The sequence below is a fragment of the Christiangramia sp. OXR-203 genome (assembly GCF_034372165.1).
Classification (GTDB): Bacteria; Bacteroidota; Bacteroidia; order Flavobacteriales; family Flavobacteriaceae; genus Christiangramia.
In genome coordinates, this window is record NZ_CP139698.1 from 1,844,761 (window position 1) to 1,902,431 (window position 57,671).

The 57,671-nt window shown below is 37.3% G+C and carries 56 protein-coding genes (2 of these 56 only partly in view); 27 read left to right on the forward strand and 29 right to left on the reverse strand.

What is annotated here, in order from left to right:
- On the reverse strand, window positions 1-1,388 hold the 5' portion of the coding sequence (locus T8I65_RS08395) for a RimK family protein (RefSeq protein ID WP_322300267.1). Its footprint begins 64 nt before the window's first position; only the first 1,388 of its 1,452 coding nucleotides appear in the window; it begins with the start codon at window positions 1,386-1,388; its stop codon lies beyond the left edge, outside the window.
- A 108-nt stretch (window positions 1,389-1,496) separates the two neighbouring features.
- Here T8I65_RS08395 and T8I65_RS08400 point away from each other — a divergent pair, with 108 nt between their 5' ends.
- Complete coding sequence (locus tag T8I65_RS08400) at window positions 1,497-2,780, forward strand: dipeptidase (protein WP_322300268.1); 1,284 nt, start codon at window positions 1,497-1,499, stop codon at window positions 2,778-2,780.
- Window position 2,781: 1 nt separating this feature from the next.
- Here T8I65_RS08400 and T8I65_RS08405 read toward each other — a convergent pair whose 3' ends face one another.
- The gene (locus T8I65_RS08405) at window positions 2,782-3,633 is read right to left on the reverse strand and encodes an SdiA-regulated domain-containing protein (RefSeq protein ID WP_322300269.1); all 852 of its coding nucleotides are present in this window, start codon (window positions 3,631-3,633) and stop codon (window positions 2,782-2,784) included.
- A 477-nt stretch (window positions 3,634-4,110) separates the two neighbouring features.
- Here T8I65_RS08405 and T8I65_RS08410 point away from each other — a divergent pair, with 477 nt between their 5' ends.
- Together T8I65_RS08410 and T8I65_RS08415 are read left to right on the forward strand one after the other, a co-directional pair.
- Window positions 4,111-4,242: a hypothetical protein gene (locus T8I65_RS08410; RefSeq protein WP_322300270.1), complete on the forward strand. Its 132-nt coding sequence runs from the start codon at window positions 4,111-4,113 to the stop codon at window positions 4,240-4,242.
- A 157-nt stretch (window positions 4,243-4,399) separates the two neighbouring features.
- Window positions 4,400-6,712 (forward strand): penicillin-binding protein 1A, encoded by a 2,313-nt coding sequence (locus T8I65_RS08415; RefSeq protein WP_322300271.1) that lies wholly within the window; start codon window positions 4,400-4,402, stop codon window positions 6,710-6,712.
- Here T8I65_RS08415 and T8I65_RS08420 read toward each other — a convergent pair.
- Window positions 6,709-8,223 carry a DEAD/DEAH box helicase gene (locus T8I65_RS08420; RefSeq protein ID WP_322300272.1) on the reverse strand — a complete coding sequence of 505 codons (1,515 nt, stop codon included), beginning with the start codon at window positions 8,221-8,223 and terminating at the stop codon, window positions 6,709-6,711. The two genes, T8I65_RS08415 and T8I65_RS08420, sit on opposite strands and share 4 nt — an antisense overlap.
- A 210-nt stretch (window positions 8,224-8,433) precedes the next feature.
- Here T8I65_RS08420 and T8I65_RS08425 point away from each other — a divergent pair, with 210 nt between their 5' ends.
- Both T8I65_RS08425 and T8I65_RS08430 read left to right on the forward strand, forming a co-directional pair.
- Window positions 8,434-9,150 carry a Crp/Fnr family transcriptional regulator gene (locus T8I65_RS08425; RefSeq protein ID WP_322300273.1) on the forward strand — a complete coding sequence of 239 codons (717 nt, stop codon included), beginning with the start codon at window positions 8,434-8,436 and terminating at the stop codon, window positions 9,148-9,150.
- Window positions 9,151-9,246: 96 nt separating this feature from the next.
- The gene (locus T8I65_RS08430) at window positions 9,247-9,804 is read left to right on the forward strand and encodes a hypothetical protein (RefSeq protein ID WP_322300274.1); all 558 of its coding nucleotides are present in this window, start codon (window positions 9,247-9,249) and stop codon (window positions 9,802-9,804) included.
- Window positions 9,805-9,923: 119 nt separating this feature from the next.
- On the opposite strand, the gene cysM is transcribed toward T8I65_RS08430, so the two are convergent.
- From cysM to T8I65_RS08450, 4 genes are all read right to left on the reverse strand, one after another.
- Window positions 9,924-10,811, reverse strand: a complete 888-nt coding sequence (gene cysM, locus T8I65_RS08435) for a cysteine synthase CysM (RefSeq protein ID WP_322300275.1) — start codon at window positions 10,809-10,811, stop codon at window positions 9,924-9,926.
- Entirely contained in the window at window positions 10,811-11,602 is a 792-nt protein-coding gene (gene epsC / locus T8I65_RS08440) for a serine O-acetyltransferase EpsC (protein ID WP_141877788.1), read from the reverse strand. Before epsC ends, cysM begins: the two co-directional genes overlap by 1 nt.
- Before the next feature lie 107 nt (window positions 11,603-11,709).
- A complete protein-coding gene (locus T8I65_RS08445; RefSeq protein WP_322300276.1) occupies window positions 11,710-12,222 on the reverse strand; it encodes a DUF6155 family protein in 513 nt (170 codons plus the stop codon).
- The gene (locus T8I65_RS08450) at window positions 12,203-14,464 is read right to left on the reverse strand and encodes an FUSC family protein (RefSeq protein WP_322300277.1); all 2,262 of its coding nucleotides are present in this window, start codon (window positions 14,462-14,464) and stop codon (window positions 12,203-12,205) included. The genes T8I65_RS08445 and T8I65_RS08450 overlap by 20 nt, the downstream gene beginning before the upstream one ends.
- 144 nt (window positions 14,465-14,608) lie before the next feature.
- Here T8I65_RS08450 and T8I65_RS08455 point away from each other — a divergent pair, with 144 nt between their 5' ends.
- Window positions 14,609-15,598, forward strand: a complete 990-nt coding sequence (locus T8I65_RS08455) for an NADP-dependent oxidoreductase (protein WP_322300278.1) — start codon at window positions 14,609-14,611, stop codon at window positions 15,596-15,598.
- A gap of 68 nt (window positions 15,599-15,666) precedes the next feature.
- Here T8I65_RS08455 and T8I65_RS08460 read toward each other — a convergent pair whose 3' ends face one another.
- Window positions 15,667-16,416, reverse strand: a complete 750-nt coding sequence (locus tag T8I65_RS08460; RefSeq protein ID WP_322300279.1) for an SDR family oxidoreductase — start codon at window positions 16,414-16,416, stop codon at window positions 15,667-15,669.
- 155 nt (window positions 16,417-16,571) lie between these two features.
- Window positions 16,572-17,282: an SDR family oxidoreductase gene (locus T8I65_RS08465; RefSeq protein ID WP_322300280.1), complete on the reverse strand. Its 711-nt coding sequence runs from the start codon at window positions 17,280-17,282 to the stop codon at window positions 16,572-16,574.
- A gap of 216 nt (window positions 17,283-17,498) precedes the next feature.
- On the opposite strand from T8I65_RS08465, the gene T8I65_RS08470 reads away from it, so the two are divergent.
- The 3 genes from T8I65_RS08470 to T8I65_RS08480 all read left to right on the forward strand — a co-directional run bounded on the left by T8I65_RS08470 (window position 17,499) and on the right by T8I65_RS08480 (window position 18,891).
- Window positions 17,499-17,918 (forward strand): hypothetical protein, encoded by a 420-nt coding sequence (locus T8I65_RS08470; protein WP_322300281.1) that lies wholly within the window; start codon window positions 17,499-17,501, stop codon window positions 17,916-17,918.
- Window positions 17,919-17,990: 72 nt separating this feature from the next.
- Complete coding sequence (locus T8I65_RS08475) at window positions 17,991-18,608, forward strand: YqaA family protein (RefSeq protein ID WP_322300282.1); 618 nt, start codon at window positions 17,991-17,993, stop codon at window positions 18,606-18,608.
- Between the two features lie 124 nt (window positions 18,609-18,732).
- Entirely contained in the window at window positions 18,733-18,891 is a 159-nt protein-coding gene (locus tag T8I65_RS08480) for a YqaE/Pmp3 family membrane protein (RefSeq protein WP_141877795.1), read from the forward strand.
- A 56-nt stretch (window positions 18,892-18,947) separates the two neighbouring features.
- Here T8I65_RS08480 and galE read toward each other — a convergent pair whose 3' ends face one another.
- Complete coding sequence (gene galE / locus T8I65_RS08485; RefSeq protein ID WP_322300283.1) at window positions 18,948-19,991, reverse strand: UDP-glucose 4-epimerase GalE; 1,044 nt, start codon at window positions 19,989-19,991, stop codon at window positions 18,948-18,950.
- 139 nt (window positions 19,992-20,130) lie between these two features.
- Here galE and T8I65_RS08490 point away from each other — a divergent pair, with 139 nt between their 5' ends.
- From T8I65_RS08490 to T8I65_RS08505, 4 genes are all read left to right on the forward strand, one after another.
- Window positions 20,131-20,415 (forward strand): DUF3817 domain-containing protein, encoded by a 285-nt coding sequence (locus T8I65_RS08490; RefSeq protein WP_295180799.1) that lies wholly within the window; start codon window positions 20,131-20,133, stop codon window positions 20,413-20,415.
- Between the two features lie 18 nt (window positions 20,416-20,433).
- Window positions 20,434-21,699, forward strand: coding sequence for a mechanosensitive ion channel family protein (locus T8I65_RS08495; protein WP_322300284.1), 1,266 nt, complete (start codon window positions 20,434-20,436; stop codon window positions 21,697-21,699).
- 14 nt (window positions 21,700-21,713) lie between these two features.
- Window positions 21,714-22,817: an endonuclease/exonuclease/phosphatase family protein gene (locus T8I65_RS08500; protein ID WP_322300285.1), complete on the forward strand. Its 1,104-nt coding sequence runs from the start codon at window positions 21,714-21,716 to the stop codon at window positions 22,815-22,817.
- Window positions 22,818-22,879: 62 nt separating this feature from the next.
- Window positions 22,880-23,791 carry a mechanosensitive ion channel family protein gene (locus T8I65_RS08505; RefSeq protein WP_322300286.1) on the forward strand — a complete coding sequence of 304 codons (912 nt, stop codon included), beginning with the start codon at window positions 22,880-22,882 and terminating at the stop codon, window positions 23,789-23,791.
- Here T8I65_RS08505 and T8I65_RS08510 read toward each other — a convergent pair.
- From T8I65_RS08510 to T8I65_RS08520, 3 genes are all read right to left on the reverse strand, one after another.
- On the reverse strand, window positions 23,788-24,177 hold the full coding sequence (locus T8I65_RS08510; RefSeq protein WP_322300287.1) for an acyl-CoA thioesterase: 390 nt from the start codon (window positions 24,175-24,177) through the stop codon (window positions 23,788-23,790). The two genes, T8I65_RS08505 and T8I65_RS08510, sit on opposite strands and share 4 nt — an antisense overlap.
- Window positions 24,178-24,299: 122 nt before the next feature.
- Window positions 24,300-24,719, reverse strand: a complete 420-nt coding sequence (locus T8I65_RS08515; protein WP_322300288.1) for an NUDIX hydrolase — start codon at window positions 24,717-24,719, stop codon at window positions 24,300-24,302.
- Between the two features lie 5 nt (window positions 24,720-24,724).
- Entirely contained in the window at window positions 24,725-26,077 is a 1,353-nt protein-coding gene (locus tag T8I65_RS08520; RefSeq protein WP_322300289.1) for an NAD-dependent succinate-semialdehyde dehydrogenase, read from the reverse strand.
- A 163-nt stretch (window positions 26,078-26,240) separates the two neighbouring features.
- Here T8I65_RS08520 and T8I65_RS08525 point away from each other — a divergent pair, with 163 nt between their 5' ends.
- Window positions 26,241-26,651 carry a glyoxalase gene (locus T8I65_RS08525; protein ID WP_322300290.1) on the forward strand — a complete coding sequence of 137 codons (411 nt, stop codon included), beginning with the start codon at window positions 26,241-26,243 and terminating at the stop codon, window positions 26,649-26,651.
- Here the strand turns inward: T8I65_RS08525 and T8I65_RS08530 are convergent.
- Together T8I65_RS08530 and T8I65_RS08535 are read right to left on the reverse strand one after the other, a co-directional pair.
- Window positions 26,625-27,359 (reverse strand): DUF3307 domain-containing protein, encoded by a 735-nt coding sequence (locus T8I65_RS08530; RefSeq protein ID WP_322300291.1) that lies wholly within the window; start codon window positions 27,357-27,359, stop codon window positions 26,625-26,627. The genes T8I65_RS08525 and T8I65_RS08530 overlap by 27 nt on opposite strands.
- On the reverse strand, window positions 27,349-28,014 hold the full coding sequence (locus tag T8I65_RS08535) for a hypothetical protein (protein WP_322300292.1): 666 nt from the start codon (window positions 28,012-28,014) through the stop codon (window positions 27,349-27,351). Before T8I65_RS08535 ends, T8I65_RS08530 begins: the two co-directional genes overlap by 11 nt.
- 138 nt (window positions 28,015-28,152) lie before the next feature.
- Between T8I65_RS08535 and T8I65_RS08540 the strand changes: the two genes are divergently transcribed.
- Window positions 28,153-28,620 (forward strand): transcription elongation factor, encoded by a 468-nt coding sequence (locus T8I65_RS08540; RefSeq protein WP_322300293.1) that lies wholly within the window; start codon window positions 28,153-28,155, stop codon window positions 28,618-28,620.
- Between the two features lie 7 nt (window positions 28,621-28,627).
- On the opposite strand, the gene T8I65_RS08545 is transcribed toward T8I65_RS08540, so the two are convergent.
- Complete coding sequence (locus T8I65_RS08545; protein ID WP_322300294.1) at window positions 28,628-30,673, reverse strand: HDIG domain-containing metalloprotein; 2,046 nt, start codon at window positions 30,671-30,673, stop codon at window positions 28,628-28,630.
- Between the two features lie 114 nt (window positions 30,674-30,787).
- On the opposite strand from T8I65_RS08545, the gene T8I65_RS08550 reads away from it, so the two are divergent.
- Entirely contained in the window at window positions 30,788-31,969 is a 1,182-nt protein-coding gene (locus tag T8I65_RS08550) for an acetyl-CoA C-acyltransferase (protein WP_322300295.1), read from the forward strand.
- Window positions 31,970-31,984: 15 nt separating this feature from the next.
- Window positions 31,985-32,737 (forward strand): NlpC/P60 family protein, encoded by a 753-nt coding sequence (locus tag T8I65_RS08555; protein ID WP_322300296.1) that lies wholly within the window; start codon window positions 31,985-31,987, stop codon window positions 32,735-32,737.
- An 81-nt stretch (window positions 32,738-32,818) separates the two neighbouring features.
- Here T8I65_RS08555 and T8I65_RS08560 read toward each other — a convergent pair whose 3' ends face one another.
- The gene (locus T8I65_RS08560; protein WP_322300297.1) at window positions 32,819-34,051 is read right to left on the reverse strand and encodes a tetratricopeptide repeat protein; all 1,233 of its coding nucleotides are present in this window, start codon (window positions 34,049-34,051) and stop codon (window positions 32,819-32,821) included.
- 21 nt (window positions 34,052-34,072) lie between these two features.
- Complete coding sequence (gene gyrA, locus T8I65_RS08565) at window positions 34,073-36,604, reverse strand: DNA gyrase subunit A (protein ID WP_322300298.1); 2,532 nt, start codon at window positions 36,602-36,604, stop codon at window positions 34,073-34,075.
- A 246-nt stretch (window positions 36,605-36,850) separates the two neighbouring features.
- On the opposite strand from gyrA, the gene T8I65_RS08570 reads away from it, so the two are divergent.
- Both T8I65_RS08570 and T8I65_RS08575 read left to right on the forward strand, forming a co-directional pair.
- The gene (locus T8I65_RS08570) at window positions 36,851-39,403 is read left to right on the forward strand and encodes an ATP-dependent Clp protease ATP-binding subunit (RefSeq protein ID WP_322300299.1); all 2,553 of its coding nucleotides are present in this window, start codon (window positions 36,851-36,853) and stop codon (window positions 39,401-39,403) included.
- 31 nt (window positions 39,404-39,434) lie between these two features.
- Window positions 39,435-39,905: a hypothetical protein gene (locus T8I65_RS08575; protein ID WP_322300300.1), complete on the forward strand. Its 471-nt coding sequence runs from the start codon at window positions 39,435-39,437 to the stop codon at window positions 39,903-39,905.
- An 11-nt stretch (window positions 39,906-39,916) separates the two neighbouring features.
- Here T8I65_RS08575 and T8I65_RS08580 read toward each other — a convergent pair whose 3' ends face one another.
- Window positions 39,917-41,449 (reverse strand): NAD(P)H-hydrate dehydratase, encoded by a 1,533-nt coding sequence (locus T8I65_RS08580; protein ID WP_322300301.1) that lies wholly within the window; start codon window positions 41,447-41,449, stop codon window positions 39,917-39,919.
- Between the two features lie 117 nt (window positions 41,450-41,566).
- Between T8I65_RS08580 and gcvT the strand changes: the two genes are divergently transcribed.
- The 4 genes from gcvT to T8I65_RS08600 all read left to right on the forward strand — a co-directional run bounded on the left by gcvT (window position 41,567) and on the right by T8I65_RS08600 (window position 44,659).
- Window positions 41,567-42,649 carry a glycine cleavage system aminomethyltransferase GcvT gene (gene gcvT, locus T8I65_RS08585; protein ID WP_322300302.1) on the forward strand — a complete coding sequence of 361 codons (1,083 nt, stop codon included), beginning with the start codon at window positions 41,567-41,569 and terminating at the stop codon, window positions 42,647-42,649.
- A gap of 5 nt (window positions 42,650-42,654) precedes the next feature.
- Window positions 42,655-43,470, forward strand: coding sequence for a sugar nucleotide-binding protein (locus T8I65_RS08590; protein WP_322300303.1), 816 nt, complete (start codon window positions 42,655-42,657; stop codon window positions 43,468-43,470).
- An 84-nt stretch (window positions 43,471-43,554) separates the two neighbouring features.
- On the forward strand, window positions 43,555-43,845 hold the full coding sequence (locus T8I65_RS08595; protein WP_322300304.1) for a 4a-hydroxytetrahydrobiopterin dehydratase: 291 nt from the start codon (window positions 43,555-43,557) through the stop codon (window positions 43,843-43,845).
- Between the two features lie 91 nt (window positions 43,846-43,936).
- Window positions 43,937-44,659: a YebC/PmpR family DNA-binding transcriptional regulator gene (locus tag T8I65_RS08600; protein ID WP_322300305.1), complete on the forward strand. Its 723-nt coding sequence runs from the start codon at window positions 43,937-43,939 to the stop codon at window positions 44,657-44,659.
- On the opposite strand, the gene T8I65_RS08605 is transcribed toward T8I65_RS08600, so the two are convergent.
- Window positions 44,660-45,199 carry a 1-acyl-sn-glycerol-3-phosphate acyltransferase gene (locus T8I65_RS08605; protein WP_322300306.1) on the reverse strand — a complete coding sequence of 180 codons (540 nt, stop codon included), beginning with the start codon at window positions 45,197-45,199 and terminating at the stop codon, window positions 44,660-44,662. It abuts the gene before it with no gap.
- A gap of 3 nt (window positions 45,200-45,202) precedes the next feature.
- Window positions 45,203-46,402 carry a proline dehydrogenase family protein gene (locus tag T8I65_RS08610; RefSeq protein ID WP_322300307.1) on the reverse strand — a complete coding sequence of 400 codons (1,200 nt, stop codon included), beginning with the start codon at window positions 46,400-46,402 and terminating at the stop codon, window positions 45,203-45,205.
- 89 nt (window positions 46,403-46,491) lie between these two features.
- Between T8I65_RS08610 and aroB the strand changes: the two genes are divergently transcribed.
- Both aroB and T8I65_RS08620 read left to right on the forward strand, forming a co-directional pair.
- Window positions 46,492-47,577, forward strand: a complete 1,086-nt coding sequence (aroB, locus tag T8I65_RS08615) for a 3-dehydroquinate synthase (RefSeq protein WP_322300308.1) — start codon at window positions 46,492-46,494, stop codon at window positions 47,575-47,577.
- 74 nt (window positions 47,578-47,651) lie between these two features.
- A complete protein-coding gene (locus T8I65_RS08620) occupies window positions 47,652-47,951 on the forward strand; it encodes a hypothetical protein (protein WP_295180277.1) in 300 nt (99 codons plus the stop codon).
- A gap of 46 nt (window positions 47,952-47,997) precedes the next feature.
- Here T8I65_RS08620 and T8I65_RS08625 read toward each other — a convergent pair whose 3' ends face one another.
- The 6 genes from T8I65_RS08625 to T8I65_RS08650 all read right to left on the reverse strand — a co-directional run bounded on the left by T8I65_RS08625 (window position 47,998) and on the right by T8I65_RS08650 (window position 54,531).
- On the reverse strand, window positions 47,998-48,546 hold the full coding sequence (locus tag T8I65_RS08625) for a type 1 glutamine amidotransferase domain-containing protein (protein WP_322300309.1): 549 nt from the start codon (window positions 48,544-48,546) through the stop codon (window positions 47,998-48,000).
- A 102-nt stretch (window positions 48,547-48,648) separates the two neighbouring features.
- Entirely contained in the window at window positions 48,649-49,641 is a 993-nt protein-coding gene (locus T8I65_RS08630; RefSeq protein ID WP_322300310.1) for a YihY/virulence factor BrkB family protein, read from the reverse strand.
- Window positions 49,641-50,159, reverse strand: coding sequence for a DinB family protein (locus T8I65_RS08635; protein WP_322300311.1), 519 nt, complete (start codon window positions 50,157-50,159; stop codon window positions 49,641-49,643). The genes T8I65_RS08630 and T8I65_RS08635 overlap by 1 nt, the downstream gene beginning before the upstream one ends.
- Complete coding sequence (locus T8I65_RS08640; RefSeq protein ID WP_322300312.1) at window positions 50,159-52,732, reverse strand: phosphoenolpyruvate carboxylase; 2,574 nt, start codon at window positions 52,730-52,732, stop codon at window positions 50,159-50,161. The genes T8I65_RS08635 and T8I65_RS08640 overlap by 1 nt, the downstream gene beginning before the upstream one ends.
- An 89-nt stretch (window positions 52,733-52,821) precedes the next feature.
- Window positions 52,822-53,301 carry an Lrp/AsnC family transcriptional regulator gene (locus T8I65_RS08645; protein ID WP_026916117.1) on the reverse strand — a complete coding sequence of 160 codons (480 nt, stop codon included), beginning with the start codon at window positions 53,299-53,301 and terminating at the stop codon, window positions 52,822-52,824.
- A gap of 72 nt (window positions 53,302-53,373) precedes the next feature.
- Entirely contained in the window at window positions 53,374-54,531 is a 1,158-nt protein-coding gene (locus tag T8I65_RS08650) for a DUF2817 domain-containing protein (RefSeq protein WP_322300313.1), read from the reverse strand.
- Window positions 54,532-54,811: 280 nt separating this feature from the next.
- On the opposite strand from T8I65_RS08650, the gene T8I65_RS08655 reads away from it, so the two are divergent.
- A complete protein-coding gene (locus T8I65_RS08655) occupies window positions 54,812-55,231 on the forward strand; it encodes a helix-turn-helix transcriptional regulator (RefSeq protein ID WP_322300314.1) in 420 nt (139 codons plus the stop codon).
- A 30-nt stretch (window positions 55,232-55,261) separates the two neighbouring features.
- Entirely contained in the window at window positions 55,262-55,642 is a 381-nt protein-coding gene (locus T8I65_RS08660; RefSeq protein WP_322300315.1) for a DNA topoisomerase IV, read from the forward strand.
- 2 nt (window positions 55,643-55,644) lie between these two features.
- On the opposite strand, the gene mscL is transcribed toward T8I65_RS08660, so the two are convergent.
- Entirely contained in the window at window positions 55,645-56,091 is a 447-nt protein-coding gene (mscL, locus tag T8I65_RS08665) for a large conductance mechanosensitive channel protein MscL (protein ID WP_322300316.1), read from the reverse strand.
- Window positions 56,091-57,671 carry the 3' portion of a DNA gyrase/topoisomerase IV subunit A gene (locus tag T8I65_RS08670; RefSeq protein ID WP_322300317.1) on the reverse strand. Its footprint extends 1,068 nt past the window's final position, so only the last 1,581 of its 2,649 coding nucleotides appear in the window; its start codon lies off the right edge, out of view — the gene reads right to left on this strand; it ends in the stop codon at window positions 56,091-56,093. The genes mscL and T8I65_RS08670 overlap by 1 nt, the downstream gene beginning before the upstream one ends.

Consider the following 57,671-nt stretch of genomic DNA (forward strand, 5'->3'; position numbering starts at 1 on the left):
TACTCATCCTCTACTCCCGCATCAATATTGGGATTGTCATTTATTTCGATAACCACAGGGCCTTTTTTAGTTTCTTTAATATCGATTCCGTATAAGCCTGCGCCCATCAGTTTAGCCGACTTCACCGCAATTCTAATTATTTCAGCAGGAACTTTTTCTATAGGTAGAGAATCTGCATTTCCATCCTGATCATATTTGTCTTTAGCATTCCAGTTGTAGATCTGCCAGTGACCTTTTGCCATATAGTATTTACTGGCGTAAAACGGTTTACCATCCAGAATTCCTATTCTCCAATCATATTCAGAATATGAAAATTCCTGGGCAATAACCAGTTCTGACTCTTTAAGCATCGCAGATGCGAGCTCATGATATTCAGATTCCGTTTTTGCTTTTTTAACACCGAAAGAGAAAGTGGAATCCGGTGATTTCAGTACAACCGGCAATCCGATCGTTTCCAGAACCTGACTCATATTGTCTTTGTGAACGATCATGGTTTGCGGCGTTGGTATTCCAGCATTTTGCAAAGCTTCAGCCATAAATACCTTGTTGCAACATTTCAATATAGCATCTGGCATATCTACAAGCGCAATGCCTTCCTGCTGTGCCTTGCGAGCAAAAGCATAGGCTTCATTATTTACTTCTGTACTCTGGCGTATAAACAGAGCATCAAATGATGAAAGCCTGGAGAGGTCTTTTGGTGAAACAATTTCAGTATAAAAACCCATTTTTTCGGCGATCTCCACAAATTTCTTCAAGGCTTTGCTATTACTTGGAGGTGCAGGATCACCATCTTTTACCAGGATTGCTAGGTCATATTCATAACTGGAAAGCTTCGGAGTATCATAACGCTTTTTGCTAAAATATTGCTCAGCAAATGCATACATACTTTCTTTATGTTCTTCGGGAATCTCAGCTTCAGAAATCGCTTTGATATTTTTAATATTCCACTTGGTCGTATAAGTGAATCGCACCCGTAATAACGGAATTTGGAAATGCCTGAAAAATGTAGCGCTTAATTCCTTGTATTTCGCAGCGACATTCTGCCCAAAATAAATACTGAGCGTAAACTCTTTGGACTTCAAGCTTTTAAAACTACGCTGAATAAGATCGTCAAATTCATCAGATACTATCCTAACCAACTTTGGTTCCCCAAGGTCCACCAGATTCCTTATGGTTGGAATAGCCGAATGTCCACGGGCTTCTGCCAGTAAAGAGACATAATATCCCTTGGACTGGTAAGAATAGTCTTTACAGAGATTAAATATTCGAACATTTTTGAGCTTTGCGAATTCAGGATTGGTAAGGTAATCCCGCGATGAGATAATTTTTGTATTCTCAGGAGAAATGGTCCAGTTTTCAGGCTGGTTTACAACAATGTATTTATTCATTCAATTAATTGGTAACTCAAATCAAATGTATATTAAAATTCAATCGTAAATAAGATTTTAAGTTATCCTTAAATATAATTATTAAATTCAGCCTGAAAATCTATGTTTATGAAATTATCAATATCAGGATTACTCCTTTTCTCTCTAGTATTTAATAGCAATGCACAAACTCAGGATTCAGAATTGATCGAGAAAGCGACCAGAATACATGAGCGTGTGATTACTATAGATACGCACAACGATATTAATATCAACAATTTCACTACTGAAAAGAACTATACGCAAGACCTGGACACCCAGGTAAATTTGCCGAAAATGCTGGCTGGTGGTCTTGATGTAAGCTGGTTAATTGTTTACACTGGGCAGGGCGAATTGAATGAGAAAGGTTATGCAAAAGCTTATGAGAATGCAATTAGCAAATTTGAAGCAATTCACAGGCTGACAGAAACTTATGCTCCTGAAGCTATAGGATTGGCCACAACTTCTGCTGAAGTACGAAAATTAGTTGCAGAAGGAAAAAAAGTCGCCATGATAGGTGTTGAAAATGCGTATCCTGTTGGTACAGATCTAAGCAGAATCAAAGAGTTTCACGATAGAGGAGCCAGATATATGTCGCTTTCTCATAACGGTCATAGTCAGTTTTCAGACTCTAATACCGGTGAGGAGAATGATGAATGGTTGCATAATGGATTGAGTGAATTAGGAGAGAAAGCTGTTCTTGAAATGAACAAATATGGAATTATGATCGATGTTTCACATCCCAGTAAAGAAGCGATCAAAGATATGTTCAGAATATCAAAAGCACCACTTGTAGCTTCACATTCTTCTGCCAGAGCACTTTGTAATCATAGTAGGAATCTGGATGACGAACTACTTGAATTGTTTCGCGAGAATGGCGGAGTCGTTCAAACGGTGGCGTTTAGTTCTTATTTGAATACTGAGAAACACAATGCTTTTTCGAAGGCAGAAACTGAAGTTTACAAAAATACTGCCGATCAATTAGGCTTAGACTATCTAGAAAGAGACAGCGTTCGAAAACTTGATGATGCAGCGAAACAGAACTATTATAAAGATTTGAAGAAAATAAGAATAGCCGCTAAGACTGCATTAAATAACTTGAACGAAACTTCAACTCCTGTAGCCGTAGTAGATTTCGTGGATCATATCGACTACCTCGTGAAAAAAATTGGTATTGATCATGTTGGAATTAGCTCAGACTTTGATGGAGGCGGTGGAATTTATGGTTGGGATGATGCCAGTGAAACGTTTAATGTAACGATTGAGCTTGTTCGAAGAGGATATTCTGAACAGGAAATTGCTAAACTTTGGGGTGAAAATCTACTAAGAGTACTCGATGAAGTTCAGGAGGTAAGCAAGAATTTGCAGGGATAAATTATTTAAACTTTATTTCCCTGATATTTGCGGGCACTCCTACTCTTTCATTAGAAATAAAAATTCTACCATCTTTGGAAAATGCAATCCCTTCTGGTTGCTCGAATTCTGCTGGGTCCAGCAGGTGAATGGATTTTATACCGCCTTGTAGATCGGTAATTATTATCTTCTGAAATTCAGCATCCAAAACATATAGATCACCGGTTGATGGATGAATAGCAAGATCTGATGGTCTTAATAGTTTTCTGGGATTATGAGTCTTTAAACGTTCAAACTTAGGATCTTCGTAGTCAATCATTAGAACTGGTTCTTTCTGCAGTTTTCTGGTTTCCGGATCATATTCATATACACCTTTGTAACCACCGCTATTGTCCAGATTACGATCCTTTACTGTGATCCACAACTTACCGTCTGGAGTCGCAGTCATACCTTCTATATTGTTCCTGTATTCAAAATCGAGCTGTATACCTTCCAGTTCCTGATCTGCAACATCAAGGTCTGATATATCTATGATTCTCCCATTACTTTCAGCAACCCAGTAGACACCATCCAGGTAAGTTAAGGCCTCATAATCTCCGGAATATGAAAACTTGTGTTTTGCAATAATTTCATTTGTTTCCATATCAAAAGTAAACAGGATACCATCTTCATCCTGCACACAGATCATAAGTCCGTCTTCATTATATACCATTCCGGAAATTTCATTTAATTCTGAAGGTAATTCCCATGACTCGACTATCTCATAAGATTTCTCGACATCATTAAAATCGTAATCATTTAATTGGTAAATCGCGTAAATGATTCCGGCCAGAACAATGACCATAGTTACGATCCCAATAACCCACTTATTCATACAAAAACATTTAAGTTCTAATGTACAATTAAGCTCATCTCACTGAAAAAGTTTAACAATACTTTGAAGTACGAATAGTACCGTTAAATGTTAAAATTTGCTAATTCAGTACCTTTTATTGCATAGTACTGTAACATAACAAGTTTTGTAGCGTCTATTAAATAGAAACCATCATCTACAACATCAAAAATGGTTTAATAATCATCTAAAACTTTAATTATGAGACATTCAATCAATCACACCAAAAGAAGACAATGCTTTATGAACACTGAGGCGAACTTGCAAAGACAGGTATTTCCGAAGCGCAAAAGAGCTTAATTCAAAATTATTCATCAATCCAATAATACAATTATTATGAGACATTCCATCAATCAAACTAAATCAAGATCCTGCTTCATGAATACTGAAGCCAACGCAGAAAGATCATTGTTCTCAAAGCGTAGAAAGTATTAATCAATCATCAAAAAATTATCAATCATGACAAGTCTGGAAAGTAATTTACAGGTTTTTGGAAATGCCAGAACCGGTGGTATCACACACCGTAGGCCATTTCTAAACATCAAATCATCACACAGGTCTAAATCTAGCGATCAAAAATACACTGCATGAAAGGACCAATTTATCAATCAGTTCATCACAACGAGAGTTAAAAAAGAGGTTAATAGTTATATTAGCCTCTTTTTATTTAACAAAATTTATAAAATAAGCTTAAAATATAATTCTCTCGTGCAAACATTCGTTTATTTGCAAACTTTACTACTAAAGAATGTTAGCGAAACTAAAGAACAATCCTATTATTAGGTGGGCACTTATTATAATCTCCAGTCTTACAGGGTTTTTCCTGCTTTTCTTTGCCAGTATCTATTTTGGCCTCTTCGGAAAGATACCTACAGAATCTGAACTTTCATCCTTACAACAAAATAAAGCTACACAGGTACTCGCTTCTAATGGCGAGTTAATAGGTAAGTTCTACGTTTATGATCGCCAGCCTATAGATTTCGATCAGCTTCCCTCCCATCTTATCGAAGCCTTAATTGCGACTGAGGATGCACGTTTCTACGAGCATGATGGTATTGATAACCGCAGTTTAGGAAGGGTTTTTTTTAAATCCATTTTACTTCAGGATGATTCTGCCGGAGGTGGAAGTACGATCACTCTTCAGCTAGCCAAGAATATTTATGGTAGAAAAGATTATGGAATTCTGGGCATTGTGATCAACAAAATGCAGGAAGCTGTAATTGCTAAGCGTCTGGAAAATGTTTATAGTAAAAATGAACTTGTCCAACTTTATTTTAACACGGTGCCTTTTAGTGATAATACCTACGGAATTGAAAGTGCTTCCATGAAATTTTTCAATAAACATACTGTGGATCTCAAGCTTGAAGAAGCTGCAGTACTTGTCGGAATGCTGAAGGCCAGTCATTATTATAATCCGCGAATCTTTCCAGAAAGAAGCAGACTTCGTCGCGATGTTGTGCTTATGCAAATGGCGAAATATAACTACCTGAGTATGCCTCAAGCTCAAGAAGCGAAAATGCTCCCACTCGTTCTGGATTATCGAAGTTATAGTCATGATAAAGGCATTGCACCCTATTTTAGAGAACAGGTACGCAAAGATGTTTCAGGAATCCTTGATACTTTAAAGAATAAGGATGGAGAAAAGTATAATATTTATCGGGATGGTCTTATAGTACATACCACGCTTAATTACGAAATGCAACAGCTTGCTGAGGAGGCTATGATAGAGCATATGTCTCAATTGCAACACGATCATGAGAAATCCTACGGAAATAACGGTCCATGGAACAAAAACAAAAAGGTACTGATGGACGCTGTAAAACGCAGTTCAAGATACCAGAAGCTTTCAAAAGAAGGTCTTTCAGAAGAACAGATACTGCAACGAATGGAACAAAAACATTCTACCGATTTGTTTACTTATGATGGGATGGAAACTAAAAATGTGAGCAGTATAGATAGTATTGCACATTACCTGAAGTTTCTGAATTCCGGACTTTTGGCAGTTAGTCCTAAAAACGGTGCTGTACAGGCCTGGGTTGGAGGAGTTGATTATCGTTTCTTTAAATACGATCATGTGAGCCAAAGCAAAAGACAGGTAGGTTCTACATTTAAGCCTTTTGTTTATACCGCTGCCCTTGAAAATGGCATGGATCCATGTACCTATTTTTCAGTTCGGGAAGTTACTTATGATAAAGGCTGGACTCCCTCTAATTCTTCTTCGGAAGGAGATGATCCAAATATGAATTATAATCTGAAGACGGCACTTAGCAAGTCCATGAATACCATTGCCGTAAAAGTTTTAATGGAAACGGGAATACCAAATGTGATCAGGCAGGCCAGGGATCTTGGAATAGAATCTGATCTCCCGGCTGTTCCTTCCATTGCACTAGGAACCGCTTCGCTAAATCTGGAGGAAATGACTGGTGCTTATTCGGCTTACGCTAATGATGGGTATGCCAACAGGCCATTTTACATCAGTAGAATCGAAGATGCTGAAGGCAATGTACTGGCTTCTTTTAGGCCTAAAGTTTTAGAAAGAAAGGCTTTTTCCGAAGATACCCGGAAAATTATGGTCAATATGATGCAGGCTACTGTAGATGAAGGTACCGCAAGCCGACTTAGATACAGCTATGGATTAAAAAATGACATCGCAGGTAAAACCGGTACGACTCAGGATAATAAGGATGGTTGGTTCGTAGGAATAACGCCAGAACTAGTTTGTGTAACCTGGGTAGGATCTGACGACCACCGCATAGGTTTCAGGAATACTGGAATTGGCCAGGGAGCAAATTCGGCGCTACCAATTTTTGCCAAACTAATGCAGAAAATGAATGGTAATTCAAGTTTTAATGCTATTACGAATGCAAGATTTCAACCACTATCTTCAGAGCTGGCAAACCTGATGGAATGCCCGCCAGAAGAACGTGATAACTTTTTCGAAAGACTGTTTTCCGGTAAAAATAAAGATCGGAAAAACAGATCGGACGAGAAGACAGACGAAGAAGGGAAAAAGAAAAAAGGTTTCTTCAAAAGACTCTTCGGTCAAAAAGACGATAACTAGAATTCTTTATTAATCTGCATTCTAAGTTTTCTGGAGTAATCTTCTTCCAGCCAATCCCGGTAATTTTTAGTGCTTTTACTTATACAGTAAGAGTATTGTTTGATTCGTGAACTAATATCATCCTTTAATTCTTTAGCAAGGATCCTGGCATCGAATACATCTTCACTATTCTCCACACACATTTTAACATGCTGCTCCATAGACCATTCCAGTACCGCTTTGGACTTTAATCCTTTTTTGATTACCGTGTCGTAGGCAGCTTCAATATCAAAGGTAACATCTTCCGTTTTAGAGAACTGTGCTCTTATTTCCTCTGGCATTTGGTATTGAAAATCTCTTTCAATATCCTCATCACTTAAAAGATTTTCAAAATAGAAGTCTGGAGATCTAAAGATCTGCTTCCAATCCACCGGACTACTCCAGTTCCCAAATCTGGCCATGTTGTTACCAAGATCAATCACTGTAAATTCGCTTTTGTCTTTAAGAACTCGAGATCCACGACCAATCATCTGAAAATACAGAGTTAGTGACTTGGTAGCACGATTTAGGACAATGGTCTCTACTGTAGGCTCATCAAACCCGGTTGTAAGAATACTTACAGAAGTGACGATCGCATCTGGTGTATGCTTGAACCATTTCAAAATATCCTTTCTATCCTGTTTGCTGGTGGTATTATCGAGATGGCGGATAGGTAAACCAGCGTTTTTAAAAGTATGATAAACTTCAATGGAAGTATTTATACCGTTATTAAAGATGAGTGTTTTCTTGCCGCGAGAACGCTCATAATAAGCATTTAGGAGCTTCTCCTGCATGCTATAATTCGAATAAAGTTCTTCGGAAGATTTAACAGTATAATCACCATTCATTCCTACTTTTAAATTCGTAAGGCCAACATTGTAGCTATAAATATTAGATTTTGCTAAAAAGCCTTTTTCAATCAAAGATGTAATAGAATCACCAACGATAAGTTCGCGGTAATTATCTTTCATAGGTAGCTTGATGTTTGAACTAAGCGGTGTAGCGGTCACTCCCAGAATAAAACACTTCTCAAAAAACTTGAAGAGTTTTCTGAAACTATTATAGTGTGCTTCATCTATAATTACAAGTCCAATATCCTCGATTTTAAGCTTCTCGTCATTCAGTCGGTTGTTAAGGGTTTCCACCATGGCTACAAAACACATGTAGTCATTTTGATCTGGTAACTCCTTTACTTTGCTATTAATAATTTTATTACGCACTCCAAATCCTGAAAGCATTTTGGAAGTTTGCTTACATAATTCGATACGGTGAGTTAGTATAAGAACCTTTTTATTGGTTCTTTGAATATATTCCCTGGTCATTTGAGAGAAAATCACTGTCTTCCCTCCACCTGTAGGCAATTGATATAGAAGATTATAGTTTTCGGGATGCTCTTCAATAACCCCGAAAATTTTATCTATATCTTTCTGTTGGTAATCATATAATTGTTTGTCGACCTTCTTTTTCTCAATTCCAAATGTTTCTGACGCCATATAGTCCTTTATAGTAAGCAATTTTGCAAAAATAAACCATTTTAAGCTTTAGTCAAAAATAAATTAGACATTATAGAATCTATTTTAAGCCGTATGCTACTTATAATTATTGTAAATTAGTGATTCGCTAATCAAACTGATTTTACTGTCTCCAAAACAATCGATCAGATAATATCCCCCCGGAAAATTAACCAACTAAATTCCGAGGATTTGCACGATAAAGATTTCATTTACCAGAATAACTATTCAGTTTTACAGGAATGCGGTTTATTTACTGACGTTTCTGAAGCGCATTTTAAAGAACTTTCAGGAAGCTTCTACGTAGAAAAATGGCCAAAACAAACCTGTCTAGTACATTGTGAAAAATTCCTGTTCCATTTTTACATCATAAAAAATGGTAGAATTAAAATGTATCATGCCGACTTTGAAAGCACCAAAGAGCATACCGTTTTTTTATTGAAAAATGGCGATGTATTTGATCTTTTCTGCTTACTGGACGGAATCAAGCACAAGGCCTATTATGAATGTCTGGATCATACAGAAGTACTCGCTATTCCTATGGATAAACTGAGAAACTGGTTACAGTCTTATCCTGAGTATTATAAGAATTTTCTAAGTTATGCAGGTAGATACATGCGAATGCTGGAAGAGAATGTTTCGCAGTTAGTTTTTAGCGATATTACAACACGTTTACTGCATTTACTCCTGAAGAACATAGATAAAACATCTAATAAATTGCAAAATATTAATGATCTTCCAGATAAAGAACTTGCTTATTTAATTGGCTCCAGTCGTGCAGTGGTAAACAGACATCTACAGAAAATGAAGAAAATGGGGCTTATTAAGATATCCAGAAACAAGGTGCAGGTTGAAGATGTATCTCTCTTAATTCAACATCTGGAAAATAACAGAATAAATAAGATTTAATTTTAGATATGCTACTTAAGTGATTTTCAGCAAGGTGTAAGTGATGTAATTTTGAAAATATCAATAATCAATTATTCATCATTAAATTTTTACATCATGAAAAAGTTCATCATTATTATTTTCGTTTTTGTTTTAAGCATCGGTGCCCAGGCACAGGATGTAATTCAGCTGGATAAGACCAGAATTAATTTTAGTCCAACCGCCAACCTTATTTTTGAGGATTATCCCAACGGACTTGTAAAGGTTAAGGAGAAATTTGCAGCTCAGTTTCAATCTGATGCAGTTGCATTTACCAAAGCCAATTTCGATATCCATCGTTACCTGGATGAAGCCGATATTAAGTCTGGAGACGTGATCGTAACACTACGGAGTAAAAAAGGTTATTTAGAAGCTACCTATGACGAAAAAGGAAATCTTTTAAAGACCAGCCAGATGTTCAAAGATATCGCCTTACCAGCCCTGGTTAGAAACGAAGTTTTTGGAGAATACATGGGCTGGACCATGACCAGAAATAAGTACCAGGCTCGTGGTATTAGCGATCAACTAGACAATGAAAAATATATTGTAGTTCTTCGGAAAGGCAACGATCGCCAAAGATTAAAAATTACACCTTCCAAGAATGATTATGGTGTAGCTTCCATTGAGAAGTTCTAAGCAATACAAAGTTGTATAAGATCAGGTGCCGATCGAAACCATCGGAAAAAGGGAATATTGTTGACTATAGATCTATATGATCTTCATCACAGGTTAACCTTGATCTTATACAACTTTACTTATTTTTCAAACAGGTCTGAAGAAAGATAACGGTCGCCACGATCACAGATAATAGAAACTACTAATCCGCTTTCCAAAGATTCGCATAATCTAACTGCTGCGGCGGTAGCTCCACCACTGCTCATTCCAGCAAAAATACCTTCTTCTTCAGCAAGCCTTCTACTCATTAATCTTGCATCTTCCTCATTTACTTCCAACACCTGATCCACTTTCCTAGCATCAAATATTTTAGGCAAATAAGCTTCCGGCCATTTTCGAATGCCCGGGATTCTGGCATTATCTTCAGGTTGAACTCCTACGATCTGTATATCGGGATTTTTCTCCTTTAGAAATGTACTTGTCCCCATAATAGTTCCTGTAGTTCCCATAGAAGAGACAAAGTGTGTGACCTTCTGCTCAGTATCCCTCCAGATTTCAGGCCCTGTTGTTTTATAATGTGCCTGCCAGTTATCATCATTTCCAAACTGGTTCAGCATAAAATAATTACCGTTCTTCATCTTTTCTTCAGCATAATCCCTGGAACCTTCGATCCCAGTATCTGAACTGGTTAAGATTACTTTTGCACCATAGGCGCGCATTGTTTGTACTCTTTCAATAGTTGAATTTTCAGGCATTACCAATTCGATATCAAGGCCAAATATACCAGCGATCATCGCCAGTGCAATACCAGTATTCCCACTGGTTGCTTCGATCAATTTCGTTTTTTTATCAATAGTCCCACGATCCAATGCGCTTTTAATCATATTATAAGCTGCACGATCCTTCACACTTCCTCCTGGATTCTGGCCTTCAAGTTTGAAGTATAGTTCTACTCCGGGTTTTGAAAAAACTCTTGAAGCTTTTACCAAGGGTGTATTCCCAACTAAATCTATAACTGAATTGTTCATTATTTGTCTGCTGTATTTTTTATATTAATCTGTGGTGTATGAGAAACCATGGAATTAGCCGGAACAGATTTAGTTAGCCAAACATTCCCTCCTATCACTGAATTCTCACCAATTTCTGTTTTCCCACCTAGAATGGTCGCGTTGGCATAGATGGTCACATTATTTTTGATCGTTGGATGCCGTTTTAAATTCTGCATTGATTTACTAACTGTAAGTGCACCCAGCGTGACACCCTGATAGATCTTCACATTATCTTCTATAGTTGCAGTTTCTCCAATGACTACACCCGTGGCATGGTCTATAAAGAAGGATTTTCCAATTACTGCACCAGGATTAATATCGGTTCCTGTAAGACTATGAGCACACTCTGTCATCAATCTTGGAACTAATGGCAATCCAAATTTGTAAAATTCATGGCTAAGCCTGTAAATCGCTATTGCGAAAAACCCGGGATAACTTAAATAAACTTCTTCTACTGAATTTGCTGCAGGATCATTCTTAGAGATAGCTTCAGCATCAAGATTTAAATCTTCGAGGATTCCGGGTAGCTTGGTAAGATAATCGCTCCAAATATCCTGGCAGGGCGCACCGGGTTCCCAGCAAACTAGTTTTGCCAGAACCTCGAAGTCCTTTCCCAATTCCATCAAGTTATCTGCAACAGGAGTTTGCTTATCAAATAAAGTGTAAAAAAGCTTTTTTGTGAATGCCTCCGTCTTCTCTTTAATACTGAAATTAAGATTAGGAAGATTTTTCTGAGATTCTATTTGCTTAATTATTTCTTCCAGTTTCATAGCTTTTGTTCTAAATTCAAAAATACTTAATTGCCCGGAGAGCAATGTTGATTTAAGTCAATTGTAACTTTTTGTTTTAGCAAAAGCTATAGAATTGAGAACTATAATTAAAGTACTCTATCTGCTGCAGTTACAAATTGATAGCTATTAGTCCATTTGTGGTCGTGACTAAACCTGGCGATCTTTTGTATTCGCTTTTCGAACTCTGAGATCACTCCATATTCAGCGACATACAGGACTGCTTGCTCAAAAGATTTAAATATACTTTTCTCAAAAGCTTCAGTAATATACTCCTGTTCTTCTAAAAAGGTCTGGGCGATTTCCACATTATAGAACATAACGTCGGCCAGCGCATGAGGTTCCATTCCTAATTTCAGGTAATGTTTAATGATCTTATGTGCTACGGAACGCCTTTTCTTTGGTCGCCTGTTGTTTGGTGGAAAATACTCCTTCCCTATTTTAAATTTCGCATCCTGCACGAGTTTTTCCTCGTTAGGATTGAAAACGAAGTTGTAATATGTCTTTACATCCTCAAACCTATTATAGAGATCCATTATCTGCTCTTCAAGATCCTCTTTTGAAAGTTCCTTAATATATTTTTTAAAGGCTCTTTTGCTCATCTAATTTCGCTGTTAATTTTTCGGTATTGATCTCCAGTTTTTCTGAAATATCCAAGAGCCACTCTAGCTGACCCGTGATTAAATGTGCTTCCTGAAGGTTCAACCGTGTATCCTCATCTATCTGGGCTTTTCCCTCGCTTATTTCTCTATCCCTTTCCGTAGCCATCTCATCAAATCTGCGATGAAGTGCTTTGCCTGCTTTGGAAATTCCCTCATGTTCCTTTTGTTCCCTACTTTCATGCTCCAGTAAGCGTACAGAATTTTTCAAATTGAAAACGATGGTTTTAGTATACATTTCAAAATCTGAGGAGGCTTTGCTCGTTGGGTGGTTCCTAATATAGGATCCCATCGACGCCAAAGCAGACAGAAAAGTATGATTTAAGCCTACAATTTCGTAAATGAGACTCAGCTGCTTTTGCTGGGACTTCGGCTCCTGGGTCATTCTTTGAAATGCGCCACTCAACTCCCCCATATCCAGAAATGCTTTTTTTCGGGCCAGTCTGTAGCTAATGGGTAAATTTTCCTTTTTATGGTAATAATCATCGATCTCCTCTAAATAACCAATATTGGAATTAATAGAATTCCCAATGACATTATTCAGCTCTTTGAGTTCCCATTTAGGCCAAAGAATAAAATTCCCAAGGCCAGCGAGACCTGCACCTATCACTGTATCAAGAATTCTAAACTGTATCACGTTGAGAACTTCAGGCTGGAGCAGTGCATAAATAAAAATGATACTGAGCGTGATAAACATTGCTGCAGTGGTATAATTACGCTGAATTAAAGAAAATGCCAGCGTTAAACTTAAAATACCTAAAATGGCGTATACCGTTGTGTTTTGAGTAATAAAAACTATTCCAATTGCCATTGCTCCACCTATAAGTGTTCCAACGATCCGTTTCCTGGTCCTTTGTTTAGTGAGCCCGTAATTAGGTCGCATGATAACGACAATCGTTAGTAAAATCCAGTACGCATTCTGAACCGAGAAATAAGACCCCAGTAAATAACCTACCAGAACTACAATAGCAAGTCTCAGGGCATGACGAAAAATGGAACTGTTGAACTGAAAATTGGTACGAAGGGTTTTAAAGCTATATTCCTGTTGGGTTAAAAATTGCTGGACATCTTTGTCCTTAAAAATCCTTTTCTTTCCTTCAAGATTTCTAAGAACCCGGTCAATATTATTGATTTTTTGAGACTGCCTGACTTGGTAATCATAGAAGTTCCTTAAGACCAGCATACTTTCCCTTTTTTCTGAAATATTGATCGTGTCCCGGTACTTTAACAAACTGTTCTCAACCTTCTTTAATTCTTCGGAAAGTTTATTCTCAGGCATCGTGGAATTTTTATGGACTGAAAGCGCAATGCGGTCCAGCTGCTCTGCCATTTTCAATGAAAATTCCTTAAACACCTTTAATTCTAAAAAATCTGAATCCAGCACCTTTCGCATCTGAGGGTAATCAATAGGATTCGCCATGGCCAGCTCAAGCATATCTACAAGATCTATAAATATGAGTAGCCTTTTTCGGGTATAACCAGAACTTCCCGAGGACATCCTGAAGGTTATAAGAAGCTCCCTCAAACTTTCGTGATGCTCATTAAGTTCGGTTTGTTTTTGGAAAAGTTCTTTCTGAATATTTTCCAGATCAGATTCAGGATCAAGCAATCTAATTCTGAGTCGTAGATAATCTGCGGTTAATTCCATAGTCTCCGCGATCTGTTGCTCTGACGCTCTTTCAGGCTTTAGTAAATACCAGGCAATACTAATAAACATATAGAATATTCCGCCACCGAAGATGAGAATGGATTTTTGCCAGATCTCAATTTCCGAAGAAATATTGGCAAAACTAAGAACCACCGCAAGTAGTCCTGCAAAAGTAACCAGTGAAGCTCTAAAACCATAGACAGAAAGATATGCTATACCAAACATCATTACCAATAACATAGGTGCAACTGCCCAACTGAATTGTGCAGAATAACCTGCGATACAGAAGGATATTGCCCCAAGAAATGCCGCGGCCATGATACCCATCACCTTATGTTTAAAACTCCCGGCCACATCACTTGGAGATGAAAGTAAACTTCCCATCGCCATACTCACCCCTATTTCAAGTAGACCTAAATTGGAAAAAACCGCGATTGGGATTACGATCGCAATGGTAAGTACAATGGCTTTAGAGAAGTCGGTACTTCTAAGAAACTTAATGAGTTCATTATAATAATGCTGAAAGTTGATCTTCAAATTTGCTGGTTTGGAATAATGAAATTACGAAGTTGAGCTTAATAATCATCGCTATTTACACTCTTTTTAGGTTTTAAGTTTTAATTATGAATGCATGTTTGCCAAACGGACAGAAGCATATTAATTTGCTTCAAAATAAAAGTTATGAATAAGCAAATACTATTAAAGCAACGTCCAAAAGGTAAACCTGAAACTTCAGATTTTGAGATCAAAGATTTTGAAATTTCAGAGGATAAAGCACTAAAGCTTAAAACAAAATATATCTCTGTAGATCCTTATCTACGCGGAAGAATGCGCGATGAGGAATCTTATATTGAACCATTTCAGGTTGGAAAACCATTAGAATCTATGGTAGTTTCTGAAGTTATTTCTTCCAATTCTGAAGACTTTAAAGTCGGTGAGCATGTTATAGGAATGTTAGACTGGAAACATGAGCAGTCGCATGATGGAAAGGGTTTGAGAAAGATTGATAAGGAAATGGCTCCACTATCTGCATACCTGGGAGTTCTTGGGCTTACAGGATTGACCGCGCATCTTGCACTTGACACTATTGGAAAATTGAAGGAAGGAGAAACATTATTGGTGTCTGGTGCTGCCGGTGCTGTTGGAAGTGTTGTTGGTCAAATTGGAAAGATTAAGGGATGTCGTGTAATCGGTATCGCAGGATCTGATGAAAAGATCGATCATATTCAGAATAAATTTGGATTCGATGGTGGTATTAATTATAAAACGACCTCCAATATGAAAGAAGCGATCGCTGAGCATTGTCCAGATGGCGTTGATGTATATTTTGATAATGTTGGTGGAGAAATTCTAGACGCCACCCTTCAGAATATCAATAAGGCGGCGCGTATCATTAATTGTGGCGCTATCTCAATTTATAATGATACAGGTACACCAACAGGCCCTAGACCAGAAGGCATTCTTATAAAAAAATCTGCATTGATGCAGGGATTTCTGGTAAGAGATCATCAGGAAGAGTTCCAGAGAGCTATACAAGAACTTGCAGGATGGTTAAAGTCCGGAAAACTAAAATATGATGAAACTGTTGTAGAAGGTTTTGAAAACACTCCTCAGGCATTTATCGATCTATTCGATGGTAAGAACACTGGTAAAATGGTCGTTAAGATCTAATGATCAATTCAATGCATAAAAAAGCCCGGATACTATCCGGGCTTTTTTATTAACTATGTTCTGAGATCCTATTGTTCCTGATCTGTAGGCATGATGAAAACATCATTTACATTTGCACGCTTTGGTTGCGTTAGAGAATAATAGATCGCATCTGCAATATCCTGAGCTTCCAGAGGAGTCATTTCTTTGAAATTAGAAAGCAATCCTTCCTTAATCTCATCATCTGTAATAGAATCTGTAAGCTCTGTGTCTACGAAACCAGGTTCAATAGATGTCACATTAATTCCGAATTTAGGTGCCAGCTCCATTCTCAAACCTTCAGAAAACATTTTTACTGCAGATTTTGTTGCACAGTAAACTGCTCCACCAGGATAGATCTTATTAGCAGCACTTGATGAAATATTAATGATATTACCCGACTTCTGTTCCATCATCGTTGGTAATACCGCTGCTACTCCATTCATAACACCTTTAAGATTAACATCAATCATCTTATCCCATTCATCGGTATGTAGATTTTTTACATAAGATAATGGCATTAGACCAGCATTATTAATTAAACCATCTATACTATTAAATTCCTCTTTCGTTTTCTCAACTAATTTCTTGAAATTATCTTTGTTGGTAACATCACCGGTTACTACCAGCGCTTTTCCAGCGTTTAATCCATCTACCTTCTTTTTTAATTCATTCAGACGTTCTTCTCTTCTAGCAGTTAAAACTACATTGGCGCCTTCCTTTGTCAATTTCAATGCTGTTGCTTCACCAATTCCACTAGATGCTCCTGTAATAATGATCGTCTTTCCTTTAATACTCATAATCTCTTCTTTTAGTTTTTTTACAAATTTAACGGATAGATAGCCTGAAACCTTAAAGAATACAGGCTTTGTCATCAATTTAACCTTAACTCCTAAAGCTTGTTAATGAAAAAAGCCACTCAAATCGAGTGGCTTTAGTATTGAATAAATTAGAATTATTTTTTCGGTGGACGAGCAGGTCTTACTTCAATTTTACTTGGAAGCGTTCTTGGATTCATTTTCAGAAGATCACCAACTAATTCTCCAATATCTTCACTTTGAATTTTCCATGCATCTTCTTTTGAAGGTTCATTGCCATTGAAATGTGTTGCAACAGATCCAGGCATAATAGTACTTACTTTAACTCCTTTGTCGCGAAGATCCAACATGATCGCCTGAGAGAAACCGGTTACAGCAAACTTACTGGCATTGTATGCAGCTCCTCCTGCGAAATAGTTCGTACCGGCAAGACTCGAGATTGTAATAATATAACCCTCAGTTTTCTTCAATGCTTCAACACTTGCTTTTACAGAATAAAATAGTCCGTTTAAGTTGGTATCTATCGTGTCTTTCCAGTCGTCTACACTTAACTCATCTACTGACCCAAAATTACCAATCCCGGCATTTGCGACAAGAACATCAAGCTGTCCCCATTTGTCCAGTAATTGCTTTACAGCTTTCTGCTGACTTTCATAACTACGTACATCTGCTTCCAGACCAAGAGCCTCATCATTCGCAGATAATTTCTTCGCAGCTTCTTCCGCAGAAGATAACGACCTGCTTGTTATAGCAACTTTATATCCCATTTTTAGAAGCGTTTCAGCAACTCCGTATCCTATACCTTTACTACCACCAGTGATTAGTGCAGTTTTATTACTTGTACTCATAATTTATTTTTTTGAAGTTTAAAGCTAAGAAAGGCCTGAAGTACTTAGAAATTTCTGGCGGTAAGATATTGTTAATTTTAAAGGTTAAATACTTAATAAAACCTATCAAAACACTTTTATAGAAATGTAAAAAAACTAACTTTGTCTGCTCAGATAGAGAGTAGGATTACACCTATATTTACCTAATTAGTACTGACCAATTTAATAGAGAAAACCTTGGAAAACATTAAAGCACAAAAGTTACTTAATAAGATTCAGCGTGACCTTATGCGCAACGGAATCATTATCAACACTATCGTAGAAGACCTTAAAGAGTTGAGAAAACTGGTAGTTGAGGAGAATATTCCACTTTTGGCAAAAGTTACAAGATTGGCTCATGAACATATTAGTGAAAATCAGGACTTCCTGATCGCTATCCCAGATGATATACCAGTTGAACTGGATGAAAATGGAGATCCTATTGAAGTTGAAACTGAAGAAGAAGAAACTGAAGTTGAGAATTCAGAAGAAATCACTGGACAGGAAAGTCTTGAGTATATGTTATCCTTAATGGCCGAACATTCTAATAAGTTGAATGAAGAAGAACTTAGAGAATATGTAAAGGCTCTAAAAGCTGATGCTGGAGAAGATTACTAAGGGTTTTGCACCTATAAACGGATCACAACTTTAGAATTAGAAATTGCTACTATAAAGAAAGAAGGAGAATTGATGAAAGAAAAAGCGAAATCTAAAAAGAAGTCGCGAATCCGCTTATTACACCAATACTACAGTTATACCGGTTTTTATTCTTTCGTTCTAGGAAGTTTAAGAAAAGCCGTTTTACCAATTGTACTATTTGTAGCTGCTTTGTGGGCGATCGATCACTTTCTCCTGGATATAGAAGACATGCTGGTGACGGTGACTGAAACCTATAGTCCGTGGCAGGTATTATCAATCTTTTTTCTATCTGAATCATTATTAGGCCTGGTTCCCCCAGAACTATTTATCGCCTGGGCAGGAAAGTCTGCTATTCCATTTTTGTACTTATCTTTACTCGCTTTAGGTTCATACCTTGGAGGAATCGTTTCTTATTGGATTGGTGTTTCAATCACTAAGATTCCAGCCGTACACAATGCACTGGAGCTTAAACTGGCAAAACATATCAAGAACACCCGTAAATGGGGAGGTTTCCTGATTATTGTTGGAGCTTTATTACCTATACCTTTTGCGATGACCAGTATCGCTGCAGGAATTATTAGATTCCCCTTTTCTAGCTATCTTATCTTTGGCTTACTTAGGTTTGCCAGGTTCTATTTGTACGCACTGGTTATATTTGAAATGGTTTAACGCTTTGTTAGAGGTTGCTTATAAACTTTTCCCAAGGTTTATGGTGAAAAGTGACTATCCCTCTACCTTGCGAGCTTGTTGAGCAAATGTTCAGCAGAACTATTAACCAAATAAATCAAAAGCTATGTCTATTCTAACAATTGTATTAAACATTTTATTACCACCATTGGCCGTATTCATGAAACATGGACTCGGAGTAACATTCCTAATAAGCTTGTTGTTAACGGCCTTAGGTTGGATCCCAGGTGTAATTCACGCGTTTCTTGTTAACGGAACGAAATAAAAATGAAAAAGACCGGCAATTGCCGGTCTTTTTTTGTCTTAATTAGTCTCTAATAACTAATCCTGATTTTCTTCCTTTTTCTCTACTAGCTTCTGCCATTTCCAGGCACTATCTAGCGCATCATCCAGAGATCTTTTCGCTTTCCAGTTTAAATGATCATTTGCCTTATTAGTATCTGCATAGGCTGCGGTGATATCTCCTTCTCTTCGACCCACTATTTTATAAGCCAGATCCTTTTCAGAAACTTTTTCAAAAGACTTAATGACCTCGAGAACTGTATTACCGTTTCCTGTCCCCAGATTAAAAACTTCGTAATTCTCATTCTCATTCTGCGATAGCAAACGTTTCAATGCTGAAACATGCGCTTCTGCTAGATCCATCACATGAATATAATCACGTATAGCTGTTCCGTCTCTGGTAGGATAATCATCGCCATATACAGATAGTTCAGATCTCTTTCCAATCGCAGTTTGAGTAATATATGGCACCAGGTTTTGCGGAGTTCCAATTGGAAGTTCCCCAATCTGTCCTGAATGATGTGCTCCAATTGGATTGAAATAACGTAACGAAATTGCCTTTAATTCCTGATTAACCTTACAGGTATCCCTAATGATCTCCTCACCTATTTGCTTTGTATTACCATAAGGAGACTCAGCTTGTTTTACCGGTGCATTCTCGGTTATAGGTAACTCATCAGCCTGCCCATAAACCGTACAGGAAGAACTGAAAATAAAGTTGGCCTTCTCCCTATTATTCAGTTCGTGCAATAAGTACACTAAGGTTGAAAGATTATTTTCATAATACAGTAAGGGATTAATTACACTTTCTCCAACTGCCTTGGAAGCAGCAAAGTGAATCACGTTTCCAATATCCGGGTATTTCTCGAAGAAATCCTTCACTACAGATTTCTCCCTGAGATCTATATTTTCAAATTCTGGTGTCTTACCGCTTATTTGAGTTATTCCACCAAGAACCTCTATAGATGAGTTTGAAAGATTATCTATAATTACAACTTTAAACCCTTCCTGTTGTAAGGCTACTACGGTATGTGATCCAATAAAACCAAGACCACCGGTAACCAGTACTTTTTTATTATTCATAATTTCAATTTACGATCGCAAAATACTAAAATTGCCACATAACAGTTATCACTACTTTATTAAATTGATCACAAAGCCTGTGCTTTAAACGAGGTCATCCATATAATATCAATTATCTTTGTTGCTCAAATTTGGCTCTATGGCTTTGAAACATAAGATTACTGTATTTAAGTGGGTTAGCATTCTGGAAGGTATTTCATTTCTGGTATTATTGCTCATCGCAATGCCTTTAAAATACATTCTGGATATGCCAGCTATGGTAAAACATGTGGGTATGGCTCACGGAGTACTTTTTGTAGCTTATGTAGTAGGGGCTTTGCTACTTATAAAACCCATGAACTGGGGACTTAAGCAGATCGCGATTATCTTTGGATGCTCATTTATTCCATTCGGACCATTTTACGTAGAGAAAAAATATCTCTAATTTCAGAAAGTGGATAACATGATCGATATTATTTGTTTTTTCGAAGACCTTTTTCTTGAATATGGAATGAACGCTGTACTGGCACAGTATCTCAATCTGTTAATCAATATTGTTGCACTAACATTCATCGTGTTTGCAGCTAATTACCTGGTCAAGCATTTTGTGATAGAAGCTATCAGTGCGTTTACCAATCGTACTAAAACCACAATAGACGACTTTCTTATTAAAAGTAATTTTCCCAGGTACGTAGGGAGGTTTCTGCCTATTTATATAGTTTACGAATTATTCCCTTTAATATTTATAGATTTCCCCAGGATCTTAGAATTCTTCTTCTATACGATGAAGATTTATATCATCATACTGGTGGTATGGATCTGTCGAAGCGTGCTTCGCTCTACAAGAAATTATCTTAAAACCAGGTCTGAGTTTAATGACAAACCACTGGAAAGTTTCAGCCAGATCATCATGATCTTTCTTTGGATCATAGGCTTAATGTTTATGTTTTCAGTAATTACTGGTAAATCTGTAATTGGCTTTGCAATATCCTTAGGTGCCGCTTCCGCAGTGATTTTACTTATCTTTAAAGATACAATCTTAGGTTTAGTTGCTTCTATACAAGTATCTGTAAATGATATAGTTAGAATTGGAGACTGGATCACGTTTCAAAAATTTGGCGCAGATGGAACAGTAACCGAAATTAACCTTGCGACGGTGCGGGTACAAAACTGGGATAATACTTATACCACGATTCCAACCTATAGTCTTATTTCAGATTCCTTTCAGAACTGGAGAGGTATGCAGGAGTCTCCTGGGAGGAGAATCAAACGTTCGGTCTTTATCAAGCAGAATTCTGTAAAATTCCTTGGACCTGAAGACATAGCCAAGCTAAAAAAAATTCAACTAATAGCTCCTTACCTGGAAAACAGGCAGTCCGAAATTGATAAGTATAACGATACAAATAATATAGATAAAAGTGTACTTATAAACGGAAGAAATCAAACGAACCTGGGAATTTTCAGGAAGTATGCAGACTCGTATTTACAGGATCATTCAGCCATCCATAAAGAGATGTATTTGATTGTAAGACATCTCGCTCCTACACCTAATGGAATTCCTCTGGAAATACTGTGTTTCAGTAGAGACAAACGCTGGGAAAATTTTGAGTATATTTCTGCAGATATTTTTGACCATCTTATTGCTGCCATTCCATATTTCGATCTTCAGTTATTTGAAGCTCCATCTGGTGATGACATCCGTAATTTTCTTTCAGAAAGATCCAATTAACAAATAAACCAAAAATGAAATTAAAACCTTTTCTACAGGGCTTCGGAATTCTTGCTGTACTAATCACCTTAATCCCGATCGTCGCTGTAGACTTTTGGTGGGTGAGAATGTTTGATTATCCACATATTCAGCTAACGTTGCTAACACTTATGGCAATTTTCGCTTACTTTTTAAGGTTTAAGATTTCAAATTGGAGGGATTATGCTTTTATGATCATCCTGGTAGGTTGCTTTATTTACCAGTTTGTGAAAATATTGCCATATACTCCTTTTGTTCCTTACGACGTTGGAAAGCCAACAGAAACGGTTGACATTCAAACGGGTATGATGTTGTTAACCTCCAATGTACTTCAGAAAAACAAAGAGAAGGCGATCCTGATCGAAGAGATGAAAAAACTTAATCCCGATGTTGCTGTTTTTACGGAAACTGATATCAAATGGGCAGATGCCTTAAAATCTGGTATTGGGAGCGATTATCCATATAAAGTTGAAGTGCCGCTTGACAATACATACGGAATGCTTTTATATTCAAAATTTAAGCTGAACAATCCTCAGGTGAAATATATCGTGGATGATAGTATTCCTTCTATTCACACTGAAATTGAACTACGTTCCGGCGCTAGGATTCAATTACACGCAATTCACCCTACTCCTCCCATGCCACAACATAACCCATCATCTTCAGATCGCGATGCTGAAATGATGAAAATTGCTCTCGAATCTATGGATTCTGATATTCCAGTTGTAGTAATAGGAGATTTTAATGATGTTGCCTGGTCTCGAACTACAAGTATGTTTCAGACTGTTGGTGAATTGCTGGACGTGAGAAAAGGACGAAGCTTCTATAATACCTTCAATGCCAAAAGTTTTATCATGCGCTGGTCACTGGATCATATATTTGTTTCTGAAGAATTTAGAGTAGAAAAAATCGGTTTAGGAGATGATGTAAAATCAGATCACTTTCCGTTTTACGCCCAGTTGTTTTTACAACCAGAACTGGCAGAAGAGCAAAAGCCAGATGAAGCTCCTGAAGATGAGATCAGAAAGGCAAAAGAACAAATTGCTGAAGAAGAAAAAGAAAATACAGAGAAAGGTCCTAATGGATCGAGTAATCAATAATTCTCCCGGTTTCTACTAAATTAAACCACAAGTATTATTTATTTTTGGATAAACAGGAATTCATGCAAAGTCAGGCTGAACGGGAACTAGAAACGATTGAAGGATCCTTCAATCAATTTTATCAAAATCTAATTGATCAGTTACCTGGTATTGGACTTGGCTTGTTGATCATAATTCTTGGTGTCCTTATTGGCATCTGGATGGGAAGATTTTTCACCAAACGAATATCTGCCAGGACTTCAGATCCTCTAATGAGTAAATTTCTTGGTAAGGCTATCAGGTTTCTTATAATCATTACTTCCATCATGTTAGCTCTGAAAGCTGCTGGCCTTGGAGGTGTTGCAACAGGTATTCTCACCGCAGCAGGAGCCAGTGCTGTTGTCTTAGGTTTTGCATTTAAGGATATAGGTGAAAACTTTATTGCAGGGATAATCCTCGCGTTTAACCGTCCATTTGATGTAAATGATACTGTGGAAATTGGCGATAACTTCGGAAAAGTGAAAGCGCTTGAATTCAGATATACTAAGCTTAAAACATTTGATGGAAAGGATGTGTACATTCCAAATAGTGATGTGTTAACCAAACCTGCAACCAATTATACTGAAGACGGATTTTTTCGATGGAGCTTTATCATTGGAATAGCCTATGAAGATAATATCGATGGAGCTAAAAGAACTGTAATGGAAGCCTTACGAAAGGAACCAACGGTCATCGAAGATGCTGAACATCAAAATTTTGTTATCGAAGATGAATTAGCGACCAGTACGGTAAATTTAAAAGTCTTCTTCTGGGTAGACACTACAGATTTCAGGATGCAGGCGATGATCACCAAAGGGAATGTAGTAAGAGCGGTAAAAGAAGCACTTGAAGACAATGGTTATTATCTACCAGCAGATATTCAGGAAATAAAATTATATGGTGGAGAGACAGATTTCCCTGTTGGGGTTTCTAATAAAAAGGAAAAAACCGACTAGTTATTAAGTCGGTCTTTTACAAATTCTATTTTATTCTTTCCATGTGGTTTAGGCTTACCATCGTCTCCTAGAGCTACCATAACTATACGATCTACGGTAATAATGGTTTCTCTTGTCATTTTATTTCGAACTTCACATTGAAGCGTAAGAGAAGCAGTTCCGAATTTTATCACCTCAATCCCTATTTCTACTATATCACCCTGGTGAGCAGAACTTCTAAAGTCTATCTCACTCATATATTTAGTGACGGTCTTGGGGTTTTCTAATTGAACTATACTATATAAAGCACATTCTTCGTCTATCCACTCTAACAAACGGCCACCAAATAAAGTTCCGTTTGGGTTCAGGTCTTCAGGTTTAATCCATTTTCTGGTATGAAATCTCATATTTTTATTTTGAAGATAATTAAAAAGACCCGCTAAATTACGGGTCTGTAATAGAATTAGCATATTCTCAAAAAACTAAAATCAATTTATAATTTTTTCAGAAAATGAATTATAAAATATGATTATAAGAATTGCTGTGCCACATTAATGATCTCGTCATGATCAAATGCCAGTTCTATATCAGGCAGGTCTTCAACCGCAACCCATCTGGCATCCTGAGCATCATCGGACGGAGTTAGATCTTCTTCGCAAAAGATCCTACTCAGGAATGCTATTGAAATTGTATGACCCCTAGGATCACGACCTGGATTACCGAAGGCCTGTACCTGTTCCATACTTTTAACAACCACACCGGTCTCCTCTTTCAGTTCTCTTTTTGCTGCAGTTTCCAGGTCCTCCCCTTCATCTACAAATCCGCCAGGCAGAGCCCATTGATCTTTAAATGGCTCATTGTTACGCTGAATCAATAAAACCTTAAATAAATTATTTGTTTTACAGAATACGACGCTGTCAACTGTTACTGCTATCTTATTATCTGCCATAAATTTTATTTTATATAGACTGTTTTCTTATTTACAAATTCCTGAATACCGTCTACTGAAAGTTCACGACCGTAACCTGAAATTTTGGTACCTCCAAATGGCAGTCGAGGATCACTTTTAACAAGCTCATTGACGAATACTGCTCCATCTTCGAATTCTGGAATTAAATACTTCGCAAAATCCATATCCTCTGTAAAAATTGAGACCCCTAAACCAAAATCTGAGCTATTTACAAGATCTATCGCTTCTTCCGCAGTTTTAAATCTGGTAATACCAATTGCCGGTCCAAAGGTTTCTTCTTTAAATACCGCCATTTCCTTAGTCACATGATCCAGTACTGTAGGCTGCATATAAGCTCCATCTCTTACACCACCAATGAGAATATTGGCTCCGGCATCCACAGAGTCTCTTATCTGTTTTTCAAGATCTTCCGCGAGATCCACTCTGGCCATGGTACCAATAAACGTATCCTCGTGCATAGGATCTCCACTTTTGAGTTCCTTTACTTTATCAACATACTTTTTTGTAAATTCTTCTGCGATATTTTCCTGAAGAATAAGTCTCTTTCCTGCAATACAGCTTTGTCCTGTATTTTGAAATCTTGCATGAATACAGGTTTCAACCGCAGCGTCAATATCTGCGTTGTCGAAAACTACCAGTGCATTACTACCCCCTAATTCCAGTACAGATTTTTTTATCTCACTACCAGCGGTGGAAGCCACGGCAGCTCCTGCAGGCTTGGAACCTGTTAGAGTAACTGCTTTTATTCTTTTATCCTTTATGACAGCATCAATCTTGTCACTTCCTACCGTCATATTCTGGAAGCAGAATTTAGGGAAACCAGCGCTCTCAAATACCTTCTGAATATTATTTGCAGAGCGCATTACGTTGCTGGCATGTTTGAGAACACCTATATTACCAGCCATCAAAGCGGGAGCAGCAAATCTAAACACCTGCCAGAATGGGTAGTTCCAGGGCATAACAGCCAGAACCACTCCAATAGGCTCATAACTTACATAACTCTTTTGAGCATCTGTATCTATTAGCCTGTTAGCAAGATGTTCTTCGGCATGCTTGGCATAATATTCACAAACCCAGGCACATTTTTCAATTTCAGAGATGCTTTGAGAAATTGGCTTCCCCATTTCAAGTGTTATATCCCGAGCATATTCCTCCTTATTGGCCTTGAGCTCTTCCGCAGCATTTTTCATAAATTCTGCACGTTCACCCATGCTGGTTTTTCTCCAGAGTTTATATCGCTGCTGGGCATTCTCTAAAACTTCATCGATTTGTTCTTTAGAGAGCTCTTCAAATTTCTCAATGGTCTCACCGGTATATGGATTCTTGGATTCAATCATGATTTTCCTTAGCTTTTATTTTAAATATAAGAACTTGAAGGTGTCTCCCAAGTTCGATTAAGAAGGATTTAACTCGCAGTTGTTTATAAACGGTTTACAACTAAGGTGATGGCATAGAGCTTGAGACATCTCTATTGCATATATTTAATAAAACTTACTTGCCATGAATCCTAGAGACATTAAATTACTGGAACTCAGGCCCGAGATTCCTTCTGCTAGAATTACTGATAATATGAGCGAAGAAGAACGTTTTCAAAATAAAACGCTTCGTCCTATTGCTAAACTTCAGAATGATCTAATCCTGGCTATGTTTAGAAATTACATCAAAAAGCACAAAAACAAATTTTACGAATTGAAACTGGATCGTAGATTGATCTACGTTGAAACTGCAATTCAGAAGGATATAAAATTCAGAAACAGTTTAAAAGGTGCGATCATCGGACAGTTTACTATCCAAGAGTACGATACATATATCATCAATAGTTCAGCATTGAACAAGCGAATGATGAATATTGTTCGTGAAAGAATACAGAGTAGTATTCAACTACTAGAAAAACATGACGTAGCGTACTAGGAAGCCTACGATTACCGTGATAGTAAAACTCATAAGCGTTCCAACCAGAACATATTCGGTCTGTTTCCTGGCTCCAGTTTCAGCCTTATCACTAAACCTAAGAATCGATTTTGCGGCTATCAGGAATCCTATTGCTGAAAAATTATTGGTGAGAATAAACGTGAGCACAAGAATTCTTTCAAAAATTCCAATATAACGGCCAGCTGCATCGAGACTATTTTTCTGCAGATCATCTTTGACTTCTGTTTGCCAGCGACTAGTAGCTTTTCCAATTAAAAATCCAGAAGGAAAGATCACAAGAAGATATCCCATGATGACTGCAAGGATTGAAGTCGAATTGATCATTTCCTGCAAAAATAAGATCACGTTTTTGAAATTATCTGTGAGATAAAGCCAGGCAAAGATGATAGCTATTAAGTGAAATAGCTGATCCAGCACGAACATTTTTAGGGTATCTTTTCCAGACTGTAGTTTCCATAAATCTACAATAAAATGAGTCACACCTATAAATATTGCAATATACCAGAGTTCAGGATCTGCCAAGAAGATAAATGTTAGAATCCCTGCTACGATCGAATGTAGGTAGAGGAAGCGTGATCTGCCTTTTTTCCTTCTTTTATGCTCCACCCATTTAGTAGGTTGCAGTACAAAATCGGTTACTACATGTGCCAGTAATAGTTGTAAAAGAATTAAAATACTATTCTCCATCTATAAAATGTTGTTTCATTACTTGTTCGTATCGCTCTATCAATCCCAGGATAGCATCCCAACCTGCAGCTTTTTTACGCTGATTAACGGCTGACTGACTAATACCCAATGCCTCTGCAATTTCAATCTCCTTCATTTCCTTTAGCAGATAATATATAACTTCTGCTGAAGCACTACTCCATTTATCGGTAATGGTATCGAATAATAAAAATACGTTATCAAATTCATTGTTCACCTCCTCAATTCCAGTTTTCAGTATCATTTTCCTGCCGGTCTTTTTCATTTCATCCAGGGTTCGACCAGAGAATTGAAAAGCTTCCCCATTTGATTCCATGATCGAATCTCTTTCAAATTCTATCTCTCCTATACCTATTGAAATTCTTAAATCAGCTTCGATACGGTAGGAATTAGAATCAACAGCTTCCTGGGATCGTAATTTATTAACAGCAGTCTTAATTCTTAAAGCACTTCGAAAAGAAGAAACAGGATTAATTATACCTTGTAGACTATCACCTCTATACAATTCGAATTTAGAATTCTTATACTTGGTTTCAATTCCCTCTATCTCTTCCTTGAGAATATCAAGAACCTCGGTAAGTAATTCACCTGAATATTTTGAGGAATTAAGCAAGTCGGCGGTGATAACTGCAATCATATACTTTATTATAAAATAAGCTCAAGGGCTAATATAGTAAATATATAAGTAAATAGACTTATTTATACTGATGCGCGTATTAAATATTTGCTAATTGCTCGGCTATGACTATTAGCTTAATTAATTTTAATTCCAATCATGAAATTAAATAAAATGGTAGCTAATAAAGCAGAATTATTCAACAAATGTCTCGATACGGTAAATAGACAAATCGAAAAATATCAAAATGAAATGGACCAAATTAAGCAGTCCATGGAGAACAATGATGCTCATACAGATTATGATGAGGACGATAGCAAAGGGCAATTACTCGGTGACTTCGAAAAGTATGCGGAATACCTGGATAATTCACGGAAAATGAAAGAAAAACTAAGCAAAATTGATCGTAATCATTACACGGAAGCTATTGATTTTGGGAGTATTGTAGAAACCAATGAGAACTATTACTTTATATCTGCCGCTCTAGGTAAAATTGAAATGGAGGAAGGTAGCTCAGTTTACGCAATTAGTACGGATGCTCCAATTTTCAGTGAAATGAAAGGTAAAAAAGCGGGTGATAAATTTTCATTCAACGGCAAAGAACAGGAAATAAAAGAAGTTCATTAGAAACTTCTTATTCCGGGTATTCGATCCTGAGATGGTAGATGTTTTTCAACTTCCGTTTCAGGATCTTTTTTATGGTCTGGATTTCTTTGAACGTAATATTAGAGTTTAAAAACTGACCTTCATCCATTTGCTTATCGATGATCTTTTCAACAAAACTATCGATAAGGACAGCGGTTGGTTCCTTCAAACTTTTACTCGCAGCTTCTACACTGTCACACATCATCAGGATGGCTGTTTCCTTACTAAAAGGAATTGGACCAGGATATTTAAAGTCATCTGGAGCAGCATTATCATTACTTTCCATTTCCTTTTTATAAAAATAGTAAACGGTACTGGTTCCATGATGAGTTCGAATAAAATCGATCACTCTATCTGGTAAATTGTTCTTTTTCGCGATCTCAATTCCTTTAATCACATGCTCAATAATAATTTGTGCACTTTCTCTAGGTGAAAGCTCATCATGGGAATTAACAGATGTAGTTTGATTTTCTGTAAAATATGTTGGATTGTGCATTTTTCCAATATCATGGTATAGCGCTCCTACCCTTACCAGCATTGCATTTGCCTGAATTTCATTTGCGGCAGCTTCGGCAAGATTTGCAACATTTAAACTATGATGGAATGTTCCTGGTGCTTTTTCAGCCAGTTGCTTCAGTAATTTAGAATTAGTATCTGAAAGTTCCAGAAGTGACATATCCGATACCATTCCGAAAATCTTTTCATACACATATATAAGAGGTTGAACGAACAAGGTTGCCAGCCCACCAAGTAGAAAAGTCAGAAACACTTCAGCACTAATATCATCGACTGTTCCTTCCTGAATGATCGTAAATGCGAAGTAGGCAATAATATAAACTAGCGTGATCTGCCCTACTGATATGAACAGGTTCGCTCTTTTATAAAGTTCACTAATGGTTAAGATCGTTACAATACCAGCTATGATTTGTAAAAACATATACTCATAGCTGTTTGGGACTATAAATCCTATAAGAAGCACTGTTATTACGTGCGTAAACAACCCAAGTCTTGCATCAAAAAAGGCTTTCAAGGTAAGCGGAAGAATACATAAAGGCACTACATAGACGTAGTTGATGTCAAAATTTATTACCAGGGTGGTAAGCATGACCATAAAAATGATGTTGAAAAATATGAAAGTTACCTTCACATTATTTTCAAATATACTGGTACGATACTTACGCATGAACAATAGCAACATGAGTAAAGCCAGCGCCACCAGCGTACTGTAACCAACGATAATCCAGTTATAATTTGTCTGGCTCCATACCTGTGATTCATACTCAGCTTTCAGTGATCTAAGGATATGGTATTTATTACCTTCAACCACTTCACCCTTTGCTATAATTCTGCTTCCCTGTTCTATAATACCGCGAGTATAACTTATATTATTCAGCTTACTCTGTAGCTCTTTCTGGGTTAACTCGTTATTAAAAGTTACGTTGGGCTCTACGGAATTAAAGAAGACCTCAAGCAATTCGGTTTTAAAAGAACTGAATCCTGCACTGCTAATCTCCTCACTAAGAAAACTGCGAATCTGACCCTGTTTCAGAATACGACTATATTCAACTTCTGAAGCTTCATTACCTTTCAGTAAATATACCAGCTGATCAGGTTCTAATCGTTCACTTTCCTGTAGGAGTCCGAACTGGTAGATCTTACCAACCGTTTTCTGAACAAAATTATCAACAATGGTTTCATAAACCCTTAAAGTAGTGTCAGCAAAGACATTATTGACCTCTTGAAGAGCATCATTTTTTACTCGCTCCTCTTTTTCGGCATCAAAATTATAGTAAGGGATATGAGCCTTCTGGATTTCCTGCTGTTCTGCGGAAATTTCCTCATCGGTTTTTAATATGGCAAAATCAAATGGAGCATATAAATTCTCATACTGCCACGGTTTCCCCTTCGGAATATCGTACTTGAATTTACCTCCTTTTGGTAGTAGGTAAACGATCAAAACTGAAGTAAGTATGAATAGGAAAACTTTATAAAAAAGTGCCTGATTCTTGTAAAGCCTGTTTACGAAATCGCTCATATATATTGAGGTAATGCTCAAATGTAGTAAAAATAGGGCTCATTGAGCTTAGGTTATTAAATTCCTTATAAAATCACTAACTTCGCCACACTCGAAATAATAAGATTTACATATATGAATAAAGAAGTAGTTATAGTAAGCGCTGCGAGAACTCCAATTGGTAGTTTTCTTGGTAGCTTATCCAGCATTCCTGCAACTAAATTAGGCTCAATAGCCATTAAAGGTGCTCTTGATAAAATCAATCTAAAACCTGAAATGGTTCAGGAAGTTTTGATGGGTAATGTTGTACAGGCCGGTAATGGTCAGGCACCCGCAAGACAGGCATCACTTGGTGCCGGAATTCCTGATTCTGTTCCATGTACTACAGTAAATAAGGTATGTGCCAGCGGTATGAAAACAGTAATGCAGGCAGCTCAATCTATTATGCTTGGTGATAACGATATTGTTGTTGCCGGTGGAATGGAAAATATGAGTTTGATCCCTCATTATGTTCACATGAGAAATGGGAAGAAATTTGGACCTGCTACTTTGGAAGACGGAATGCAAAAGGATGGTTTAGTAGACGCCTACGATCATAATGCAATGGGTGTTTGCGCCGACTTATGTGCTTCTGAACATAACTTTTCACGTGAGGATCAGGATGATTTTGCTAGAAAATCTTACGAAAGATCTGCTCAGGCCTGGAAGGATGGGAAATTTGACAATGAAGTAGTTCCTGTAGAGGTTCCTCAAAGAAAAGGTGACCCTGTAATCGTAAATGAAGATGAAGAATTTAAGAATGTTCGAATGGACAAGATTTCTTCTTTAAGACCTGCTTTTTCTAAAAATGGAACAGTAACCGCTGCAAATGCATCTACCATCAACGATGGTGCTGGTGCTGTAGTTTTGATGAGCCGCGAAAAGGCTGACGAACTTGGACTAAAGCCTTTAGCTACAATCAAAAGTTTTGCTGATGCTGCTACAGAACCAAAGTGGTTTACTACTGCTCCATCCAAAGCTTTACCTAAAGCTATCGAGAAAGCTGGAATTAGCCTTGATGACGTTGATTTCTTTGAGTTTAATGAAGCCTTTGCCGTAGTTGGACTTGCGAACATGAAGATCTTAGGATTATCAGACAAGAATACAAACGTTAACGGTGGTGCAGTATCGCTTGGACATCCACTTGGATGTAGTGGAGTTCGTATTCTAATCACGCTACTAAACGTACTGGAACAAAATAATGGAAAAATTGGTGCCGCAGCGATTTGTAATGGTGGCGGTGGAGCATCAGCAATGGTTATAGAACGTCATTCATAAGTCAAGTTTTTGTAGATGCAATATGGAATTTGCCATTTAAGTATTGTTCCGCTTAGAAATTCATCATCTGCAGAAGGTGAAATGGTTTCTCAAATTTTGTATGGTGAACACTTCAAGATTCTTGAAAGAAGAGCACACTTCAGCAAGATTAGAAATTCTCATGACAGCTTCGAAGCCTGGATTGATAACAAGCAATATAGAATGATTGAAGAATCTGACTATCAAAAATTAGATAATCAGACTCTTCAATTATCCTCAGACCTTATCGAATTTATTACAGATGAAAAAGGTTTGCTTATGCCCATAGTTTTGGGTAGTTCAGTTAGATTTTCATTGCAGCTGAATCACAAATTCGAAGGAGAATATGATAATGCTTCCGAACGCACAAAGTCCGACCTTATTATTACAGCCAGCTTATATATTAACACTCCTCAAACTTCTGGTGGTAGAACTCCATTCGGAATAGATGCAGCTGGTTTTACTCAGGCTGTATATAGAATTAATGGATATAAACTGGACAGGGAAGCTGCTTCACAGGCTAAACAAGGAGAAGCTCTTAGTTTTATTGAAGAAAGTGAACCCGGAGATTTGGCATTTTTCGATGATCACGATGGAGTTATTAACCATGTGGGAATGATGATGCAGGACAACTATATCATTCATGTAGATGGAAAAGTTCGAATTGACAGAATAGACCATTCAGGAATTTTTAGTACAGAACTTCAAAAGCATACTCACAAACTGCGTGTGATTAAAAAGATCATCTAGTTGCATTAACTCTCACTAAATAATGATATAAAAAAACCCGCTGAAATTTCAGCGGGTTTTTTGTGTGATTAGTTAAATTGATTATAACCTATCCTTTAAAGCATCTGCTTTTTCTTGTTGATCAAGATTGGTATATAAATTCATCGCTGTTTTAACGATCTCCTTATTTTCTGGATCTACTTCCATAGCTTTTTCAAGGTATGGTAAAACCTTTTTGTAAAGGTCTTTTCTTTGAGCATCAAGTTCATCATAACGGGCATTATCCTTTTTGCTCATACCAAGATTGTTCATCTCATCGATAAGTGCTCTCTCCTCACCTAACATTGCAGCAACCATATTGATTCTTGCTTCATTGTATTCTGAATCGATCTCTAATGCAGTTTTATAACTTTCTACAGCCTTTTCAGTATTATCAATTTCAGCATACATCAATCCAATGTTGTTGTATACACCAGGGTTGGATTTATCCATGTTTCCAGCTTCTTCCAGGATTGAGATAGCTTTTTCCTTCTCACCCATCTGGTAGTACATATTTGCTTCTGAAAGTAATAGATCTACATCATTCGGGTTTGCAGCTTTTGCAGCGTCAATAGATTCGATAGCCTTATCGTATTGCTCCTGGTTAATATAAATTCTGGCAACTAAGGAAGCAATCTCTCCTTTTTTAGAAGGAATTGGTTCTACTTTGGGATCCTTATATTGTCCTGTCTTTACCATAAGATCCATTTGTTCTTTAGAACCCATGTTCTCTTTTTCCCCAGTTTCAATATTTACGGCAGTATAAGACTTACCGGAACCATCGTAACCAAGATCACTTAGTTCTTCAAGATATTCAACAGCCTTACCATATTCCTGAGCATTCACTAAATTGTTAGCAGCATAATATAGATATACAGTATCCTGTTTGCTTATTTGGTAGCTTGTGTATAATTTATCTGCTGCCGACTTGTAATCTTCTTTCCCCTGGTCTTCAATTGCAGAGTTAATAAGATCATTCTTCATTTTAGTCAGTGCTGCGGAAGCATCCTCGTTTCCAAGCTCTACCGCTTTAGCGTAAGCCATAGCTGCTGTTTGCACATCTTCATTCGTAGGATTTCCAGAAGAATAAGCTTTACCTTTATATAGGTAAAATCTCTCTTGCCATTTATCGTTTAATTCGGAAAGATTTGCTTCAGCAACTTTTAGCTGAGCCTTAGCTTCAGTAAAGTTTTTGTCCTCAATAGCGTCTTCCGCATTTTTAACCTGGTCCTTCTGTGCGAACGTCGTCATGGTTAGAAATGACACAGCCGCAGCCGTTAAGATATTCGTTTTCATTGTTGTTTTGGTTTTTTATTTTTATTCTTCACTATCATCTACAATAGTCGTGCCATCGGTCTGACTCTCCCCGCCTACAGGCTTTTCCGCATCTTCCATTAACTCAACATCATCTTCATCATGCAATACTTTTGCCACTGCAGCTATAGAATCATTACCCTTAAGGTTTATAAGTCTTACACCCTGTGTAGCACGGCCCATAACTCTTAGATTCTCAACAGCCATTCTAATTACGATCCCCGATTTATTAATGATCATTAGATCATCATCGTCTGATACGTTCTTAATAGCGACAAGTTGTCCTGTTTTCTCCGTAACTGAAATTGTTTTAACTCCTTTTCCACCTCTATTTGTGATTCGGTAATCTTCCAGGCTTGATCTTTTACCATAACCATTCTCAGAAACTACGAGAATATCTGAATCAAATTCGTTCACCGAAACCATTCCAACAACTTCATCTTTATCATCGGCAAGCGTAATTCCGCGAACACCTGAGGCATTTCTACCCATAGGTCGGGTTTTGCTTTCCTCAAATCTAATTGCCTTACCACTTTTAAGCCCTAACATCACCTGGCTATTACCAGTCGTTAGTTTTGCTTCCAGCAATTCATCACCGTCCTTAATAGTTATTGCATTAATACCATTTGTTCTTGGACGGCTATATTTCTCAAGGCTTGTTTTCTTGACCTGTCCTTTTTTGGTAGCCATGATCACAAAATGATTATTTACATAATCTTCATCCTTAAGATCCTGAGTACAGATAAAGGCATTCACCTTATCTTCAGGTTCAATGTTAATAAGGTTTTGAATTGCTCTTCCTTTGGAAGCTTTACTTCCTTCCGGAATTTCATAAACTCTCATCCAGTAACATTTACCGTTTTGAGTAAAGAATAACATATACTGGTGGTTGGTACCTACAAAAAGGTATTCAAGGAAATCTTCATTTCTGGTGTTAGATCCTTTTTGGCCAACTCCTCCTCTATTCTGAGTCTTATATTCGTTTAGTGAAGTACGTTTGATATAACCAGCATGAGAAATAGTGATCACTACCTTCTCATCCGGGATCATATCTTCGATACTAAGATCACCACCGGCATATTCAATTTGAGATCTTCTTTCATCCCCGTACTTTTCCTGTACTTCCAGAAGTTCCTCCTTGATCACTTCCATTCTACGCTCTTTTCGAGCCAGAATATCTTCGAGATCTTCGATTGTTTTAATGATGTCATCATATTCAGCTCTCAGCTTATCCTGTTCAAGACCGGTAAGTTGTCTCAATCGCATTTCTACGATCGCTTTAGCCTGAATTTCTGAAAGTTCAAAACGATCAATTAATTTATTACGTGCTTCTTCAGCATTAGAAGAAGAGCGTATCAATGCGATCACTTCGTCTATATTATCAGAAGCAATGATCAATCCTTCCAGGATGTGGGCACGCTCCTTTGCCTTCCGCAGTTCAAATTCAGTCCTTCTTACAACCACATCATGTCTGTGTTCTATGAAGTGATGAATAAGATCTTTTAAATTCAACATTTGCGGTCTTCCATTCACCAATGCAATATTATTTACACTAAAGGAAGACTGTAAGGCTGTGTGTTTAAATAATGTATTAAGAACGATGTTAGGAATAGCATCTCTTTTCAATTGGTATACGATACGCATACCATTTCTATCAGACTCATCTCTAATGAGACTGATCCCTTCGATCTTCTTGTCATTTACAAGGTCTGCTGTTTTTTTGATCATATCAGCTTTGTTCACCTGATATGGAATTTCTGTAACAACCAGATATTCACGACCCGCAATCTCTTCCATGTGCGATTTAGCACGCATTACAACTCTACCTCTTCCAGTTTTGAAAGCTTCCTTTACACCATCATAACCATAAATGATTCCTCCTGTTGGAAAATCTGGCGCCTTTATATATTGTATAAGTTCATCGATCTCGATATCGTGATTTTCGATATAAGCGATGGTACCATCTATAACTTCATTTAAATTATGAGGAGGCATATTAGTCGCCATACCAACAGCAATACCGCTGGCTCCGTTCACCAATAAATTTGGCACTCGTGTAGGCATTACTACAGGCTCACTTAACGAGTCATCAAAATTCAGCTGGGTATCTACCGTTTCCTTGTCAATATCTGCAAGCATGTCCTCACTGATCTTACGCATACGCGCTTCAGTATAACGCATCGCTGCAGGACTATCCCCGTCTACAGATCCAAAGTTACCCTGGCCGTCTACAAGCATATATCGCATGCTCCATTCCTGGGCCATACGCACCATAGTATCATATACAGAAGAATCCCCGTGCGGGTGATACTTACCTAATACCTCCCCTACGATTCTCGCAGATTTCTTATAGGCTCTATTTGAAAGTACTCCAAGCTCATACATACCGTAAAGCACACGTCTATGTACAGGTTTCAATCCATCACGTACATCTGGTAGTGCACGTGACACAATGACCGACATCGAATAATCGATATAGGCAGATTTCATTTCATCTTCAATATTGATAGGAATTAGCTTTTCTCCTTCAGCCATATTAAAAAATTTAATTATCTTAAAATTGTAAGGGGCAATTTACATATTTTATACCTCTTTAACGTCCCGTTATCTCTGAGCTTAAGTATTTTTTATTAACAAATTTTTATTGTGTTTTGGTTAATAAGTTCATTATTTTCCCTTTTGAAAAGTGATGGTTATTTTGTCACTTAGCTATGGTCACCTTATTAGGTACAGTTTTTGTCCTATTTGGAGTAAAAATAAAATTGAGAAAGGAAGATAAAAATGGATGATAATTTTTCACCAAGAGTAAAAGACGTTATTGCTTACAGTAAAGAGGAAGCATTAAGGCTTGGTCATGATTTCATTGGAACTGAGCATCTAATGCTGGGGTTGTTGCGAGATGGAGACGGGAAAGCTATAGATATTCTAACCGCATTGGAAATTGACCTTAGCCATTTGAGACGTAAAGTCGAGATACTAAGTCCTGCAAATCCCAATACTGTTACTATAAGTAATGAAAAGAAAAACCTGCATCTTACCAGACAGGCAGAGCGAGCATTGAAAACTACATTTCTGGAAGCCAAACTATTCCAGAGTGCCTCGATTAATACCGCACACTTATTATTGTGTATTCTTAGAAATGAGAATGACCCGACTACCAAACTGCTCAATAAATTGAGAATAGACTACGATGGCGTTAAAGATCAGTTTAAATATATGATCGCTAGCGATGAAACCGACTTTTCAGATAGTCCGACAGCGGAGTCATTTTCAGATGATGAAGGAGATGAAGCTACGAGGGAAAATCCGTTTAGCGGAGGCGGCGGAGCCAGTACAGGTAAAACCAATAAGAAATCAAAAACTCCGGTTCTAGATAATTTTGGAAGAGACCTCACTGCAATGGCTGAAGCTGACAAGCTGGATCCTGTGGTTGGTAGAGAAAAAGAGATCGAAAGAGTTTCTCAGATTCTTAGTCGTAGAAAGAAAAACAATCCTTTACTAATTGGAGAACCAGGAGTTGGTAAATCTGCAATCGCTGAAGGATTAGCACTAAGAATCGTAAAAAGAAAGGTGTCCAGAATTTTATTCGATAAAAGAGTGGTTACCCTTGATCTTGCTAGCTTAGTTGCCGGCACAAAATATCGTGGCCAGTTCGAGGAAAGAATGAAGGCTGTGATGAACGAGCTAGAAAAGAATGATGATATCATCCTTTTTATAGATGAAATTCATACGATCGTTGGAGCAGGTGGTGCAACGGGTAGTCTGGATGCCAGTAATATGTTCAAACCTGCACTTGCAAGGGGTGAAATACAATGTATTGGTGCTACCACCCTTGATGAGTACAGACAATATATCGAAAAGGACGGTGCTCTAGAAAGAAGATTCCAGAAGGTTATAGTGGAGCCTACTACGGTAGATGAGACCATAGAAATCCTTAATAATATCAAAGATAAATATGAGGATCACCACAATGTGCAGTATACAAATGAAGCGATTGAAGCTTGTGTAAAGTTGACAAATCGCTATATGACCGACAGGTTTTTACCAGATAAGGCTATAGATGCTTTAGATGAAGCAGGATCTAGAGTCCATATCACCAATATCGATGTGCCAAAACAGGTACTCGATCTTGAAAGAAGACTTGAAGAGGTTCGGGAAAATAAAAATTCTGTAGTCAAAAAACAGAAGTATGAAGAAGCGGCTAAACTTAGAGATGATGAAAAAAATCTTGAAAAAGAACTTGCGGTAGCTCAGGAAAAATGGGAAGAAGAGTCCAAAAAACATAAGGAAATTGTTTCTGAAGATAGCGTCGCTGATGTAGTTTCGATGATGACTGGAATTCCGGTAAATCGTATTGCTCAAACCGAGAGTAATAAACTTGTGGAACTTCCTCAATTGATCAAGGGGAAAGTAATTGGACAGGATGAAGCTGTAGGGAAAGTTGTCAAAGCCATACAGAGAAATCGCGCCGGACTTAAAGATCCAAATAAACCAATTGGTTCATTTATATTCCTTGGACAAACTGGTGTTGGTAAGACGCAGTTGGCTAAAGTTTTAGCTAGGGAACTATTTGATAATGATGATGCTCTTATCAGAATTGATATGAGTGAGTATATGGAGAAATTCGCTGTTTCCAGGTTAATTGGAGCACCTCCTGGATATGTAGGTTACGAGGAAGGTGGACAACTTACCGAGAAAGTTCGTAGAAAGCCTTACGCTGTGATCCTCCTGGATGAGGTGGAAAAAGCACACCCAGATGTATTTAATATGCTATTACAGGTGTTAGACGATGGTTATCTTACTGATAGTCTTGGAAGAAAAATCGATTTCAGAAACACGATCATAATTATGACCTCCAATATTGGAGCTAGAAAATTGAAAGACTTTGGACAGGGTGTTGGTTTTGGTACTACCGCTCAGAAATCTCAGGTAGATGAAAATGCCAGAAGCGTTATCGAAAATGCACTTAAGAAAGCATTCGCTCCCGAGTTTTTAAATAGAATTGACGATGTGGTGATATTTAATGGTCTTGAAAGAGAAGATATTCATAAAATCATTGATATCGAACTTGCGAAATTGTTTGGTAGAATTCAAGGACTTGGATACGATCTTACTCTTACAGAGAAAGCCAAAGATTTTATTGCTGATAAAGGTTTTGACAGGCAATACGGTGCCAGACCTTTAAATCGAGCGATTCAGAAATATATCGAGGATGCTTTAGCTGAAGAGATCATTACTTCTAATTTGAAGGAGGGTGATAAGATCACGATGGATCTGGATGAAGAAAAAAGCGAACTGACCATAGATATTCAGAAATCTGTAGAAACTGAATAATATATAATTTCATTAAATAAAAAAACCTGCTATGGAAATATCAGGTTTTTTTATACTTGTGTTTCGACCAAACTTCAGTAATTTAGCGGGAAATTGTCCCAATAATCATATGAACTACCCTACTATTGAACTTGATTTTGGCAGTGTTTCTATTCATAAAAATTTTATGGTCGCTAAAATGAACGAAGGAATTCTGTTTGATATTAGCAAAAATGAAATTCTTCTTGAAATTGGAACTGAAGTCTTTCATGGGAAACCTTATGCTTACATATCACATAGAGTGAATAGCTATGCTGTAGACCCAATGGTTTACAAACAATCTGCAAAATTTCAAAATCTCAAAGTTATCGCAGTTGTAAGTGATAACGATATGACGAGAACCCTTGCTTCTACAGTTGAAAAGGAATTCTATGTTGACGCAAATTCTTTTAAGGTTTTTGCTGAGCTTCCGGATGCTACAAGTTGGGTACAGAAAAAATTATCACTTTTGGTCTCCGAATAGAATTTATCAAATTAATTCTTTTGAACTGATTCCGGATTTCTATTGAATAGTTCCTGAACTGCCCGACCAATGTTATCTGCGATGTCGCCAGCAAGCAAACTTTCATACCCTAATTGATCACTTGCTATTGTACCGCTTGAACCATGTAAGTAAACAGCCAGAATTGTCGCAGCAAGGCTACTATATTTCTGACCTACAAAACTTGTTATAACACCAGAGAGAACATCACCACTACCAGCAGTTGCCATTCCCGGATTACCCGAAGAATTTATATAGATCTCTTCGTTATTTATTATAAAAGTATGAGCGCCCTTTACTACGACGATAAGTTTAAACTTTTTACTTAAGGCTTTGACCTTTTCAAGTTTATCAAAATCATCCTTCCACTCCCCTATTAGTCTTTTTAACTCCCCTGGGTGAGGCGTGATGACCGAATTTTCAGGCATTTTTTCCAAAAGTGACTTTTTCTTCGATAAGATATTAATCCCATCAGCATCAACCACAATTGGTTTATTCTGTGTTTTTAAAAATTCTTCAAAAGCTTTAGCTGTAGCATCATTGGTTCCTGCTCCCATTCCGAAGCAATAAACATCAGCATCGAAATTTAAAGGTAACTTGGTGATCATCTTAGAATTTTCATCTGTGAGTACCATAACCTCCGGATTAGATATTTGGAGGGCATCATACCCACATTCCGGAATGAAAACCGTACAGAGTCCGGTGCCTGAGCGCATTGCCGCCCTTGAAGTTAGAGTGACACTTCCCATTTTACCGTAACTCCCTCCAATGATCAAAACCTTTCCATAGTCGCCTTTATGTGAGTTTATTTTTCTTGATCTATATAGGCTTTGAGCCTCCTCTTTTCCTATCAGGAATATTTTTGAATCCACATTTCCCAAATATTCCCGATCAAGTGCTATATCGATGACCTGTAGATCGCCAACATAATCCATGGTGTCTGGCAGGTAAAAACTTAGTTTAGGAGATTGGAAGCTCAGAGTATATCCTGCCTGAACTACTGCTCCATCTTTAAAAATCTTATCTGGCGCTAAACCACTCGGCATATCGATAGATAAGACAGAAGCTTGTGAAGTATTTATTAAATTAATTAAACTAGCAGGCCAGCCTTCTACTGGTCGGTTCAAACCAATTCCAAACAACGCGTCTATAACAAAATCACCAGTATGAATTTCAGGGAAACCGTTTTCGCTCTTAATAAGTTCCGGCCAGTCATTTGTGATTTCCTTCAACTTCTCATAATTGCTCAAAAAATCTTCAGATCTTTTATCACTATAATTCACTACAAATGTGCGAACCTCGTATCCATGCTGAATAAGATGCCTGCCAACTACCAACCCATCTCCTCCATTATTACCAATTCCGCAGAAAATTTTTATGGGAATCGGAGCTCCCTGCAATCTTTTATGAATTTCATTAAATACAAGCGTTCCTGCCCTCTCCATTAGTTCTTCTGAAGTGATTTCCTGCTTTTCCAGAGTAACCTTATCTGCCTCTGCCAATTGTGCTGCCGTAAGTATTTTCATTAGGTAAATCTTTCTTGTTCTTTTATTTTTTGAAGCTTAAAGATACTCATATAAAAACGCTTAATTAATATTGTATTCTATCTGAATTCAATAAATTTGGGCAAATTTTTGACAATAATGAAAGAAGTAGCCCTGTCTGCAATACACAATGAATTAAATGCCAAAATGGTACCTTTTGCTGGATACAATATGCCAGTATCTTATGAAGGTGTAAACATTGAACATCAAACTGTACGAGAAAAACTCGGTGTTTTTGACGTTAGCCACATGGGAGAATTTCTGATTTCCGGAGAAAATGCACTGAAACTTATTCAGAAGATCAGTTCTAACGATGCTTCAAAACTTACAGATGGGAAAGCTCAGTATTCTACGATGCCTAACGAAGATGGTGGTATTGTAGATGATCTTATTATATACAGGCTGGAAGCAGATAAGTATTTGTTAGTTGTAAACGCTTCGAACATTGATAAGGACTGGAATTGGATCTCTCAGCATAATGATGTAGATGCGACTATGCGTGATATGAGTGATGAATTATCATTACTGGCGATACAGGGACCTAAAGCTGCTGAAGCAATGCAATCCCTTACATCGATCGATCTTCAAAATATGAAATTTTACACTTTCGAGGTCGGAACCTTTGCCGGTGTAGAAAAAGTGATCGTTTCAGCTACAGGTTATACGGGAAGTGGCGGGTTTGAAATTTATTTTAAAAATGAAGATGCTCCTCAAATCTGGGCGGCAGTAATGGAAGCGGGAGAAGAATTTGGTATAAAACCAATAGGACTCGCAGCAAGAGATACCCTAAGACTGGAAATGGGATATTCCTTATACGGGAATGATATTGACGATACTACCTCTCCTATTGAAGCAGGTCTAGGCTGGATCACGAAATTCAGTAAAGATTTTATAAATAGTGAAGCGCTTAAAAAGCAAAAAGAAGAAGGTCCAAAACGAAAGTTAGTCGCATTTGAAATGGATGAAAGAGCTATCCCCAGACAGGGATACGATATTGTAGATGAAAACGGCAAGAAAATTGGAGAAGTCACTTCGGGCACCATGTCACCATCCCTTGAAAAAGGAATTGGTTTAGGATATGTACCGGTAGAAGTTGCTGGTGTTGGAAACAAGATTTCCATTCAGATAAGAAAAAAAGCTGTACAAGCAACTCAGGTGAAATTGCCCTTTTATAAAGGATAATTTATTTGAAACGAATTTTGATACTAGGAGCGAGCGGCTTTATTGGGAATTCCCTGTATAAAGAGCTCTGCTCCTATTTTGATACACACGGTACCTATTATACTGAAAATGTTTTTTTTGAAAAAAATCATCAATTCCACCATTTTGATATGGAAACGGAAAATATCAGTATTTTACTTGAAAATTTGAAGCCTGATGTCATCGTATCCTGCCTGCGAGGAGGTTTTGAACCTCAGATTCATACTCATTTTGAGATTATTAACTACCTACTCAATTATCGGAAAAAGTTAATATTTCTCTCTTCAGCCAATGTCTTTGATGCTTTCACTAACTATCCTTCTTATGAATATGACAAAACACTTAGTCAAAGCGTTTATGGCAGATTCAAGATCAAAATAGAAAATGCGTTACTCAGACTTCCGAATAAACAATATAATATTCTGAGACTTCCTATGGTCTACGGAAAAGGTTCCCCGCGCATTAAGGAGATAAGAACAATTCTGGACCTAAACGAACCGCTGGAAGTATTCCCAAATGTGGTCGTGAATGCTACTGAAATTGGAAAGGTAACTCAACAAATTCACTATATAATTAATAGAAACAGACAGGGTGTATTCCATTTGGGCAGTGATGACCTGGTGCATCAACGCGATCTTATAGAGGACCTTAGCAGGGAACTTGGTTATGAAAACCCACTTTTCAAGAATGTTTACGACTCCAACTTCGACAGATTCCTGGCTGTACTTCCAAAAGATAATAAGCTTCCAAAGAACCTACAGATAAGTATCCAGGAAGTAGTCCAAGCATCAGCTAAACTATAGCTGTTAATTTGAAATTAAACTGAAGTCCCATAACGATGTTATGCTTCATTCTTAGTAACTTGAAGAAAACCAAATAATTAAGTCATGAAAAAATTAAGTGATACTGAGATAGACGAACAATTAAAAAATCTTGATGGATGGACATATGCCAAAGGTGCCATTCATACTTCTTTTGAATTTGAGAATTTTAAAGAAGCATTTACCGTAATGACAAGAATTGCATTTGAGGCAGAAGCACAGGAGCATCATCCAAATTGGGGAAATGTATACAATCAATTAGAAATTTCACTTTCTACTCACGATGCAAATGGTGTGACCGAAAAAGATTTCAAACTTGCCAGAACAATAGAAGAGATCATCGAGTCGACGAATTGAAAATCTGTTGAATACTAGAAAACCAGCTCCTTACCCATACTGTATTTAGGAGCTTTTTTATATTTTTGCGCGAACCTAATTAAAATTTGAAATGGGAAGAGCTTTTGAATTTCGCAAAGCACGGAAAATGAAACGTTGGTCTGCAATGGCTAAAGCATTTACCAGAATTGGTAAAGATATCGTCATGGCAGTGAAAGAAGGTGGTCCAGATCCTGACACGAATGCCAAACTTCGTGCCGTGATTCAGAATGCGAAAAGTGTCAATATGCCTAAGGATAATATCGAGCGTGCGATCAAACGTGCTTCAGATAAAAATCAAGGTGATTACAAAGTGGTTCTTTTTGAAGGCTATGCTCCTCATGGTATTGCTGTTCTCGTAGAAACTGCGACAGATAATAACAATAGAACAGTTGCAAACATTCGTTCTCATTTCAACAAATCTGATGGGAATCTTGGGACTTCAGGTTCTGTAGAATTCATGTTTGACCATACCTGTAATTTCAGAATTAATGCTGAAAATCAGGATCCGGAAGAACTTGAGTTAGAATTGATAGATTTTGGTGCAGAAGAAGTTTTTGAAGATGAAGACGGAATTCATATCTATGCACCCTTTGAATATTTTGGTGCCATTCAAAAGGAATTAGAGAACAGGGAAATGGAAATACTTTCTTCTGGATTTGAAAGAATCCCTCAGGTTACAAAACCTTTACAAGGTGAACAGGCAGCAGATGTAGAGAAATTGCTTGAAAAACTGGAAGAAGACGATGATGTTCAAAACGTCTACCATACTATGGAGACAACAGATGAGGATTAATTAGAAATTTTCTTTAATCTTGCCTTCTACACCCTCATAGAACTGGGTGATAATTTTAAAATCTGAATCAAAATCTCCGGTTGGCTGAAAAGCTTCGGAGATTTTTACTTTTTTGGGCTTATAGTCGAAGGAAACCATTACGATAGGAACCTCTGCTTTTAAAGCTATATAGTAAAAACCTGTTCTCCACTTATCGGTTTTCTCTCTGGTGCCTTCGGGAGATAAAGCTAATCGAAAAATAGTCTTGTTTTCAAAGACTTTCGCAATCGCATCCACTTTATTCTTTTTTCCTGATCTATCCAACGGTGCGCCACCTACCCATTTGAAATACCACCCAAAAGGTGTTTTGAACAATTCCTGCTTTCCTACAAAATTAAATTCCACATTCATCATCTTACGAACCAGGATTCCTAATAGAAAATCAAAGGAACTTGTATGTGGCGCAACGATAACTACACACTTCTTTGTTCTGGAAGTAAAATTATCCTCCAGACGCCAGCCTAAAATTTTGTAGAATATAAATTTTGCCAGCCAGCGCATAGGTTATTCCCGATGATGTTTCGTAGACTCATCTCCACGTCGGCGTTTCTTCTCTTCTCTTAGTAAAGCCAACTCCCTACCCGTTTGTCCTTTAACTGAAGTGTTTTCCTGAGCACGCCTTAGTAAGTAAGGAACTACATCTCTAACCGGTCCAAATGGAACCAATTTTACAGCGTTGTATCCTTTTTTAGCCATATTATAGCTTATATGATCACTCATACCATAAAGCTGACTAAACCATATTCTCTTATCGTCGATTGAAATACCCTTATCCTCCATAATCTGTAGAGCCAGGTAACTACTTACCTCGTTATGAGTACCTATGAATACTGAAATATCTTCCAGATGATTTAGACAGTAAGACATTACCGAGTTAAAGTTAACATCTGTTGCCTCCTTGCTTTCGCATATAGGCGATGCATAACCTAATTTCTTAGCTCTGGAATTTTCTTTTTCCATATAAGCACCTCTCACGATCTTCGCTCCAATTTTAAAACCTTCCTTCTGGCCTTGCTCGTGAAGATCCTTCAGGTAGTCCAGCCTGTCCCAGCGGTAACATTGCAGTGTGTTGAAAATAAGCACTTCATCCTGGTTGTATTTTTTCATCATTTCAACCATAAGATCATCGGCAGCGGTTTGCATCCAGGTTTCTTCGCCATCAGCATACAATCGTACCTTTAGTTCAAATGCGCGCTTACATAATGTTTCCACTCTGTTTTTTACACGTTCCCACTCTTCCTTTTCGGCCTCTGTAAGACTAAGCTTTTCACTTACTTTTTCCCAAATCGCAAATCTTCCAATACCGGTAGGTTTAAACATTGCAAAAGTAACTTCATCACTTTCATTGGCATATTCAATCAGACTCAGTTTCTTGCGCATTGCAGAATCAAATTCTTCTTCACTCTCCTTACCTTCAACTGAGTAATCAAGAATACTATGCAAATTCTCTCCGTACATCTCCTTGGTAACGGGCTTACAATCCTCTTCGGTAACACCTCCGCAAAATTGTTCAAAAATTGTTTTCTTTATAAGAGTTTCTACTGGTAAGTGTAACTTTAGCGCCATTTTAGTTAATGCGCTACCTGCTTTCACTAAAGCAGAATAATTCATCATGCTAAACAAAAATATCGCCCTATCCAGGTCTGAATTTGATTTGAGTTTGAACGCAGATTTAGTATTATTGAATATCTTCTTTCTTATCATTTCATGCTGTTAATCGGGCAAATATAATTATTGAAGATGACTATTATCATAAATTCTCTTTAATTTCGAAAGCTCTAAATGCCAATATCATGAATGAAGCTAAACACTTAGTCAATCCTGTATTTTACGGTATCGAATCTTACTCGAAAATCAACCAATATATAGAAGATAAAAAGCCATCATCATTATATATTTTGGTTGACACCAACACCCAGGAACACTGTCTAAGCATATTCTTGAAGAATATATCTACGAATCAACAGATTGAAGTTATTGAAATTGAACCGGGAGAAGAAAATAAGCATATTGAAACCTGTACTGGTGTTTGGAGTGCTCTTTCAGAGCTTGGTGCAGATAGAAAGAGTTTGATGATAAATCTTGGTGGTGGTGTTGTAACCGATCTTGGAGGTTTTGTAGCTTCAACGTTTAAGCGTGGTGTTCCATTTATTAATGTTCCAACTACCTTACTTTCTATGGTAGATGCATCGGTTGGAGGTAAAACCGGTGTTGACCTAGGAAATCTCAAAAATCAGGTGGGAGTCATAGTGCAGCCAGAAATGGTTGTTGTAGATAGCAGTTACCTACAAACATTATCCTCACGTGAAATGCGCAGTGGTCTTGCTGAAATACTGAAACATGGACTTATAGCTGATGAATCTTACTGGGATCGCATGAGCAACCTGAGCTCTCTAGATCTTTCAGACCTTGATACTATCATAGAACATTCAGTAAATATAAAATCAGAGATTGTTTCGCAGGATCCTTATGAACAGTCCATCAGGAAAAATCTTAATTTTGGGCATACGCTCGGCCACGCTGTTGAATCCTTCTATTTAACTAATCCTGAGAAAGATAAATTACTTCACGGAGAAGCAATTGCGATCGGGATGATCTTAGAATCATATATATCTTCTGAGATTCTAAATTTTCCAAAGAAAAAATTACATGATATTTCAAATATTATAATTGATCTATTCGGTTTCGTGGACATACCTTCGGAAGATATTAAGGAGATCATTTCGTTACTCAAACATGATAAAAAGAACTCGAATGGACAGGTAAATTTTGTTTTATTGAATGATATCGCTATTCCAGAATTAGATGTTGTAGTTCCTGAAGAGCTGATTATCAAATCTTTCGAATTTTATAGCTCTCTGAATTTAACTAATCATTAATTTAATCGAATATCTGGCAACTCCCTTGTGTGGCGTTTGATATTTTATTTATACTTGCATAAACCAATCACACTATGAAAAGGATAATTGTAGACTATAAAAAGCTTACTCCTGAAATTCTTGGACTTCTTGTAGAGAAATATCCTGATGGATATGATGATGACCAGGTTATCGCCTTTAAGAATGCTAAAAATGAGACTGTTGAAGCTGTGGAAGTAAAGACTGAAGATACCATTTACCTGGTCAAAGTAAGTACCAGGCTTGAAAGTACTATGGCGAATTTTGACGAAGATGATTATGAAGATTCAGAATTTACAGATCCTATTGTAGACATTCCGGAGAAGGATGATACTGAAGAAGACGAAGACAAATAAAAAAGGGACGCAATTGCGTCCCTTTTCATTTTATAATTACTGGTAATTATGCATGTTGTAAATCATGCTTACCTTCTTTAATTTCTTCAATCACCTTTGCATTAAAAGCTGGAAGGTCATCAGGATTTCTACTTGTAACCAAAGCTTCATCAACTACAACTTCCTGGTCTACCCATAATGCACCAGCATTTTCAAGGTCTTTACGAATACTACTAAAGGATGTCATCGTTCTACCTTCCACAACATCTGCACTAATTAAAGTCCACGGTGCATGGCAAATAGCACATACGGGTTTGCTTTGTTTGAAGAAGTCCCTAACAAAGACCAATGCACTCTCTTCTCTTCTTAAATTATCTGGATTGATAACTCCTCCTGGAAGCACTAAAGCATGGTAATCTTTTGCTGAAACCTCGTCAAGAGTTTTATCTACTTTAAAGTCTTTTCCCCAATTATCACCATCCCATGATTTAATGTCACCTGACTTAAGGCTAACGATCTCTACATTAAAACCTTCTTTCTCCATTGCCTCTTTTGGGGAGGTTAGTTCTACTTCTTCAAATCCATCTGTTGCTAAAATTGCAATTCTCTTATCCATAATTTTTCTTTTTTTAGTTACTCAAAGATAGGATTAGGAAGAGCGAATCTGTATTAATAGCCTATTAAAACTGGGCGTTTAAGAGTTAAAGGTTAATTAAAACTATTTTTCTTTCGAAGTTTCATCTGCATCCAGGTAAGACTTCAAACGGTCTACGATATACTTTTCTTCTTCAAGCTGAACTTTTCTTTGCTCCAGTTTCTTCATCTCCTGGTATATTGCTGGTTCACCAAATCTGTTCGGCTCCACCTTCTCTTTCTTCAGAAGAGCATATTGAACTGTGAACTCTGCACCAAAGAATAAAATTAAACAGGTATAGTAGACCCAAAGGAGTATTAATACCACTGAAGACGCGCCACCATAAACTGATGCCGGATCGCTCTGACCAAAATATATACTTATAAGAGTCTGACCAACAATAAAAAGTGCTGTAGTCAATGCAGCTCCAGTGTATGTGGTCTTCAACCTGATATTAATATCTGGTAGAAGCTTAAAGATCATTGCAAATAAAGTCGTTATGAAGAAAAACGTAAGTGCGTAATTTAAAATATACATTGCAACTTGAGTAATATCAGGAATAAGCTGTTGCATTGTTTCTGTAATTAACTTCAGAATAGTAGAAACTACCAGAGCTATTAATAAAAGTAATCCAATGACTACTACCATTCCCAGGGAAATCACACGATCAAGAACCATACGGAGAAAATTAGTTTTTTTGGCCGCAACATTCCATATGTTATTCATGGCGATTTTCAACTGAAAAAAAACTCCGGTTGCACCAAAGATAAGCATCGCTAAACCAAAAATTATAGCCAGTGTAGAGTCCTGCGACAATGCAGCATTTTCGATCATGCCCTCAATTGCTTTGGAAGCTTCAGTTCCAATAAACTCCCCTATCTCACCTGTAAGCCGGCCTTGTACGGCTTCTCTTCCGAAGAAATAACCCGCAATACTTACTACAATAATCAATAATGATGGTAATGAAAATAATGCATAATAAGCGATGGTAGCACTTCGGGCATAAGGTTCATTCTTATCCCAGCTCACATAAGTCTTCTTAAGAAGCTTGCCGAAAACCTTGATTTTGCGAAACATTAGAGATACTTCTCTTTAATCACCTCAATATGATGCATAGCATGACCAACCATCATAAAGCCGAGCGCTCTGGGTGAAGCATTGATATCATTCATGATTCCACCAAGTTTTAGCATATCGACAGTCATGCTTTCGAAAAGAATGATGCCTGCCTCTCTAACAATTTTATACTCTTTAATAAGATCTTGAACCGATCTGTGTTCTGAGCGACTATTTAAAACATAAATATCATGATCAAATCCTGGCAAAGGTTGCGGTTCGTTTCTGGCAATTGCTAATGCTCTGAATTGAAAAATTCTTTCAGTATCAATTATATGCTGAATCATTTCTTTTAATGTCCACTTACCTTCTTCATAGCGGTAATCCCATTTATCTTCTGGAATATTTTTCAAAAATTGAATAAACTCAGAAGTATTCGATTTGAGGCTTGGAACTAATTCAGCTTCGGGTTCTAATCTATCGATATAACCTCTATAAAATTCACCTATTTCTCCCTTAGTAAGTTCAGATTTCTTCATTAAGCAGAATTTCTACTGGCATTAATATTTCCATACAACGACCTTGTAACCATTTTTTCATATACCTCAAGGGCTTGCTGGTTGGCTTCAGGGTTTTTACTCAGCTCCTGCACCATTCTAAGCGCGTGTTGCTGAATGGTTAATAATGGGAGCACAATTCTTTCCCGGGCCTGAATAGAAGCCTTTCCTGCTGGCTGATTCTGCATCAGACTATTATAGCCGGTAACCTTCAATAACATTTTCTTTGAACGTTCGAACTCATCATGAATCACCGTCCAGAATTCTCCAAACTCTTCATCATCTTTCATATAGGCAGTTAATGGGAAAAATGATTTAGTCAAGCTCATCATACTGTTTTCAAGCAAGGTTTTAAAGAATTCAGAATTGTTATAGAGATCCTGGACTTCATCAAACCTACCTTGTTTATACATTTCTTCCATAGCGGTTCCCACTCCAAAGAATCCAGGAACATTTTGTTTGAGCTGACTCCAACTTCCAACAAATGGAATCGCCCTTAGATCTGATAAATTAAGTTCTGCAGACTTATTTCGTTTACTAGGCCTACTTCCAATATTAGTTTTAGCGTAGTATTTAAGAGTACTCATTTTTTCCAGGTAAGGGATGAAACGAGGATGCTTTTTAAAGTCTGTATATGTTTTGTAGCTAATCTCAGCAAGCTCGCTCATAGTATTACGATCCTGATCATTCAGTTTATTTTTACCTTCGCTGAAAATTTCATTAGAAACTCCTGAACTTAATAATTGCTCTAGATTATACGTACAACTATCTTTGGTGCCAAAATTGGAGCTAATCGTTTGCCCCTGAACGGTTAATTGAATTTCCTCATTCTCGATTGTTGGTCCTAAAGAAGCATAGAATTGATGAGTTTTTCCACCACCTCTTGCCGGTGGTCCACCACGACCATCAAAGAAGACAACTTTAATTCCGTACTCACGTGAAATTCGAGTAAGTTCCTCTTTAGCTTTATAAATACTCCAGTTTGCCATTAAGTAACCACCATCTTTAGTTCCATCACTAAAGCCTAGCATGATCGTTTGCTTATTACCTCGTTTTTCAAGATGTTCTTTATACACTGGATTTTTGTACAACTTCTCCATCACATGATGTGCTTCTCTTAGATCAGGTACCGTTTCAAATAATGGGATCACATCCACAGTTGGTTTTTTCCAACCGCATAATTTCATGTATAAAAAAGGCTGTAAAACTCCTTCCACACTTCCGCAGTTACTAATGATATAGCGATTGGCTCCCTGCTCCCCATTCTTTTTCTGAATTTCCTTCATCGCATATATGGATGAAAGCGTAGATTTAGTCATCCCTTCATCGAATTCTTCAGGATCTAACTGTGCATCTGTCGTTGTCATTACAGCAATTTTCTCCTCTTCTGAAAGAGTTTCGAAATTTTCCGGAATCAACTTTGGTTTGTATTTCTTGAGATCTGCAAATACTTCTTCGTGTTTCGAGCTGTCCTGCCTAATATCTAAAGTTGCGAAGTGGAAACCGAAGAGTTTGATCTTATTGATCATGTCATCGAGCTCTTCAAGAAATAATGACTGATGTTTATTTGTCAAAATTTCTCGCGCGGTTTGCAATTTCGAAACCAATTCCTCTAAGGATATTTTTGGTGTGTCTGAATTCGTAACGGCTGAATCATACAAAGCTTTCTCTATTTCAGCCATGATCTCATTAACCTCTCTAAATGTAAGTCTTCTCTTTAGTTTACGAATATCCCGGTAATAATTAAGGAGTATGGTACGGCGAAGTCTACGTGCAACTCTCAAAGTGATCTCAGTTGTTACAAACGGGTTTCCATCTCTATCACCTCCTGGCCAGAATCCGAGATTGATCACCTGGTTGCCCACATCCTCTCCATCAAATATATTCTGCTGAATGTAATTATGGATCTTACTTGCACTCTGGTAGAAAACATTTTCAAAATACCAAATGAGACTAACAGCCTCATCGTATGGGGTTGGTTTCTCTTTATTAAAGAACGGAGTTTTTCCAAGCTGTGCTAATAACTGCTTAATACGAACCAGATCATTTTTTTGAATTGCCTTATCCAAATCTGTTATAATTCCCAGCACTGCGCCAGGATAAAATTGGGTAGGATGCGCTGTAAGAGTAGGTCTTACATTGAATCGCTTCAAGTATTCCTTTAACTGCTCAGTTTTTTGTTTTGCTTCCGCTTCTTCTTTAACACTTCGCAGGGTACCACGACCATCCATATTATTTACGATAGGGAACGACGCATCTTCAATGGCATCAAATAAAACTACCTGGCGCTCTATGTATTGGATGAAACGAAAAAGCAAAGCGTTACGCTCATCTTCCATTGGGCTTTCTCCGTAACGTTCAAAAAAGTGTTCAACGATCTCAGAAGGATTCTTATTTTCAGAAAATCCACGTTCGCAAAGTTCTTGAAAAAGTGGTAACAGCGCTCCGGTCTTTTGTATCTCATCATAGGGTAAGGTTAAAAAGATACTATTATAGACCTGATACTTTGCCAGCACATTATCATTAAATCTATCTAAACGAGGTTCTCTATTCATAATTTCAATTTTTTCAACTGACCTAAATGTAAAAAAAAACCCTCTAAACAGCTAGGTCTAAAGGGTCTTTATTAAAAGTTTAGTATAAATTACATCTCTTTAAATATGGAATGCATCAAACGTTTTTTATCGTTGATACTTTCCTCCAGAGAAATCATAGTTTCTGTTCTATAAACACCCTCAATATCATCAAGTTGGAAAATGATCTCCTTTGCATGCTGGGTGTTTTTAGCACGTATTTTACAGAACACGTTAAACTTGCCGGTTGTTACATGAGCAACCGTAACGAATGGAATTTCATTAATTCTCTCAAGTACAAATTTAGTTTGTGAAGTATTCTTAAGAAAAACACCTACATATGCGATAAACGCGTATCCAAGTTTCTTATAATCCAGAGTTAACGATGATCCTATAATAATTCCAGCTTCTTCCATTTTCTTTACACGAACATGGACAGTTCCAGCTGATATCAGTAGTTTCTTAGCAATATCGGTGAATGGAGTTCTGGTATTCTCGATAAGCATGTCAAGAATCTGGTGGTCGGTGTCGTCTAATTTAAACTTAGCCATCTTGAAGTTCTATTTTTAATGAAATTCAAAATTAATACAAAATCATTGAATTATTGCTAAATAAAAACACATTTATTGGGGATTTAGCTCGAAAATCTCATCATTTAAGAATATTTTATTAACTACAACGTTTTCGGAAATTTCGCCCTCTTCCATCAAACTTATCTTTTTACATGCTGCATCAATTTCACGATGACCAAATAAAACTGAGTCTTTGTGAATCCCTTCGATAACCGGGACGAATCGTATTCGATCGTGAACTAATGTTTCTTTGAATTGTATCAGGATATCCTTTTGATCTCCTTCGATGTTTACATTTCTTAAAATCACATCACGAAAACATTTAGCATTCTCAGGAATCTTCAAATATTGCCTGTGATCAGCACTTTGCCCATTCATTATTTGCTCCAGGCAACTTCTCAAAGCTTTAAAAATGAATTTTCGCGTTACATCCCTATTGTAGTCTCCAGGATAATGACCTGCCTCAAAAAGAATAGTCGGAGTTCCTAAACTTTGAAAGGTGTCGCCAGCACAATTAATATTAAAACCATCATCATACCTCCCTATTCGCTCCCCTAATTCATCTTTCAAATCCTTTACAATTCCAGCAATTAATGACATACTATCCTTACGTGCCCCCGTGATACTACGATCTATATCGCTCGAAGGCGTCAGAAAAGATAGGATCGCCGGTAAATTTGTTTCTCCAGCACTAAAGATGGTTCGTTGATCATGAAGATTCAAACAGAAATCAGGTTGGAATTCCCGGTAGACCTTCATCAACAATCTGCTTTCTGGCTGACTAAGATCCTGCATGTCTCGATTAAGATCTACATTATTGGCATTAACCCGCGTATAATTCGCCGCACCATCTGGATTAAGAACAGGAATAATATATAATTTCGTCTCTTCCAGAAGTGATTTATTATAAAGATTTTCTACATCCTCTGCTATTGAGTTTAAAAAATCCAGTACAGCTTTGGTTGTTGTAGATTCATTGCCGTGCATTTGCGACCACATCAAAACCTTCTTTGAACCCGATCCAATTTGCAATCCGTAAATATTCCTGTGCTCTACGGAAGTACCTATAGTTTCAAATTCGAATCTATCTGAATGCATAGAAATAAAATCTTCCAGTTGATTATTATGAAAATAACGGCCTGCCACTTTCCTGAATTTGGCTTTATCATAATCGCGATTACTTAACCACAGTCTTGCTTTCTCTTTCATGTTCACAAAATTAAACAATCAAATATTCACAATTGTATACAGCTGCAAACCCATATAAAGTTTACAGTTGTAAATAAGTTGATTTTTGCAATGGTAGTATGCATAGGAATTTATCCATATCTCAATAAAATACACTTTATCGTTTTAGTAATCAACTGTTTATATTTATTCTTATAAAGTATTAGTTTAATGTGAATCCAGTCGTTTACAGATGTGTATTTACACTAAAATATGCTATATTTACATTTGTAATCAATGGGAGAATGAGAAATAATTTACAATGGTAAACACGGAACAATTTGGAACAAGGCTGCAACGCATCCTTGAATATTACGATCTGTCAGCTGCATCTTTTGCAGATAAAATTGATGTTGGAAGGTCTTCCATCTCTCATATCTTATCCGGCAGGAATAAACCAAGTTTAGATTTTGTCATGAAAGTTGTCAAGAATTTTCCTGAGGTGGAATTATACTGGTTATTGAATGGTAAAGGCTCCTTCCCTCCCAAAACCGACTCAGTTAATGAAAAAAGTGTACAGCAAATAAAAGCCGATCACTCAGCTCCTGAACCCCAAACCACAAATTCTGAAGTCAGGGCTACGAAGGACGATCAGGTCCATCAGAAATCTCCGAGTAACAAAAAGGTGAAACGAATAGTATTTTTTTATGAGGATGGTAGTTTTGAAGCCTTTGAAAATTGACTCTCATTTGATTAAAACTTACCTTGCAGTATGAACAAAATGATTCCACTCTTCTTAGTCCTGTTACTCACATTGAGCTCTTGTTTTGAAGCCAACAGAAACTGTGCTAATTTTAGAACTGGTACTTTTGAGTTTGAAACGTATATAAACGGAGAATTACAAAAATCTACTTTCATAAGAAATGACTCGATTGAAATTGAGTTTTTTCAGGGAAAGACAGATACAAGTTCCGTACGATGGATCAATCCATGTGAATATATTATCAAGAATACCAATCCGAAGAATATGGCTGAACAGAAGCCAATCCACATGAAGATCCTCACGACTTCAAAGAATAGCTATACGTTCGAGTACGGCCAGGTAGGTGAAACCCAAAAGGCCCGCGGAGAAGTAAAAAAAGTTTTAGAATAGACTTAAGCTTGCTTTTCCCGCAATAATTTATTCTGCTCTTCCATTAGATCATTCAAACTGGAGAGCAGTTCAATATCTTTAGGGGTAACAACCTTGGTGTTTTTTGGATCCTGAGCTTTGTTCCGAAAGCGATTCATAAATTTCACCACTATAAAGACAACGAAACCAATTACGATAAAATCTACCATGGTCTCAATAAGCAGTCCGTAACCAATTGACACTTCATTTACATAATCTGCTGCACCTTCAGTTCCTTCACCATCTCGTAGAATGATCTTCCTGTCAGCATAATTCACGCCATCGGTAATCATACTTAATGGTGGCATTATAATTTGCTTTACCAGAACATCAACCACTTTATTAAAGGCCGTACCAATAATGATACCTACGGCCATATCGATCATATTGCCCTTTACAGCAAATTCCTTGAATTCTTTAAATAACCCCATTATTCGTCAAATAGCGAAGGTTGACCATCGCCGCCAGATTTTTTCTCTGGTGCTTTGATCGTCCCATTTTTAATATCTTCTCCTGTTATATTTGCTTCGGAATCCTTTGATCCTTGATCTTCGTCAGTATCACCCTCATTTTGTCCTTCATAAGGTATAGGGTCCAAAAGATTGATTTGATTCACTTTCTCTGAGGTCAGTTGATTTCCTAAGGCCTTTATTCCTTTTACTGAAATGAATTCCTCTAAATTGATCTCTTCGTTTTCGCGACGCTCTTTTCCTTTCGGTTTAGTATAAACGATCTCCGCCATTGGAAAATAATCTGTAGAAACCATTTCCAGGAAAGACTCTTCGTGATCACTAATAAATTTCTCTTCTTTATCAGGATGTTCGATTATGAATCGTTTGACATAATAACGTTCTTTCTCAGGTTCCCAGTAAATCGCAGAAATCGGTTTATTCTTAACCCATTTCTCCAGAATTACCATTTCTTCATCAAACCTGGTAGTTAACTCTGGCTTGATTGTTTTTGCAACCCCATCCTGTGTGATGATCAGTAATCTATCTTCTCCTCTAAATTCTCCTAGTAATTCTCCTCGTTCATCTACATTCAGGCGTTTGACCGTTTCGTCGAACCAGATTCTTCGAGGTTTTAGCGTTGAAACACCTTCTTCTTTTAGCTCAATTCGTTTTACAGAATATTTAGTGACGATGTTTCCTTTGACATTCCGGCCTTTGATAGAAATATCTGCAAAATCCACATCAAATTTCACTTTCCTGATGCTTCCCACCTGTCTAAGTAAAACTGTAATTACTTCAGCTTCTCCATTCGGGTTTGGCGTAAAATAAAGGACTTTACTATCCTTTTTACCCTGAGTTAAATTATATTCCCGATCCCTGGTAACTGAAGTAACGGCAAATCTTTTTACGTATGTATTGCCAGCCTTCCCGTCTCGGTAGATCATATTATAGATCGTACGTTTATCTTTTTTCTTAAAGATTGCCACGTGAATAATATCCTTACCAATAAAAGTTTTAGTATCAACCTTGGTCACCATCATTTTACCATCGGCGGTAAAACATATGACATCATCAATATCTGAACATTCAGTTACATACTCATCTTTTTTGAGACTTGTTCCCACAAAACCTTCGGCTCTATTCACATAAAGCTTGGTATTTCGAATAACGACTTTTGTTGCTTCAATATCTTCAAATAGCCTGAGTTCAGTTTTTCGTTCTTTGCCGGTTCCGTAGTCTTTCTTTAATTTCTGAAAATAATCTACCGCAAAGTCTATAAGGTTGTCAAGATGGTGTTTTATCTGGGCGATCTCATCCTCGAGTGCATCGATCTTCTGCTGTGCCTTATCTATATCGAATTTTGAGATTCTTTTAATTCTAATCTCAGTAAGTCTTATAATATCTTCCTCGGTAACCTCACGTTTTAAATGGGTAGTAAAAGGTTTCAATCCGCGATCTATCGCCTGAATAACCCCATCCCAGGTTTCTTCTTCCTCAATATCCCGATACACCCTGTTTTCTATGAATATTCTTTCCAGCGATGCAAAATGCCATTGCTC

What these genes read in the sequence shown, in the direction of transcription:
- T8I65_RS08400 (WP_322300268.1), top strand. Translation starts at nt 1,497, where the DNA reads ATGAAATTATCAATATCAGGATTACTCCTTTTCTCTCTAGTATTTAAT.
- T8I65_RS08405 (WP_322300269.1), bottom strand. Translation starts at nt 3,633, where the DNA reads ATGAATAAGTGGGTTATTGGGATCGTAACTATGGTCATTGTTCTGGCC.
- T8I65_RS08410 (WP_322300270.1), top strand. Translation starts at nt 4,111, where the DNA reads ATGACAAGTCTGGAAAGTAATTTACAGGTTTTTGGAAATGCCAGAACC.
- T8I65_RS08415 (WP_322300271.1), top strand. Translation starts at nt 4,400, where the DNA reads ATGTTAGCGAAACTAAAGAACAATCCTATTATTAGGTGGGCACTTATT.
- T8I65_RS08420 (WP_322300272.1), bottom strand. Translation starts at nt 8,223, where the DNA reads ATGGCGTCAGAAACATTTGGAATTGAGAAAAAGAAGGTCGACAAACAA.
- T8I65_RS08430 (WP_322300274.1), top strand. Translation starts at nt 9,247, where the DNA reads ATGAAAAAGTTCATCATTATTATTTTCGTTTTTGTTTTAAGCATCGGT.
- cysM (WP_322300275.1), bottom strand. Translation starts at nt 10,811, where the DNA reads ATGAACAATTCAGTTATAGATTTAGTTGGGAATACACCCTTGGTAAAA.
- epsC (WP_141877788.1), bottom strand. Translation starts at nt 11,602, where the DNA reads ATGAAACTGGAAGAAATAATTAAGCAAATAGAATCTCAGAAAAATCTT.
- T8I65_RS08445 (WP_322300276.1), bottom strand. Translation starts at nt 12,222, where the DNA reads ATGAGCAAAAGAGCCTTTAAAAAATATATTAAGGAACTTTCAAAAGAG.
- T8I65_RS08455 (WP_322300278.1), top strand. Translation starts at nt 14,609, where the DNA reads ATGAATAAGCAAATACTATTAAAGCAACGTCCAAAAGGTAAACCTGAA.
- T8I65_RS08460 (WP_322300279.1), bottom strand. Translation starts at nt 16,416, where the DNA reads ATGAGTATTAAAGGAAAGACGATCATTATTACAGGAGCATCTAGTGGA.
- T8I65_RS08465 (WP_322300280.1), bottom strand. Translation starts at nt 17,282, where the DNA reads ATGAGTACAAGTAATAAAACTGCACTAATCACTGGTGGTAGTAAAGGT.
- T8I65_RS08475 (WP_322300282.1), top strand. Translation starts at nt 17,991, where the DNA reads ATGAAAGAAAAAGCGAAATCTAAAAAGAAGTCGCGAATCCGCTTATTA.
- T8I65_RS08480 (WP_141877795.1), top strand. Translation starts at nt 18,733, where the DNA reads ATGTCTATTCTAACAATTGTATTAAACATTTTATTACCACCATTGGCC.
- galE (WP_322300283.1), bottom strand. Translation starts at nt 19,991, where the DNA reads ATGAATAATAAAAAAGTACTGGTTACCGGTGGTCTTGGTTTTATTGGA.
- T8I65_RS08490 (WP_295180799.1), top strand. Translation starts at nt 20,131, where the DNA reads ATGGCTTTGAAACATAAGATTACTGTATTTAAGTGGGTTAGCATTCTG.
- T8I65_RS08495 (WP_322300284.1), top strand. Translation starts at nt 20,434, where the DNA reads ATGATCGATATTATTTGTTTTTTCGAAGACCTTTTTCTTGAATATGGA.
- T8I65_RS08500 (WP_322300285.1), top strand. Translation starts at nt 21,714, where the DNA reads ATGAAATTAAAACCTTTTCTACAGGGCTTCGGAATTCTTGCTGTACTA.
- T8I65_RS08505 (WP_322300286.1), top strand. Translation starts at nt 22,880, where the DNA reads ATGCAAAGTCAGGCTGAACGGGAACTAGAAACGATTGAAGGATCCTTC.
- T8I65_RS08510 (WP_322300287.1), bottom strand. Translation starts at nt 24,177, where the DNA reads ATGAGATTTCATACCAGAAAATGGATTAAACCTGAAGACCTGAACCCA.
- T8I65_RS08515 (WP_322300288.1), bottom strand. Translation starts at nt 24,719, where the DNA reads ATGGCAGATAATAAGATAGCAGTAACAGTTGACAGCGTCGTATTCTGT.
- T8I65_RS08520 (WP_322300289.1), bottom strand. Translation starts at nt 26,077, where the DNA reads ATGATTGAATCCAAGAATCCATATACCGGTGAGACCATTGAGAAATTT.
- T8I65_RS08525 (WP_322300290.1), top strand. Translation starts at nt 26,241, where the DNA reads ATGAATCCTAGAGACATTAAATTACTGGAACTCAGGCCCGAGATTCCT.
- T8I65_RS08530 (WP_322300291.1), bottom strand. Translation starts at nt 27,359, where the DNA reads ATGGAGAATAGTATTTTAATTCTTTTACAACTATTACTGGCACATGTA.
- T8I65_RS08535 (WP_322300292.1), bottom strand. Translation starts at nt 28,014, where the DNA reads ATGATTGCAGTTATCACCGCCGACTTGCTTAATTCCTCAAAATATTCA.
- T8I65_RS08540 (WP_322300293.1), top strand. Translation starts at nt 28,153, where the DNA reads ATGAAATTAAATAAAATGGTAGCTAATAAAGCAGAATTATTCAACAAA.
- T8I65_RS08545 (WP_322300294.1), bottom strand. Translation starts at nt 30,673, where the DNA reads ATGAGCGATTTCGTAAACAGGCTTTACAAGAATCAGGCACTTTTTTAT.
- T8I65_RS08550 (WP_322300295.1), top strand. Translation starts at nt 30,788, where the DNA reads ATGAATAAAGAAGTAGTTATAGTAAGCGCTGCGAGAACTCCAATTGGT.
- T8I65_RS08555 (WP_322300296.1), top strand. Translation starts at nt 31,985, where the DNA reads ATGCAATATGGAATTTGCCATTTAAGTATTGTTCCGCTTAGAAATTCA.
- T8I65_RS08560 (WP_322300297.1), bottom strand. Translation starts at nt 34,051, where the DNA reads ATGAAAACGAATATCTTAACGGCTGCGGCTGTGTCATTTCTAACCATG.
- gyrA (WP_322300298.1), bottom strand. Translation starts at nt 36,604, where the DNA reads ATGGCTGAAGGAGAAAAGCTAATTCCTATCAATATTGAAGATGAAATG.
- T8I65_RS08570 (WP_322300299.1), top strand. Translation starts at nt 36,851, where the DNA reads ATGGATGATAATTTTTCACCAAGAGTAAAAGACGTTATTGCTTACAGT.
- T8I65_RS08575 (WP_322300300.1), top strand. Translation starts at nt 39,435, where the DNA reads ATGGAAATATCAGGTTTTTTTATACTTGTGTTTCGACCAAACTTCAGT.
- T8I65_RS08580 (WP_322300301.1), bottom strand. Translation starts at nt 41,449, where the DNA reads ATGAAAATACTTACGGCAGCACAATTGGCAGAGGCAGATAAGGTTACT.
- gcvT (WP_322300302.1), top strand. Translation starts at nt 41,567, where the DNA reads ATGAAAGAAGTAGCCCTGTCTGCAATACACAATGAATTAAATGCCAAA.
- T8I65_RS08595 (WP_322300304.1), top strand. Translation starts at nt 43,555, where the DNA reads ATGAAAAAATTAAGTGATACTGAGATAGACGAACAATTAAAAAATCTT.
- T8I65_RS08600 (WP_322300305.1), top strand. Translation starts at nt 43,937, where the DNA reads ATGGGAAGAGCTTTTGAATTTCGCAAAGCACGGAAAATGAAACGTTGG.
- T8I65_RS08605 (WP_322300306.1), bottom strand. Translation starts at nt 45,199, where the DNA reads ATGCGCTGGCTGGCAAAATTTATATTCTACAAAATTTTAGGCTGGCGT.
- T8I65_RS08610 (WP_322300307.1), bottom strand. Translation starts at nt 46,402, where the DNA reads ATGATAAGAAAGAAGATATTCAATAATACTAAATCTGCGTTCAAACTC.
- aroB (WP_322300308.1), top strand. Translation starts at nt 46,492, where the DNA reads ATGAATGAAGCTAAACACTTAGTCAATCCTGTATTTTACGGTATCGAA.
- T8I65_RS08620 (WP_295180277.1), top strand. Translation starts at nt 47,652, where the DNA reads ATGAAAAGGATAATTGTAGACTATAAAAAGCTTACTCCTGAAATTCTT.
- T8I65_RS08625 (WP_322300309.1), bottom strand. Translation starts at nt 48,546, where the DNA reads ATGGATAAGAGAATTGCAATTTTAGCAACAGATGGATTTGAAGAAGTA.
- T8I65_RS08630 (WP_322300310.1), bottom strand. Translation starts at nt 49,641, where the DNA reads ATGTTTCGCAAAATCAAGGTTTTCGGCAAGCTTCTTAAGAAGACTTAT.
- T8I65_RS08635 (WP_322300311.1), bottom strand. Translation starts at nt 50,159, where the DNA reads ATGAAGAAATCTGAACTTACTAAGGGAGAAATAGGTGAATTTTATAGA.
- T8I65_RS08640 (WP_322300312.1), bottom strand. Translation starts at nt 52,732, where the DNA reads ATGAATAGAGAACCTCGTTTAGATAGATTTAATGATAATGTGCTGGCA.
- T8I65_RS08645 (WP_026916117.1), bottom strand. Translation starts at nt 53,301, where the DNA reads ATGGCTAAGTTTAAATTAGACGACACCGACCACCAGATTCTTGACATG.
- T8I65_RS08650 (WP_322300313.1), bottom strand. Translation starts at nt 54,531, where the DNA reads ATGAAAGAGAAAGCAAGACTGTGGTTAAGTAATCGCGATTATGATAAA.
- T8I65_RS08655 (WP_322300314.1), top strand. Translation starts at nt 54,812, where the DNA reads ATGGTAAACACGGAACAATTTGGAACAAGGCTGCAACGCATCCTTGAA.
- T8I65_RS08660 (WP_322300315.1), top strand. Translation starts at nt 55,262, where the DNA reads ATGAACAAAATGATTCCACTCTTCTTAGTCCTGTTACTCACATTGAGC.
- mscL (WP_322300316.1), bottom strand. Translation starts at nt 56,091, where the DNA reads ATGGGGTTATTTAAAGAATTCAAGGAATTTGCTGTAAAGGGCAATATG.